The sequence below is a fragment of the Vibrio sp. 05-20-BW147 genome (genome assembly GCF_013369385.1).
Classification (GTDB): Bacteria; Pseudomonadota; Gammaproteobacteria; order Enterobacterales; family Vibrionaceae; genus Vibrio; species Vibrio floridensis.
In genome coordinates this window covers 57,672-114,727 of the sequence record NZ_SZTO01000001.1, presented here as the reverse complement: position 1 = coordinate 114,727, position 57,056 = coordinate 57,672, and the positions used below count along the sequence as shown (strand labels likewise).

Annotated in this window: 61 protein-coding genes (1 of these 61 only partly in view); 32 read left to right on the top strand and 29 right to left on the bottom strand. The window is 45.9% G+C overall.

Annotated elements, in window-relative coordinates; all coding sequences use genetic code 11:
* On the top strand, positions 1–768 hold the end of the coding sequence (locus FC652_RS00550) for a phospho-sugar mutase (RefSeq protein WP_176297073.1). It extends 939 nt beyond the left edge of the window; only the last 768 of its 1,707 coding nucleotides appear in the window; its start codon lies beyond the left edge, outside the window; it ends in the stop codon at positions 766–768.
* Between the two features lie 59 nt (positions 769–827).
* Here the strand turns inward: FC652_RS00550 and FC652_RS00545 are convergent, their stop codons facing one another.
* Together FC652_RS00545 and FC652_RS00540 are read right to left on the bottom strand one after the other, a co-directional pair.
* Positions 828–1,250 (bottom strand): GNAT family N-acetyltransferase, encoded by a 423-nt coding sequence (locus FC652_RS00545; protein ID WP_011152390.1) that lies wholly within the window; start codon positions 1,248–1,250, stop codon positions 828–830.
* Between the two features lie 168 nt (positions 1,251–1,418).
* Positions 1,419–2,051, bottom strand: coding sequence for a LysE family translocator (locus FC652_RS00540; protein WP_011081514.1), 633 nt, complete (start codon positions 2,049–2,051; stop codon positions 1,419–1,421).
* 230 nt (positions 2,052–2,281) lie between these two features.
* Between FC652_RS00540 and FC652_RS00535 the strand changes: the two genes are divergently transcribed.
* From FC652_RS00535 to FC652_RS00525, 3 genes are all read left to right on the top strand, one after another.
* Positions 2,282–3,112 (top strand): AraC family transcriptional regulator, encoded by an 831-nt coding sequence (locus tag FC652_RS00535; RefSeq protein ID WP_011081515.1) that lies wholly within the window; start codon positions 2,282–2,284, stop codon positions 3,110–3,112.
* Positions 3,113–3,181: 69 nt separating this feature from the next.
* Entirely contained in the window at positions 3,182–3,895 is a 714-nt protein-coding gene (locus tag FC652_RS00530; RefSeq protein ID WP_176297195.1) for an AzlC family ABC transporter permease, read from the top strand.
* Positions 3,892–4,206, top strand: coding sequence for an AzlD domain-containing protein (locus tag FC652_RS00525; protein WP_176297072.1), 315 nt, complete (start codon positions 3,892–3,894; stop codon positions 4,204–4,206). Before FC652_RS00530 ends, FC652_RS00525 begins: the two co-directional genes overlap by 4 nt.
* A 21-nt stretch (positions 4,207–4,227) precedes the next feature.
* Here FC652_RS00525 and FC652_RS00520 read toward each other — a convergent pair whose 3' ends face one another.
* Both FC652_RS00520 and FC652_RS00515 read right to left on the bottom strand, forming a co-directional pair.
* Complete coding sequence (locus FC652_RS00520; RefSeq protein WP_040110920.1) at positions 4,228–4,842, bottom strand: fumarylacetoacetate hydrolase family protein; 615 nt, start codon at positions 4,840–4,842, stop codon at positions 4,228–4,230.
* A 102-nt stretch (positions 4,843–4,944) separates the two neighbouring features.
* A complete protein-coding gene (locus tag FC652_RS00515; RefSeq protein ID WP_176297071.1) occupies positions 4,945–5,403 on the bottom strand; it encodes a MarR family winged helix-turn-helix transcriptional regulator in 459 nt (152 codons plus the stop codon).
* A 114-nt stretch (positions 5,404–5,517) separates the two neighbouring features.
* Here FC652_RS00515 and FC652_RS00510 point away from each other — a divergent pair, with 114 nt between their 5' ends.
* Entirely contained in the window at positions 5,518–5,940 is a 423-nt protein-coding gene (locus tag FC652_RS00510) for an organic hydroperoxide resistance protein (RefSeq protein WP_011081520.1), read from the top strand.
* Positions 5,941–6,046: 106 nt separating this feature from the next.
* On the opposite strand, the gene FC652_RS00505 is transcribed toward FC652_RS00510, so the two are convergent.
* Positions 6,047–7,066: a porin gene (locus tag FC652_RS00505; protein ID WP_176297070.1), complete on the bottom strand. Its 1,020-nt coding sequence runs from the start codon at positions 7,064–7,066 to the stop codon at positions 6,047–6,049.
* A gap of 466 nt (positions 7,067–7,532) precedes the next feature.
* Between FC652_RS00505 and FC652_RS00500 the strand changes: the two genes are divergently transcribed.
* The 5 genes from FC652_RS00500 to FC652_RS00480 all read left to right on the top strand — a co-directional run bounded on the left by FC652_RS00500 (position 7,533) and on the right by FC652_RS00480 (position 13,081).
* Positions 7,533–8,024 (top strand): protein disulfide oxidoreductase, encoded by a 492-nt coding sequence (locus FC652_RS00500; RefSeq protein ID WP_176297069.1) that lies wholly within the window; start codon positions 7,533–7,535, stop codon positions 8,022–8,024.
* Positions 8,025–8,176: 152 nt separating this feature from the next.
* Positions 8,177–9,154, top strand: coding sequence for a porin (locus tag FC652_RS00495; protein WP_176297068.1), 978 nt, complete (start codon positions 8,177–8,179; stop codon positions 9,152–9,154).
* Positions 9,155–9,436: 282 nt separating this feature from the next.
* Positions 9,437–11,212, top strand: a complete 1,776-nt coding sequence (locus FC652_RS00490; protein ID WP_176297067.1) for a bifunctional diguanylate cyclase/phosphodiesterase — start codon at positions 9,437–9,439, stop codon at positions 11,210–11,212.
* Between the two features lie 320 nt (positions 11,213–11,532).
* A complete protein-coding gene (locus tag FC652_RS00485) occupies positions 11,533–12,411 on the top strand; it encodes a DMT family transporter (protein WP_011081525.1) in 879 nt (292 codons plus the stop codon).
* 64 nt (positions 12,412–12,475) lie between these two features.
* Entirely contained in the window at positions 12,476–13,081 is a 606-nt protein-coding gene (locus FC652_RS00480) for a glutaredoxin domain-containing protein (protein WP_088428510.1), read from the top strand.
* Between the two features lie 92 nt (positions 13,082–13,173).
* On the opposite strand, the gene FC652_RS20505 is transcribed toward FC652_RS00480, so the two are convergent.
* From FC652_RS20505 to FC652_RS00470, 3 genes are all read right to left on the bottom strand, one after another.
* A complete protein-coding gene (locus FC652_RS20505) occupies positions 13,174–13,308 on the bottom strand; it encodes a hypothetical protein (RefSeq protein ID WP_011081527.1) in 135 nt (44 codons plus the stop codon).
* 193 nt (positions 13,309–13,501) lie between these two features.
* Positions 13,502–13,852 carry a hypothetical protein gene (locus tag FC652_RS00475; protein ID WP_176297066.1) on the bottom strand — a complete coding sequence of 117 codons (351 nt, stop codon included), beginning with the start codon at positions 13,850–13,852 and terminating at the stop codon, positions 13,502–13,504.
* Between the two features lie 58 nt (positions 13,853–13,910).
* Positions 13,911–15,104 (bottom strand): multidrug effflux MFS transporter, encoded by a 1,194-nt coding sequence (locus tag FC652_RS00470; protein WP_176297065.1) that lies wholly within the window; start codon positions 15,102–15,104, stop codon positions 13,911–13,913.
* A 103-nt stretch (positions 15,105–15,207) separates the two neighbouring features.
* Here FC652_RS00470 and FC652_RS00465 point away from each other — a divergent pair, with 103 nt between their 5' ends.
* Together FC652_RS00465 and FC652_RS00460 are read left to right on the top strand one after the other, a co-directional pair.
* A complete protein-coding gene (locus tag FC652_RS00465) occupies positions 15,208–16,095 on the top strand; it encodes a LysR family transcriptional regulator (protein ID WP_176297064.1) in 888 nt (295 codons plus the stop codon).
* A gap of 185 nt (positions 16,096–16,280) precedes the next feature.
* Positions 16,281–18,110, top strand: coding sequence for a bifunctional diguanylate cyclase/phosphodiesterase (locus FC652_RS00460; protein WP_176297063.1), 1,830 nt, complete (start codon positions 16,281–16,283; stop codon positions 18,108–18,110).
* A gap of 100 nt (positions 18,111–18,210) precedes the next feature.
* Here the strand turns inward: FC652_RS00460 and FC652_RS00455 are convergent, their stop codons facing one another.
* Positions 18,211–19,500 carry a peptidoglycan DD-metalloendopeptidase family protein gene (locus FC652_RS00455; RefSeq protein ID WP_176297062.1) on the bottom strand — a complete coding sequence of 430 codons (1,290 nt, stop codon included), beginning with the start codon at positions 19,498–19,500 and terminating at the stop codon, positions 18,211–18,213.
* A gap of 103 nt (positions 19,501–19,603) precedes the next feature.
* Positions 19,604–20,230, bottom strand: coding sequence for a hypothetical protein (locus tag FC652_RS00450; RefSeq protein ID WP_176297061.1), 627 nt, complete (start codon positions 20,228–20,230; stop codon positions 19,604–19,606).
* An 86-nt stretch (positions 20,231–20,316) separates the two neighbouring features.
* Between FC652_RS00450 and FC652_RS00445 the strand changes: the two genes are divergently transcribed.
* The 5 genes from FC652_RS00445 to FC652_RS00425 all read left to right on the top strand — a co-directional run bounded on the left by FC652_RS00445 (position 20,317) and on the right by FC652_RS00425 (position 27,368).
* Positions 20,317–20,715 carry a GFA family protein gene (locus FC652_RS00445; RefSeq protein ID WP_176297060.1) on the top strand — a complete coding sequence of 133 codons (399 nt, stop codon included), beginning with the start codon at positions 20,317–20,319 and terminating at the stop codon, positions 20,713–20,715.
* Positions 20,716–20,855: 140 nt separating this feature from the next.
* Entirely contained in the window at positions 20,856–21,524 is a 669-nt protein-coding gene (locus FC652_RS00440) for a YoaK family protein (RefSeq protein WP_176297059.1), read from the top strand.
* A 296-nt stretch (positions 21,525–21,820) separates the two neighbouring features.
* The gene (locus FC652_RS00435) at positions 21,821–23,197 is read left to right on the top strand and encodes a YjiH family protein (protein WP_176297058.1); all 1,377 of its coding nucleotides are present in this window, start codon (positions 21,821–21,823) and stop codon (positions 23,195–23,197) included.
* Positions 23,198–23,488: 291 nt separating this feature from the next.
* Positions 23,489–25,360, top strand: coding sequence for a methyl-accepting chemotaxis protein (locus tag FC652_RS00430; RefSeq protein ID WP_176297057.1), 1,872 nt, complete (start codon positions 23,489–23,491; stop codon positions 25,358–25,360).
* Between the two features lie 139 nt (positions 25,361–25,499).
* The gene (locus tag FC652_RS00425; protein ID WP_176297056.1) at positions 25,500–27,368 is read left to right on the top strand and encodes a methyl-accepting chemotaxis protein; all 1,869 of its coding nucleotides are present in this window, start codon (positions 25,500–25,502) and stop codon (positions 27,366–27,368) included.
* A 94-nt stretch (positions 27,369–27,462) separates the two neighbouring features.
* Here FC652_RS00425 and FC652_RS00420 read toward each other — a convergent pair whose 3' ends face one another.
* The 3 genes from FC652_RS00420 to ppiC all read right to left on the bottom strand — a co-directional run bounded on the left by FC652_RS00420 (position 27,463) and on the right by ppiC (position 30,220).
* Positions 27,463–28,842 (bottom strand): alpha-amylase family glycosyl hydrolase, encoded by a 1,380-nt coding sequence (locus FC652_RS00420; RefSeq protein WP_176297055.1) that lies wholly within the window; start codon positions 28,840–28,842, stop codon positions 27,463–27,465.
* Between the two features lie 438 nt (positions 28,843–29,280).
* On the bottom strand, positions 29,281–29,706 hold the full coding sequence (locus FC652_RS00415; protein WP_176297054.1) for a universal stress protein: 426 nt from the start codon (positions 29,704–29,706) through the stop codon (positions 29,281–29,283).
* A gap of 235 nt (positions 29,707–29,941) precedes the next feature.
* A complete protein-coding gene (gene ppiC / locus FC652_RS00410; RefSeq protein ID WP_176297053.1) occupies positions 29,942–30,220 on the bottom strand; it encodes a peptidylprolyl isomerase PpiC in 279 nt (92 codons plus the stop codon).
* Between the two features lie 166 nt (positions 30,221–30,386).
* Here ppiC and FC652_RS00405 point away from each other — a divergent pair, with 166 nt between their 5' ends.
* On the top strand, positions 30,387–31,310 hold the full coding sequence (locus FC652_RS00405) for a chemotaxis protein (protein WP_176297052.1): 924 nt from the start codon (positions 30,387–30,389) through the stop codon (positions 31,308–31,310).
* On the opposite strand, the gene FC652_RS00400 is transcribed toward FC652_RS00405, so the two are convergent.
* The 4 genes from FC652_RS00400 to hutW form a co-directional block, all read right to left on the bottom strand.
* Positions 31,307–31,858, bottom strand: coding sequence for an ATP:cob(I)alamin adenosyltransferase (locus FC652_RS00400; protein ID WP_176297051.1), 552 nt, complete (start codon positions 31,856–31,858; stop codon positions 31,307–31,309). The genes FC652_RS00405 and FC652_RS00400 overlap by 4 nt on opposite strands.
* Before the next feature lie 105 nt (positions 31,859–31,963).
* Positions 31,964–32,494, bottom strand: coding sequence for a heme utilization protein HutZ (hutZ, locus tag FC652_RS00395; RefSeq protein ID WP_072610918.1), 531 nt, complete (start codon positions 32,492–32,494; stop codon positions 31,964–31,966).
* A 38-nt stretch (positions 32,495–32,532) separates the two neighbouring features.
* The gene (gene hutX, locus FC652_RS00390; RefSeq protein WP_176297050.1) at positions 32,533–33,036 is read right to left on the bottom strand and encodes a heme utilization cystosolic carrier protein HutX; all 504 of its coding nucleotides are present in this window, start codon (positions 33,034–33,036) and stop codon (positions 32,533–32,535) included.
* A 39-nt stretch (positions 33,037–33,075) separates the two neighbouring features.
* Positions 33,076–34,449, bottom strand: a complete 1,374-nt coding sequence (hutW, locus tag FC652_RS00385) for a heme anaerobic degradation radical SAM methyltransferase ChuW/HutW (protein WP_176297049.1) — start codon at positions 34,447–34,449, stop codon at positions 33,076–33,078.
* A gap of 161 nt (positions 34,450–34,610) precedes the next feature.
* Here hutW and FC652_RS00380 point away from each other — a divergent pair, with 161 nt between their 5' ends.
* Genes FC652_RS00380 through FC652_RS00355 form a run of 6 tightly spaced genes read left to right on the top strand, consistent with a single transcriptional unit; the run spans position 34,611 to position 39,161 of the window.
* Positions 34,611–35,357 carry an energy transducer TonB gene (locus FC652_RS00380; protein WP_176297048.1) on the top strand — a complete coding sequence of 249 codons (747 nt, stop codon included), beginning with the start codon at positions 34,611–34,613 and terminating at the stop codon, positions 35,355–35,357.
* Positions 35,358–35,359: 2 nt separating this feature from the next.
* Positions 35,360–36,064, top strand: coding sequence for a MotA/TolQ/ExbB proton channel family protein (locus FC652_RS00375; RefSeq protein WP_176297047.1), 705 nt, complete (start codon positions 35,360–35,362; stop codon positions 36,062–36,064).
* A complete protein-coding gene (locus FC652_RS00370; protein ID WP_176297046.1) occupies positions 36,057–36,470 on the top strand; it encodes a biopolymer transporter ExbD in 414 nt (137 codons plus the stop codon). The genes FC652_RS00375 and FC652_RS00370 overlap by 8 nt, the downstream gene beginning before the upstream one ends.
* 43 nt (positions 36,471–36,513) lie before the next feature.
* Entirely contained in the window at positions 36,514–37,338 is an 825-nt protein-coding gene (locus FC652_RS00365; protein WP_237286480.1) for a hemin ABC transporter substrate-binding protein, read from the top strand.
* A gap of 9 nt (positions 37,339–37,347) precedes the next feature.
* Positions 37,348–38,379 (top strand): iron ABC transporter permease, encoded by a 1,032-nt coding sequence (locus tag FC652_RS00360; protein WP_176297044.1) that lies wholly within the window; start codon positions 37,348–37,350, stop codon positions 38,377–38,379.
* A complete protein-coding gene (locus FC652_RS00355) occupies positions 38,376–39,161 on the top strand; it encodes a heme ABC transporter ATP-binding protein (protein WP_176297043.1) in 786 nt (261 codons plus the stop codon). Before FC652_RS00360 ends, FC652_RS00355 begins: the two co-directional genes overlap by 4 nt.
* Positions 39,162–39,237: 76 nt before the next feature.
* On the opposite strand, the gene FC652_RS00350 is transcribed toward FC652_RS00355, so the two are convergent.
* Positions 39,238–39,699 carry a TetR/AcrR family transcriptional regulator gene (locus tag FC652_RS00350; protein ID WP_176297042.1) on the bottom strand — a complete coding sequence of 154 codons (462 nt, stop codon included), beginning with the start codon at positions 39,697–39,699 and terminating at the stop codon, positions 39,238–39,240.
* A gap of 526 nt (positions 39,700–40,225) precedes the next feature.
* Here FC652_RS00350 and FC652_RS00345 point away from each other — a divergent pair.
* Positions 40,226–40,525: a YfcZ/YiiS family protein gene (locus FC652_RS00345; protein ID WP_176297041.1), complete on the top strand. Its 300-nt coding sequence runs from the start codon at positions 40,226–40,228 to the stop codon at positions 40,523–40,525.
* A 33-nt stretch (positions 40,526–40,558) separates the two neighbouring features.
* Here the strand turns inward: FC652_RS00345 and FC652_RS00340 are convergent, their stop codons facing one another.
* Positions 40,559–40,804, bottom strand: a complete 246-nt coding sequence (locus FC652_RS00340) for a DUF1496 domain-containing protein (protein WP_176297194.1) — start codon at positions 40,802–40,804, stop codon at positions 40,559–40,561.
* A 171-nt stretch (positions 40,805–40,975) separates the two neighbouring features.
* On the opposite strand from FC652_RS00340, the gene FC652_RS00335 reads away from it, so the two are divergent.
* A complete protein-coding gene (locus FC652_RS00335; protein WP_176297040.1) occupies positions 40,976–41,575 on the top strand; it encodes a hypothetical protein in 600 nt (199 codons plus the stop codon).
* 86 nt (positions 41,576–41,661) lie between these two features.
* Here the strand turns inward: FC652_RS00335 and FC652_RS00330 are convergent, their stop codons facing one another.
* The 6 genes from FC652_RS00330 to narQ all read right to left on the bottom strand — a co-directional run bounded on the left by FC652_RS00330 (position 41,662) and on the right by narQ (position 47,729).
* Positions 41,662–43,164, bottom strand: coding sequence for an NAD(P)H-hydrate dehydratase (locus FC652_RS00330; RefSeq protein WP_176297039.1), 1,503 nt, complete (start codon positions 43,162–43,164; stop codon positions 41,662–41,664).
* 102 nt (positions 43,165–43,266) lie between these two features.
* Positions 43,267–43,707, bottom strand: a complete 441-nt coding sequence (locus FC652_RS00325; protein ID WP_011081647.1) for a PAS domain-containing protein — start codon at positions 43,705–43,707, stop codon at positions 43,267–43,269.
* Positions 43,707–44,711, bottom strand: coding sequence for a response regulator (locus FC652_RS00320; RefSeq protein ID WP_176297038.1), 1,005 nt, complete (start codon positions 44,709–44,711; stop codon positions 43,707–43,709). The genes FC652_RS00325 and FC652_RS00320 overlap by 1 nt, the downstream gene beginning before the upstream one ends.
* 282 nt (positions 44,712–44,993) lie before the next feature.
* Entirely contained in the window at positions 44,994–45,239 is a 246-nt protein-coding gene (locus FC652_RS00315) for a hypothetical protein (protein ID WP_011081649.1), read from the bottom strand.
* Positions 45,240–45,384: 145 nt separating this feature from the next.
* On the bottom strand, positions 45,385–46,017 hold the full coding sequence (locus FC652_RS00310; RefSeq protein WP_017421675.1) for a response regulator: 633 nt from the start codon (positions 46,015–46,017) through the stop codon (positions 45,385–45,387).
* The gene (gene narQ / locus FC652_RS00305) at positions 46,014–47,729 is read right to left on the bottom strand and encodes a nitrate/nitrite two-component system sensor histidine kinase NarQ (protein WP_176297037.1); all 1,716 of its coding nucleotides are present in this window, start codon (positions 47,727–47,729) and stop codon (positions 46,014–46,016) included. The genes FC652_RS00310 and narQ overlap by 4 nt, the downstream gene beginning before the upstream one ends.
* Before the next feature lie 250 nt (positions 47,730–47,979).
* Between narQ and napF the strand changes: the two genes are divergently transcribed.
* From napF to FC652_RS00275, 6 genes are all read left to right on the top strand, one after another.
* Entirely contained in the window at positions 47,980–48,462 is a 483-nt protein-coding gene (napF, locus tag FC652_RS00300; RefSeq protein WP_176297036.1) for a ferredoxin-type protein NapF, read from the top strand.
* A 20-nt stretch (positions 48,463–48,482) separates the two neighbouring features.
* Positions 48,483–48,788, top strand: a complete 306-nt coding sequence (locus FC652_RS00295; RefSeq protein ID WP_176297035.1) for a chaperone NapD — start codon at positions 48,483–48,485, stop codon at positions 48,786–48,788.
* Positions 48,785–51,274: a periplasmic nitrate reductase subunit alpha gene (napA, locus tag FC652_RS00290; RefSeq protein WP_176297034.1), complete on the top strand. Its 2,490-nt coding sequence runs from the start codon at positions 48,785–48,787 to the stop codon at positions 51,272–51,274. The genes FC652_RS00295 and napA overlap by 4 nt, the downstream gene beginning before the upstream one ends.
* A gap of 77 nt (positions 51,275–51,351) precedes the next feature.
* Complete coding sequence (locus tag FC652_RS00285) at positions 51,352–51,825, top strand: nitrate reductase cytochrome c-type subunit (RefSeq protein WP_176297033.1); 474 nt, start codon at positions 51,352–51,354, stop codon at positions 51,823–51,825.
* 30 nt (positions 51,826–51,855) lie between these two features.
* Positions 51,856–52,428 carry a cytochrome c3 family protein gene (locus FC652_RS00280; RefSeq protein ID WP_176297032.1) on the top strand — a complete coding sequence of 191 codons (573 nt, stop codon included), beginning with the start codon at positions 51,856–51,858 and terminating at the stop codon, positions 52,426–52,428.
* A gap of 15 nt (positions 52,429–52,443) precedes the next feature.
* Positions 52,444–52,578 carry a TIGR02808 family protein gene (locus FC652_RS00275; RefSeq protein ID WP_176297031.1) on the top strand — a complete coding sequence of 45 codons (135 nt, stop codon included), beginning with the start codon at positions 52,444–52,446 and terminating at the stop codon, positions 52,576–52,578.
* 125 nt (positions 52,579–52,703) lie between these two features.
* Here the strand turns inward: FC652_RS00275 and phaC are convergent, their stop codons facing one another.
* Genes phaC through FC652_RS00255 form a run of 4 tightly spaced genes read right to left on the bottom strand, consistent with a single transcriptional unit; the run spans position 52,704 to position 56,888 of the window.
* Positions 52,704–54,479, bottom strand: coding sequence for a class I poly(R)-hydroxyalkanoic acid synthase (gene phaC, locus FC652_RS00270; RefSeq protein WP_176297030.1), 1,776 nt, complete (start codon positions 54,477–54,479; stop codon positions 52,704–52,706).
* A gap of 60 nt (positions 54,480–54,539) precedes the next feature.
* On the bottom strand, positions 54,540–54,887 hold the full coding sequence (locus FC652_RS00265; RefSeq protein ID WP_176297029.1) for a phasin family protein: 348 nt from the start codon (positions 54,885–54,887) through the stop codon (positions 54,540–54,542).
* A gap of 39 nt (positions 54,888–54,926) precedes the next feature.
* Positions 54,927–56,135: an acetyl-CoA C-acetyltransferase gene (locus tag FC652_RS00260; protein WP_176297028.1), complete on the bottom strand. Its 1,209-nt coding sequence runs from the start codon at positions 56,133–56,135 to the stop codon at positions 54,927–54,929.
* A 12-nt stretch (positions 56,136–56,147) separates the two neighbouring features.
* Complete coding sequence (locus tag FC652_RS00255; protein ID WP_176297027.1) at positions 56,148–56,888, bottom strand: SDR family oxidoreductase; 741 nt, start codon at positions 56,886–56,888, stop codon at positions 56,148–56,150.
* Between the last annotated feature and the right edge of the window lie 168 nt (positions 56,889–57,056).

Sequence of the window (57,056 nt, the reverse complement as noted above, 5' to 3'; positions counted from 1 at the left end):
GATGGTAACTACCAAATGCTCACAGGGGATCAAGTGGGTGCGTTGTTCGCCGACTATCTCCTCAGCAGCGTGGATGCCAGCAAACAACTGGTTGGCAACACCATTGTCTCTTCTCGCTTGTTGGCTGACATCGCCAAACAGCACGGTGCCCATTACTACCAAACGCTCACAGGCTTTAAGTGGCTCACCAATGTAGCCATGGCTCAGCAAAACGATGACAAGCAGTTCTTGTTTGCGTATGAGGAAGCACTGGGCTACACCGTGGGCAATAAAGTTTGGGATAAAGACGGTTTGTCAGCGCTGGTCGCGTTTGCCCAGCTCACGGCACATCTTAAAGAAAATGGCCTTACCTTGTGGGATAAATTAGAGCAGCTTTATCGCCAACATGGCTTCTATTTTAACGCGCAGCGCAGTATTGCCTTATCGCCTGATTCGCCCCCCATCGGGGACCAGCTGAGAGCCAAACCGCCGAAAACCATTGCAGGGCAGAAGGTAACGGTGATTGAAGATCTCAAAGCGTCGTTGCGATACGTGACCAATGACGTGACAGAAGCGATTAACCTGCCGGCCAGCGATGTTCTGATCTATCACCTTGAAGATCGCTCACGCGTTATCGTTCGCCCTTCAGGCACTGAGCCGAAACTGAAGTGCTACTACGAGGTGATTAGCGATTTCCCTGCTGAGTTGGATTACCAAACCGCACAGTTTAAGGCCGAGAGCAAAATGAACGCGCTTATTGCTGCCCATCAACAAAGCTTGTCATCGTAATAAAAACAAAGAGCACACTCGACGTATGAGTGTGCTCTTTGACTAAACCAGTCTAATGATTAAATGACTTTTTGCAAGAAGTACTTATTGATGCCTTTTGCTGGGTAATCGCTATATTGTCCAACCTGCTCAAAACCCAATTTGAGATAAAAATCCAACGCTTGGAAACTGTAGGTATCAAGACAAATATCCGTCACCCCTTGTGGTTTTACCTCGTGTTCCAAACGCTGCATCAATTGACTGCCTAAGCCATGTTGACGGTAGTGTTCATCTAACCAAAGAAATTCCACAAAGACGCTGTTGGTAAACAAATCGCCCGTTAGGCCGCCCACCAAATTGCCCTCCTCATTACGAACAAAACAGCCGATCTTTTTTACTTCGCCATCAGGAAGATGTTGAGCATTGTAAGCACGAATCCCCTGACGAATGGTTTCAAATTCTTCATTTTGTAGGTCAAAGGTAAATTCTGTTTTCAAGTCCATTGCATTCCTCCCGTCTGATCGTTACCCGCCACTCTATGCTTAAGCATTACTGCTTTGTTTTTTGCATGTTTTGGTTTTTGCAAACTTTGGTTTTTACGAGCTCTAGTTATTGCGAGCCCTAGTTAAGAAAAAAGCCAGCGGCGCTGGCTTTTACGTCAAAACAATCTATCACGAGTTAAAATTCAATAACATCCAAAGAGATAAGAAAACAAATACCGCCCCCATCACTTTGTGCTGATAAAGTCGGAACGTGGCATTGTCCAAAAGCTTCTTACCAACCGTGCCAGCCAAAGCAACCAACACAAAATTGAACAATAAACCCAAAACATTGAGAAGCAGACCTAACGCCAACATCTGTTCACCAGAAGAGGCAGAGATGTTATTCGACACAAACTGAGGCAAAAACATCACAAAGAAAACCAACGCCTTGGGATTGAGCAAATTGCTCATTAATGCGCGTTGGTAGTAAGTCAATGCCATGGCATTGTCATGCTGAGATTGCGGCGCTTGCGCTGGAGAAGTTCGCAAACAGTCCCAACCCATTTTGAGCAAGTACGCGCCGCCCAGTAAATGGAGGGCTTTCAAAGCCAAAGGGCTCATGGCTATCAACGCTGAAACGCCCATCGCGGCCAGCAAGGTTAAGATGATCCCCGACGTGGCATTGCCCAAACTGGCAAATAGCCCAACTTTCTTACCGTAACTCATGCTAGAGCTGGCAATCAACAGCATGTCGGGGCCTGGCAACAATAACAATGCAATCACTGCCGTTAAATAAACAGGCAAAATAGTAATATCGATCATTTTTATTTTGGTCTTTTGGAACAAGGGCGCGGATTTTACCGAAACAGCCCCATAACAACCAGATATACCTCCATCATAAACATCATTTGCCGATTTAATAACCAACCATACCAAAACAACCAGCGTGTTCCGCTAAATTGTGCCTTGCGATAGGATTGAGAGCAATTTTGTACAAAAATGGGGGGAATGTTTGGCGTACACTCAACTCATCTCAACGGACAAGGCAAGCAATGAAAAAGAACAGTAAGGAAGTCGCACATTTCCAAATTGCCTCAGAACTGGGGGGATTGGAGTTACTTGATGCCAAATATGAGAAGCAAAATTTTTCTCGCCATAGTCATGAAGGCTATACCATCGGCGTGATTGAAAAAGGCGCGCAACGTTTTTTCCGCACCGGGGGGAACCATATTGCGCCGCAAGACAGCATCATTCTTGTAAACGCGGACGAAGTGCACAACGGGCATTCCGCCACTGAAGGCGGTTGGGAGTACAAAGCCATGTACCCAGTGCCAGAGCAGTTTCAAAGACTCAGTGAAGAATTGAATGCACCGAATATCGCCATCCCCTATTTTCCGCAGCCTGTGGTCTACGACCCTGAATTAGCCATGCAGCTTCGGCTGGTTTTTGACACCTTAGCCAATTCGGACAATCGCTTACTGCGAGAAACCTTGGTGTATGGCACCTTGATTAAACTCGCGGCGAAACACAGTACCCATCGGATTTCGCCTCAAAACAATCCGGCAGCGCAACGTCAATTAACCTTGGTTAAAGAGTTTCTTGATGACTTTCCGCAAGCTGACGTTTCCTTAGAGGAGCTGGCAAGGCTGGGCGGTATCAGCCCTTTTCATCTTGTTCGCGAGTTTCAAAAACGCTATGGATTCCCGCCACATGCCTATCAGATACAGCAAAGGCTAAGGCTCGCCAAACAACTACTGCGCCAAGGCCGACGTATTTTGGATGTGGCTCAAGAGTGTGGTTTTCATGATCAAAGCCATTTCCACCGCCATTTTAAAAAGGCGATGGGGGTGACGCCTGGGCAATATGTGAAAAATTTAGCATGAGGCAATTTTGTACAAGCCTGCACATCACCATCACTTTAGGCTGAAGAAAACATCACGATGAGTCATAAAATGGATACCACACTTTCTCACGCCGACAACTCGAAAACTCGGCGTTTTCTACGAGGCACCATGGCGATGATGCCACTGAGTATTGCCGTTCTTCCCTGGGGGCTGCTGGCGGGATCTTTCGCCATCGATTCCGGTCTCACGGCTTTGGAAGGGCAAGCCCTTTCGGCTATTTTGTTTGCAGGCTCTGCTCAGCTTGTCGCTATGGGGATGATCAAAGCAGGGGCTGGCGTTGCCACCATGTTGCTTACCACCTTCTTTATCACTTCGCGCCATTTTCTCTACAGCGTTTCCATGCGCAGTAAAATCGCTCCCCTTCCCTTGCGCTGGCGTTTGTCGTTGGGCTTTCTCTTAACCGATGAGTTGTTTGCTCTGGTCGGTCATCAACCAGACAAGCAGTTTGACCGATGGTATGCCCTTGGGGGCGGTTTGAGCTTTTATCTCTTTTGGAACGCCGCCACGTTTGGCGGTATCTTGGCGGGCCAGTTTCTCCCACAACTTAACGATCTCGGGCTGGAATTCGCGGTTGCCGCAACCTTTATCGCCATTGTGGTCCCCAGCATCAAGAGCGTTGCTGTCTTGGTCAGTGTGGTGACGGCACTCATTCTTTCGGTGGTGCTTCACTTCTTGAAGATTGAAGGGGCATTAATGATGGCCAGCATCGGAGCCATGAGTGCTGGCTATTTGGCAGAACAATTAGGAGCTCGCAAATTATGATCATGCTAACCATTTTAGCGCTGACCGTGTTGGTTTTCGCTAGTCGTTATCTGTTTTTGGAGCCGAGTTTGCCATTGAAGCTGAGCCACAAAACACAGCGATTCTTAAGCTACGCCAGCCCGGCGGTATTAACCGCCATTTGGGCACCTATCGTGTTTATCCCAGAGGGCGAGTTGCAGCTTTCACTGCAAAACCCCTATCTGCTGGCGGCGTTTGTCGCGGCGTTGATCGCTTGGCGCAGCAAAAACGTACTGCTCACTACCATTGTAAGTATGTTCCTGTTTTTGCTTTTAAAATTGTGGGTATTCTAGTTGGACGTTGCTCAATGGTTGTTAACAGGCCACCCACTCAACTTCCAATAAGGTGGTGTCACCACATTTAAGGCGACCTAAAAACACGTCGCCTTTATGCACTTCGCCCACCCCCTGAGGTGTGCCTGTCATCACGACATCGCCATCATCCAATGTCACGTAACCTTTGAGCTCTTCCAGTACCGTTTGCGGTGAGTACAGCATTTGATTGACATGCCCTTTTTGTACGCGGACACAATTAATAAACAGTTCGAGGTTGAGATCGTCGCTAGCGATGCCTTTCAATTCGATAAAGCGGCTGAGTACCGCAGCACCGTTAAAGGCTTTCGCTCGCTCCCATGGGAGGCCTTTTGCTTTGAGATAACTTTGTGTCTGTCGTTTGGTGAGATCTAAGCCGATGCCAACCCCCGCATACTGGCCGTTTTCAATCACAAAGCAGATCTCGGCTTCATAATGAAGCGGCTCTTGATGGAAAGAATGCAATGTGCTGGTGACTGCCGACGCCGGCTTGTGAAACAGCACCATTTGATCGGGAATTGTGTTTTGCAGCTCTTCAATATGCTCAACATAATTACGCCCAACGCAGAGCACTTTGCCCGGTTGCAAGGTTTTGTTTCTGAAGTGGATATGGCTCATTTCTCTTCCCTGAACAAACACAAAAACGCGATTCTAAACTAGCCACTGATAAAGTGCTCAGAATCCAATCACAGAATCATCCAAAATGAGAAGCTCGATCCATCAATTGAGCTTTTCGAGCACTTTTTCGCACAAACTTTTCAATGTCACCAACTCGTCAATGCTGAGATCGATACGACAAAGCATGTTTTGCGGCACCTGTTGAGCTTGCTGTTTCAGAGCTCTGCCTGCTTCCGTGAGAAACAGCTCTCTCACACGCTCGTCAGTTTGACCGCGGCGACGTTCAACAATGCCTTTTGCTTCTAAGCGCTTCAATAGCGGGGTTAAGGTGCCAGAATCAAGATGAAGCTTAGCGCCTAAATCTTTCACATTGATGCCGTTTTGCTGCCACAAGACCAACAACACCAGATATTGTGAGTAGGTCAGATCCAACGCTTCAAGTAATGGTCGATAGGCACGGATCACTGCATTAGCCGCACTGTATAACGGGTAACATATTTGATTTTCCAGCAAAAGTTGCGCTTCAGAATCCCCTTGGCAACGGATAGTTTGTTCAGACATCACTCACCTCACAAAATAAATTGTGCACAATATACTTGCAAACAACAAAAGGATCGATATAAGATTGCAAACAATTAGATTGCACACAATCTATATAACAAAGGAACATCGACCATGAAAACACTTTACCAAACTTCCGCAACGGCTTCTGCTGGACGAAACGGCCTTGTCAGCACTGACGACAAACTGCTGGAACTCAACCTAAGCTACCCAAAAGAAATGGGCGGAACAGGTGCGGCAACCAACCCAGAGCAGCTCTTTGCCGCAGGTTACGCCGCCTGTTTTTCTAACGCGATTTTGCATGTCGCTCGCGAAGGAAAGATAGCGATTAAACAAGCGCCTGTCACCGCGACGGTCGGCATTGGCCCGAATGAACAAGGTGGTTTTGCCCTAACGGTCTCACTGGCAGCAGAAATCGACCTGCCTGCGGATCAGGCGGTGAAATTAGTCGCCACAGCTCACCAAGTGTGTCCTTATTCTAATGCCGTTCGTGGCAATATTGACGTCCAGTTGTCAGTCAATGGCGTTGCGATTTAAGTAAGGCACGCATAGCGAATCACGCTTCAACATACAAAAAAGCCAGCAGTGACACTGCTGGCTTTCCACATGAGTGGACAATTGGACGGCTAAAACATGTTAGCGCTTATAGGTAGTAACGAGCACCTAGCATCCATTTGTCGTCTGCTTTTTCTTTGTAGTCACCAGAACCTTGTAGGTCAAACTGGTAGCCAGCAAAACCAACGAACTTCGGCGTGAAGTTGTACTCAGCTTGAACCGCTGACGTGCTGTATACACGCTTGCTTAGCTCTTCATCAATCACAGATTCGTAGTTAACGCTTAGGTTGATGCCGTTGTTTAGCGTGTAAGCCGCTAGCGCTTCGTAAGCTGAAGTATCTTTTAGCAAGTTACCATTGCCCGAGTTCATGTACTCATTCATTGCGTACACACCCGCTACGTACAGACCTTTGCCGTAAGCGCCATAAGTTGCACTGATAACATGAGATTCAGACGTTTTCGCACCAACACCAGCGGTGTAGTTTACGTCACCCGTGTTGTACGCGTAGTTTGCGGTAACGCTAGCAATGCTGTAGTTCAATGCGATTTGTGCACGGTTGCCGTAAGAGTTCTTGTCGTCTGTTTTACGACCTTGCCAGCCAAGACCTAAGCCAATCTTGCCCGCTTCGCCTAGTTCAAACGCCTTAGCGTAGCTGACCATCTCTTCTGCACGACCTGTACCTAGGTTACCGTGATCTTGGTAGATGAAATCGTTCGCGAATGCGATTGGCATATCCGCCACGCCTGCAACGCTGTAGTAAGGTGCCCATTGAGTACCAACAACACCGCGGCCAAGGTTTTCATGCGTCAGGCCAATGTAACCTAAGCGAGTAGAAAGTGCGTTTTCACCACCATCTAGGTAGTTGATAGACCACTCACCTTTTGCATCAGCCGTAAATCCATTGCCGAGATCTTGAGTCGCATTGAAGTTGATACGCGGAGAAACCGCTGTCACACCTAGGTCACCTTGCTTGGAGTCTTCCAACGCAACTGAAACGTGGCCGCCAATAGAGAAAGTCGTACCATCGTTGTTGTAAACTTCCACTGCAACTGCTTGAGTGCCGAATGTTGCGCTAGCAACAGCAAGAGCCAAAATGTTTTTGTTCATTTTTAAGTTCCATTAGTTATTACACATAACATGCATATTCCAACCAGGTAGAGAACCTTAGAATTCAGCTACTTCTGGTTAACATCTGGCGAGAACTTTATGCGATGGCACAACAAACCACCCAGTGAAATAATATAAATTGACCATAAAGATAATAAATCACTAATTTTCAATTAGTTAAATTTAAAAGCACAAAAACAAAATGAGTTATTTTGATGTTACAAATAGTTACATCCCACCAAAAGCAAACCGAGTAAACGATTGGCAAAATCAGAAAAACAACCGAAATGTTAATAATGATGTTACAAACAGAAATACTTTCTCCCTTCTTTAATGAAGAGAAATTGGAAAACGCTGGTCTTATACCCAAGTAACCTCGAGATGCAAGTTTCAGAGAGATTGAATCCATATCGTAAAGCGCACGCAATCCATGAGGCGCATGTAACAGCTCAATGAGAAACCCATTATGAAAATCGTCAAAATCCTAAAAGAGTGGCTACCCGTGCTGGCGGTGGTATTGATTGTCTCCATCGCTCTTGATTTCTACTATTCGAGAAATCTGCCAAAAGAAAACGCGCTCCCCCTCTCCGCTATGACAACACTTGGAGCACAAGTTGACTTACTGAGCGCCAGTGAAGACTCCCCTGTGGTTGTCTATTTTTGGGCAACCTGGTGTGGTCCTTGCAAACTCGTTAGCCCGACGATCAACCAGATCGCAGAGTTCTACCCCGTTATCAGTGTGGCGATGCAATCGGGAGACGAAGGAAGCGTTAATCAGTATTTGCAATCACAACTGTATGATTACGACACCATCAATGATCCAACTGGCAAAATTAGCCGTGATTGGGGGGTACAAGTGACCCCGACCGTTGTGATTGTGCGCAATGGAAAAATTGAGTTTATTACCTCAGGCGTCAGTTCTCCGATTGGCCTGTGGCTCAGATTATGGTTGAGCTAGCGATTCTATCGTCCTCATCATTCATTGAACTGCAATACAAGCACAACCAAAGCGTCATGAAATAGAAATCGTTTGTTCATTTTTAATCAGTACCTTAGCTGCATCAGGAATCGGGCATGTAAGCCCATTGAATATAAAAAGGTAATTGAAAAATGAAAAAGGAAGCTTTAGCAACCGCAATCCTATCCGCAGTGGTCACCGGGTCATCTTTCGCAGCAACCGTTTATGAAACAGACGGTACTGAATTAAAAATTGGTGGGCGTGTTGAGTTCCGTGGTGATTTCATTGGTACCGACAAAGGTGTTGAGATCGACGGCACCATGGCAGACAGCACTCGTGCCCGTCTTAACGTAAAAGGCACCACTGACCTTGGGAACGATCTACAAGCCTTTGGTTTTTACGAAGCTGAACAGAAAACAGGTGAAAGCAGCTTCAAAAACCGTTACATGTACGCCGGTGTGAAGACAAACGCAGGTGCGTTTTCTGTTGGTAAGCAAGATATGGCTTCTGTCATCGTTTCAGACCTGACGGATATTACCGAGTTTTCTGGCGTGCAGCAGTTCATTGATGCGTCATCAGACAAAACAGACAGCACGTTTGCCTATCGCGGCAGCTTCGATGCTCTACAAATTGAAGCCACTTATTCAGCAAGCGACGCTGACAATAGCGACCTGATGGGCATCAGTGGCCTTTACTCTCTTCCTATCGGTCTGGATCTGGGTTTGGCTTACTCCACAGGTGATAACGGTGCTGGCAACGGTAGCCAAAACCAGATCCTTGTCGGCGCAGGCTATACCTTAAACGATCTTTATCTAGGTGCGACTTTCTCGACGGGTGATCTCGATGACAAAGCGAAGCAAGAATTCACCGCCTACGAATTTGCGGTTCAGTACAAAATCAGCAAACCATTTAGCGTTGCCGCGATGTACACCTTCGCCGAAGAAGACGATAACGGCACTAAATCGGACGCAACTAAAGGTCTCGAGTTGGTGGGTTACTACAAGCTAAACAGCAACTTCCGCACTTACTTGTCTTACTACCTCAACAAGCTTGATGATGTAAAAGACGTAAACGGCAAAGTCACTTCTGGTGAAGACACACTTCGACTTGGTGTACGCTACGATTTCTAAATGCTTGTTTTCATCGAGCCTTTTCAAGCCGGTATCCCTACCGGCTTTTTTCTTCCCTAGACTTATCTTGTGTGAATCAACTCGAATTAATTTGTAATTGTGACGTTAATTATATTTATAGCGATAATAACAGTGCTAGTTTAGAGGTTAATTTCATTTTTTTTTATATACTTAATGAAAATCTATCAATCATCTTGTCTTAGAACCGACCAGATAGAGATAAAAGCGTTTTGACATAGAACAACAAAACGCCATGCTATATAATCCAAACCGAGGATATTTATGGTAGATGGCAGAAGTAAAATCGTGACAAACTCAAAAATAGTATTGTTATTAAAGGCCGCTTATATTGTGGCGGTATTGTTGATCACGCAAACCTTGGTGGAAGAACATAGCCTATTGCCTTGGTCTTACGTGTTGTTTGCGATTGCCATGATTGTGGCACTCTTTTCTACGTCCCACAAAACCAAAAATGTGTGTGCTTTGGTCGCCACAAGCTACCTTTTTGTCGGCAGCATCGTCGATCCGCTCGATATTGACGTGATTGAAGAGACGTTTATTCTCTTACCGTTATGTTATTTGGTCCTTTTCCCTGGGACTTCTTGGGCATTTGTCATCGCGTTACTACTCACGACTTCGTACTTCTTATCAGTCGCGCCAGAAGATGTCGATGAACTCGTTGAAGATGCCATCGAGCTTCTTGCGATCTCCGCTTTCGCCTCAGTCATGGTTTATTACCAACAGAAGTTTTATCGTCAATTAACCAAATTTCGCGAAGACAGCCGCACAGATTACCTCACTCAGTTACCAAATCGTCGAGCGTTTTACACCGATCTCGAACAAGTGGAAGCACTATCTCAGCAAGGAAAAAACAGTGCGCTAATTAAAATCGACATCGATGCCTTCAAGGAGATCAATGAAAGCTTTGGCCACGAGCAGGCCGACCTGTTATTAAAGCGTTTTTCAAGGAGGTTGAAGAAAGCCGTACTTGGTTATGGTCAAGCCTACCGCATGGAAGGGGATGAGTTCGCCGTTTTAGTTTTTGAAAACCAAGACCTAAAAGAAGAAATCAACGCATTAAATACGCTACTACGCTCGAAGCTAATGGCCGTTTTTGAACTCGAAAGAGGGTCTTACCAGCTTTCTTACGCTACGGGTGTGGCACTTTTTAACGAAGCCATGTCAAACCTCGATATTTGGCTTAGAAACGGAGACATTGCCGTTCAAAAAGCGAAGCTTAAAGGTCGAGGTAAAGTTCGCTGGTATGACGAAACTTTGTTAGACGAGACGATACGCCAACATCAGATTGAACGAGAACTCGACAAAGCCATTGAACTAAAGCAATTTTCATTGGTTTACCAACCTAAGGTTTCCCTTACTTCGGGAAAAATTACTGGCGCAGAGGCGCTCATTCGTTGGCAACATCCGGAACTCGGAACCATCAGTCCTCTTGAGTTCATTACTATTGCAGAGAAAACCAAACAGGTTATTCCGATTGGTCGCTGGGTAATACTCGAGGCGTGTAAACAAGCTAAAAAGTGGTTAGATCTTGGCTACGATATCCCTGTTTCGGTCAATGTCTCAACCGTTCAATTTGCCAATGATGATATTGAACAACAGGTCAATTCCGCATTATTCGAATCAAACCTTCCCGCCAGTTATCTGCAATTAGAGATCACCGAAACTGTCTTGATGAAAGAGCCGCAAAAGCTCATCGCAATTTGCCACAACTTGAGGCGATCTGGCGTGACGGTTGCGATTGATGATTTTGGGGTTGCCTACTCATCGCTCAACTACTTAAAGCAGTTACCTATTGATGTGTTAAAAATAGATAAAGCCTTTATCGATGACTGTGTTGAGAACCATCACGATCACATGCTAGTCAGAACCATCGTTCAGCTCGGCCACAACATGGACAAAAAAGTCATCGCAGAAGGCGTGGAAACCGAAGAGCAGCGCTTGTTGCTTGTCAGCGAACAATGCGACGAGTTCCAAGGTTATCTCTACTCCAAGCCCCTCGATGTGGAAGAATTTAACCGCCAGTTACTGCAAATTTAGCTCTCCCCTGCACCATGATTCCTTTGCACCATAACTGTCGCCTTTTGAATGGTTATGGTGCGGATCTGGGATACTCAACAACCCAAAACTAACAAAATCAACAACTTAAAAACTGGCACAGCTTCTGCAAAGATAGAGGAACAAATGCATGGCAGCGTTTGTGCTTCTCGTTCTTATCCTCCTCACCGAGGTACGTCCTTTAATCCGCATTTGCGCCCCTGAACTCAGGGGCTTCTTTTTACCCCGTACGCCGCAAAACATTTGGCTTCGCCATGCAGAAAACGTATGATTCTCGGACTTTTTTGTGAATTCGATTATCTATGCAATCTCAACACCACCCAATCCTTGGCGCGTCGTGGATGCTGACCGCCGGTTTAGCTTTCGCTATCGTCAACAGCCTAGCGCAAGTTGCCAGTATTCAATTTGCCATTCCGTCGACCACTGTTGCGCTGATTCAATATGGCATCGCTTTAATTGTGATTTTGCCGTACTTAAAAACGCTGGGCATTCGCCAATCGCTGCGCACCTCTCATTTTGGCTGGCATGCACTGCGAGTCTTTTTGTCGGTTATCGGTATTCAGCTTTGGCTTTGGGCACTCGCTTATCCGGTGCCGATCTGGCAAGGCATCGCGCTATTAATGACTTCCCCACTCTTTGCGACGATCGGCTCTGGGCTGCTTCTGAAAGAAAAAGTGGGTGTGGCACGCTGGGGCGCGACGCTGTTCGGTTTCATTGGTGCGATGATCATTCTTGAGCCTTGGGCGGATGATTTTCATCTTGCGACCTTACTGCCTGTCGGCGCGGCCTTCTTTTGGGCATGTTATTCACTGATGGTTAAAAAACTTTCGGTCAACGATCCGCCCTCCACCATGGTGGTTTATCTGCTGCTGTTGATTACGCCATTCAACATCATGCTGGCGATTCCTGATTTCACCATGCCGAGCAGCACGACCATTTGGCTGATCCTTTTTGCAGCGGGCTGCATGACTGCACTGGCGCAATGGGCCATCGTCAAAGCTTATGCCAGTGCCGATGCCTCCTTTGTTCAGCCTTTTGATCACGCTAAACTACCATTGAACGTACTTGCCGGTTGGCTTGTCTTTGGTTGGGTGCCACCGGGCAGACTCTGGCTTGGCGCCTTCATCATTATTGCTTCTGTGGCCTTTATTACTCATTGGGAAACCAAAAAAACAAAATAGCGTGAAAGGAAAACATCGCCAGTGCGTTCTACTACACTAATAGAGCGATTTTGAGGAATATTTAATGAGTGAAGCGATTAAAATCACCCTGTACCGTTGGGCGGGAAGTTGGGGACCATTTAAAGTCAACATCCCATGTGGTGAGTGTACGTTAACCAAAGATATCTTAACCGATACGTTTGCCAATGAACTCAACGGTATTCCTGTTGAATTGGAAGTCAAAGACTGGCTTTCTCATTGGTGGGAGCCGTTAAAGCTCGGCGCTTGGCATGCGCCTATTTTGGTGGTTGAAGGCAAAGTGATTAGCCAAGGAGAAGCTCTTAACCGTGGCGTACTGATTCAATCTGTGATCAAAGAGTGGACAAAGCGCGACACCCTCAAAGGGAATATTGTTTTTGGTAAAGCGACCTGCCCTTACTGTGTCAAAGCCAAGCAGCTGTTGGATTCGGCGGGCATTCACTACCAATATCACGATGTCGTCAAAGAAAGCGCCGCGCTGTATCGTATGATTCCAGAAGTCAAAGCCATCATTGGCGAAAAAACGCCCGTCACCGTACCACAAATTTGGCTAGATGGTTCGTACATTGGAGGTTGCGATAAGCTGGAAGTCTACCTTAAAGAGCATGGGCTTGATGTCGTTCCGAACAATGTGGTGGAGATGGCAAACTGATTACGTTGACCATAGATAAGCAGATAAGAAAAAACCTGGCGATGCCAGGTTTTTTTGAAACTTTACTACAAAATAACGCTTTAAGCTTGCTGTTATTTTGCCATTTTCTTTAGCATGCGGCTGATAAATGACGCTTTCTTCTTCGCTGTCTTGCCATACATAGCTTTGTGCATTGCGTCTTTTGCCATCATTTGACCGATGTAAGCACCGCCTAATTCATAACCCATCTTGATTCTCCAATGTTTTCTCTTCTGTTTACGTTTGTAATATTACTACAAAACCACCAGATAACAAGACGAAGATCACATTTATTTGGTAATTTTATTTCATGAAAAGATAAAAAACATTTATCACGAAAACAAAAAACGGCAGTAACATTGCCGTTTTTTTGAGCGTTCTAAAAGAGCGATTCCGCCAGCGTTAGCTACGCTTCGGTTGCTGATAGGTTTTACCTGCAGCTTGGTAGGTCTCTTTGGCCTTGATCTCGAACATGACATCAAAGAACCAAGCGGCAAACTTCACCAAGTGCTCACCTTCGTTCATTACATGCTCAACGTATTCCGTCTCTTCACCTGCTTCGTTTTCTTGTAAAGTCACGTGATAGATTCGCTTTTCGCCATCCACTTCTGCCAAAGCAAATTGCCCTGAAAGCGATGTTGCCGCTTCTGCAACTTCCTCATCGTCACACGCTTTTATAAGCTCAAGTGCTTTAGGTAAGTTCTCTTGCTGGCAAATCTGCTTAACCAACTGTTCAAATTCATTTTGTTGCATGGGTAACCCTCATTAACTGCTGCGCGGCATTGTAGTGACGGGGGGTGAGATAATCAAGTTAGACTTTCTGTACCTCCGGCGTCGTCATCACTTTACCTTTGAGCAGCAACACCGCAAAACACCCCATCGCAACTAGAATATAAAACAATCCTAATTGAGCCTGAGTTCGCACGCAGTGTTCAACCAAAAATCCACCGAGCAGAGCTGCCATTACCATCTGCACTGAGCCAGACAACGCAGAAACAGATCCTGCATTTTGCTTGTGAGGGGCAAGGAGCAAGCTGATCGACAGAGGGAATGACATCCCTTGAGCAAAACTCATCACGGTAAAGGCAGCGATCAAACTGGCGCTACTAAAAGGCGCCCAAATGAGCCCACAACCTGACAGAGCCACAAGAACAAAACTGGCGGCAAGCAGCCTCTTCACCTCGAAATAGCGCAACAAGACATTGACTGTCACACTACCAAGCAAAAGACCAGCAGATGGAATGATCATCATGCTGCCATAATCAGCAGCAGAAAATCCAAGCTCTCCTTGCATCATGAAAGGGAATACCGAGAGCGAAACAAGGCTAACAAGGTAGCTCATCCAGTTAAAACTGGCACTGCCGATCACTTGTGGATTAGTCGCCAAAGTGCGATAAGTCGCCAACACGGTTAAAGGGCGAAAACGTTTCTTGGCGTAAGGCAAGGTTTCTGGCAACACAAAATAGCCCAACGTAAATATCGCCAATAAATAGCACAACACAAAAACGAACACCGCTTGCCAACTGACATGAAAGGCGATCCAGCCGCCAAAAACCGGGGCAATGATCGGCATGATCGACGCGGTAATCGAAATATAAGAGAGCGCTTTGGTCAATTGTGCCCCTTCGTAGCTGTCTCGCAATACAGAACGTCCCAACACCGATGCACTGCCCGCTCCTAATCCTTGCAGCAATCGACCTAACTCTAACGCTTCAATACTGGATGAAAACGCGATACAGATGACAGTGCCGACTAAGTAGATCCCTTGGCCAAGGATGAAAACTGGACGTCGACCAATCGCATCAGACAAAGGGCCATAAAAGAGTTGTGATGCACCAAAGCCAACAAGAAAGAAAGTCACGACATTTTGTACGTCAGCTTGTGTCAATCCGAGGTCGTGACTAATAAGAGGAAGAGACGGTAAATAAATGGCCACGCCCACTTGCCCTGTCGCGATGATCATCATCGCTAAAAGCAATGGCATTTTTTGTAACGACTTCAGCATTCCCCTCTCCTCTCTTACAGCAAATTATTTACAGTTTATATTGGCCTTTGATTGATGATAATCTCCCCAATCGGAAAGAGATTAATTCCCTAAAGGAAAGAATATGGATTGGTTTCAAAGCGTAAACAGCTACATCAGAGTGGTGGAAGAAGGCAGTTTTAACGCGGCAGCGCGTAAAATGAACACCACCAGTTCCGCCATCAGCAAGCGGATACAGTGGTTAGAGGAGAAAATTGGTGTTCAGTTGCTTAAGCGCACCACACGCTCCATCAGCCAAACCGAAGCGGGCGCTCTGTTTTATCAGCGCGCAAAGTTGCAACTCGATGGCTGGCAATCGGTTTTAGATGAGACGCGATCCGTCAACCAAAGCCCAGCTGGATTACTGAAAATTGGCGCAACCCTTGCCGTCGGATCCAAGTTCTTAGTTCACTATCTGGATGATTTTCTGGAAAAATACCCAGATATTAAAGTTCAGCTCTTTACCACATTGCCAGGGCAACTGCCTGAGTTGAGCCTAGATCTTTTTATCAGCCGAGAGTTGGAACAGCTGAACTCACTGAGCTTTAAAGCAACCGCGTTGTTTGAGCATAAAGCGACGTTTTTTGCGGCCCCCAGCTATATTGAAAAATATGGCATGCCGGAGAATGCAGAGCAGTTGGTGAATCACAATATCTTGATCTGGGGAGAAAAGCCGAGTCGAGAACTGAAACTCAACAATGGTAAACGCATGACTTTGCGTGGCAACTTCTCGACAACCAATCCAGAAGCGCTTTTCCACGGCGCAAAACGAGGCATGGGCATTCTGCTCAGTAATAACGTGATGATCAAAGAAGAGCTGCGCACTGGCGCTTTGGTTCCTGTTCTGCCAAACGTGCATGCAGACGAAGCCACCGTTTACGCTTACTACCCCAAACTGGACTATCAGCACACAAGAACAAAACTGTTTTTGGATTACCTTAAAGAGCGGCTACAGCAAGAAAAGTCGGTATAGAGCAAAAAAGTGCTATCTGTTTTTGATTTCTAACCCGTTAATAATCTAAGGATTAGGATCATATCTCCGAATTTCTTTTGCAAAGCTTGGTCTGGTGAGCGATATTTAACGTGATGCATATCGAGATTGTTTGTACAACTCTATGTAATAAAAATGTCAATATAAAATCAGGTAGAGAACGTCAGATGAATGATTCAACGATCCAAGCTTGTATCGACTTAGATGAGCTTATTCATACTCTATCTCTCGACGGTAACGAGCTTCTTAATCAAGTAACGCTCAAGCTGCATTCCACTTTGAGCTCAAACTGCACCTGCATTGTAGAGATCGATCTCCACAGTAGTCATACACATACTTTGTCTTATGCAAAGAATGGGGGAATTGTAGGATCTCCTCGGCACAGTTTAGAAGATACACCTTTTGCAAACATTGCTCTAAAAATCATAGACCATTGCCGCTACGACCAAGAGAGCTACTATGCCTGTGAACAAGAAGCCGTACTACAAGACGCGGAAAACCATGCCCTCATTGGTATCCCTTTACGAGGCCACAATGGTGATATTCTCGGCATATTGGTCTCAACTTTCTCATTCAAGCCTTACGATGAGGCGCTCTTCATAAAGTACCATCGTATCTACGCAAACATGATTATTCATGGGCTAAGAGAAAAATGGCTGAGTGACCGTTCAGAACAACTCGTCAACCAACTTAGCTATGAAGTGTCCCATGACAATTTAACTGGACTGCTTAATCGCAGTTGTTTATCTGATACGCTTGAAACCTTGACACAACAATCGGATCGCTCCTTTAGCCTTGTGTGCATCGATATCGATAACTTTAAACTGATTAACGACATTCACGGTACCTATATTGGTGATCAAATAATTAAGTTCACAGCCAAAGCCATACAAAGCACCCTTCCTAGCCCTGCGCTTGCGTATCGTGTTGCCGGAGATGAGTTCGCCTTCATCACGTACACCGATGACCCAGAAGAGGTATGCCAACATATTCTCAACAAAATTGCTTTTGGCTATCAAGACAACGCCAACCATGTTCAGTTTGACATCAGTATTGGTATCGCTAAAGCCACGCAGAGGTTGATCACCAGTGACGAGTTATTTCTTAATGCCAGCCTTGCGATGAAAGAGTGTAAAAAACACCCTAATAATCGTATTCGTTGCTACGATACACACCTTAGTGCTCTCTATCATAGAAGAACCCAACTGATTGAAGCGATTCGAGAAGAACTCGCTAAACCCATTGGGGACAACAATGAGATTTACGTAGCCCTCCAGCCGATAGTCAACGTTCACCAAGATCGCTGGGATTATTTCGAAGTACTTGCGCGTTGGGAGAGTGAAGAATATGGCTCAATCTCACCCGCCGAGTTTATTGATGCCGCAGAACAATCCGGGCTTATTGTTCAACTTGGGGAGCGCATCATTGAACTGGCTTGCCTCAGCAAGTTGTATCTAGAGGAACAATTGAACTACCCAGTGAAGCTGAGTTTGAACTGCTCTGCCTATGAACTAAATGATGATCAAAGATACGTCGCTAACCTTAACCACATGATGGAAAAATATCAGCTGGACGCCCAAGATTTTGTCATCGAGCTGACTGAAACCGTTCTTCTGACACAGACGGGAAAAGAACACATGGTGCTAGATGCCTTGAGAGCACAAGGATTTAAAGTCGCGTTGGACGATTTTGGCACCGGTTATTCTAGCTTAAACTACATTCACAGCTACCCGATCGATACCATCAAGATAGACGCAAGTTTTGTCCACAATATGCTCAACAACGATACGGCCGAAAGAGTGGTTTGGCTGATTACCCAGTTAGCATTGCAATTAGGAGTCAATTTGGTGGCTGAGGGGGTAGAAGAGAAGCAAGCATTAGATAAACTCTCAGAAATGGGCTGTCAGCAGATCCAAGGCTATTACTTTTCTCGTCCTATGAAACCAAAAGACCTCGTTATCTCCATTCAACGACGATCACTAAGAAGTGCCATTTGAGCTGGGGCAATAATATGACGTCGGCTATGGCACATCCGAACAGTGCGAGGCTGCAAAAAGCCTGAAGTTGGACTTACAGGCTTTTTGCTTTTGGGGCCTACTAAATATTTTGTTGCTCTTGTTCTCTCAACAAAGTGTTGAGTTCATTTACCGTCGCAAGGAAACCAGCCATCTCTTTCTTAGGCACCGAGCTTGCCATCGGAATGTTCGCCTTCATCGCATCAACTGGGCGATTATTTTCAAGTAATTCATAGTGCAAATGTGGACCGGTAACACGGCCAGTTTTTCCACTTAGTCCAATGCGTTGACCACGCGACACTTTTTGTCCTTTGGTTACTAAAACTTTGCTTAAATGAAGATAGCGTGTCTTATACTTGCTGCCATGCTCAACCACCACATAGTTGCCGGCAAACGGATGGTTTTTACGTACCAAGATGACCGTTCCATCCCCCGTTGACATCACCGGAGTGCCAATTGGCGTCGCAAAGTCTGTTCCGTTATGGGGCATTACACGTCCGGTCACAGGGTGCAAACGATGTGGGTTGAAATTCGAGCTTAAACGCCAGTTCGTGGTCACCGGATAGCGTTGAAAAGCGCGTTGTAAGCTTTGACCTTTGGCATCGTAGAACTGTCCATCGGTATGAAGATACGCAGTAATCTCGCGGCCACGATTAAAGATCTTTATCGCTTCGATTTGGCGTTTACCACTTTCGACGCCATCAATAAACTGATTTCTACGCACGATTTCGAAGCTATCCCCTGCACGCAGATCTTTAGAAAAGTTGATTTTCTCTCTTAACAGAGAGACAACCTGATCAATTTCGATGCTATTTAGTCCAAGTCGATAAGCCGAACTTGAGAAGCTGCCTTCAATCGTGCCAATCAAAGGTTGCTGCCGCCATTCACCCGGCAAACTGACTTGTTCAAAAGCAAAGCTACCGTCATCATTGCGCGTGAACACCGCTTTGTCTGCAATGCCAAGAGCAAGTTCCATCTTATCTAATGTGCCCGTTTCTTCATCTTTCCAGAAACGTAGCGTATTGCCTGGTCGCAACGTATCAAGCACCAAAAAATCAAGATCCGTTTCCATGACCTTCATCATCTGTTGGTAACCGAAGCCCAACTGAGTAAAGATGGTGCTTAGGTTATCGCCAGATTGGATTTGGTATTCAAAACTTGGCGGATTCTGCCACTCTTCTAGAGAGGTTGAAAGATTAGAATTCGTTTGCGCGTAATAGTCTTTAAGATTCAACTCAACTGTACGAGTCAAGGTAGATTTGGGTAACGAGGCTGAAATGCCCACAATAGCAACCAATGGTAATGACAATAGCAGCCATTTCTTACCATTGGATAACTGAGAAAAACGACTGTTTATGACTTGGGAGGACACGGTTTACAATCTCCTGCGGAACAGGGTTACAAGCTTATGCATTTCCCAACAATAAATCATCAAATAATTGCTATTTTCAAGCCAAAAACCGCCTCAAAAATGATTATTTAGCTGATTTTAGTTTGTTTTCATCAACAGTAAAATGACGTTCAACTCTTTTAACCGGTTGTTCTACAAAGGATTGACCAGAATCATGAGTATTGAAAACAACCGCTATACCATCTTCATCAACTTTTTCTAATGATTTGATATGAATTCGATCGCCCAAATAGATGGCATCTACCATGACCAGTCGCTGTGGCAGAGCATCAAATTTAAACAGCCCGAGATAGTAAAAACGCCCGCTACCTTGATTACTCACCGACACAGGGGCCACGTACAAACTCGACGATCGCGCCTCAAGCGAATGCCAATGTGCCAACCACACTGTTGCGATGCCTCGCTCTGCTCCAGAATCATAGCCTCCAGTCGCTATTTGCTGTTGCACATCAAGTTCTGAGATCAAAGCGAACGCTTTAGTTTCGGGCACGATAATTGTGATCGGGTTAGTCGTTTTCTTTCCGGTTAACAATTCAACGATCGTATCGGTTTTTACTTGCTGCGATGGAAATTTTGCCATGATCTCGTGATCGTTGAGGCTAAAACGATAGAGGCCAGCGACAATCACAACCAAGAGCATCACTATGGGAATCAATAGAATAAGTGGGATGGGTAAAATTATCTTTCTCATCGATGCACGACTCATAATTGGGGTTGTGCAGACCTTAAATGCGTTTCTTATAATTATCAATAGAGGTGAACCCGAGGATAAGCACAATGGTAAAAAATAGCGTAAGAACGTGTGAATGTGAGTGTGGATTGGTGAAAATCCATTGCCAAGGAGAGCCAGTCAAAACCTCGATCTGCCACTCTTTTGAATGCCAGCGTCGTTTAGGCAGTTTTTTTGGTGTACACGCACGTTTCATGACTGAACAGATTCGAGTGGATGGGGATGTTGCCTCATTTAATCGACTCACCAATAATGGCCATGAAATCAGCTATCACTTTTGTCCCGCATGCAGTACAACCATGCTGTTGTTGTTCTCTTCGGCCCCTGCGGCGGTGGTTATTCCCATGGCAAGATTCAGAGAAGAAACGTTTTTTAACCAACTATCAGGCATCTATTTCGATCTACAGAAGAAACAACTGCAAAACAAAGCCCCCAACAAACCATAATTGCCGAACAATAGGCATGTTTCCGTAACACACAAATTGCCGCCTTTGTTGAGAAGGATCAAAGCTAAACAGATCTTACCACTTTAACTTGTGGTCGCTAGCGCTATAATCTCGACCTAAGCAATAAAGAGACAAGAATCGTGATATCTAGATTACCTCGTTGGGTTGAATTTGGTGCATTTGTACTTGCACTGCTTGCGGGTTGTGTGAATGCCATCGGCCTGATGGGATTTCAACACCAAGCCATTTCTCACTTATCTGGCACGGTCACTCTGTTGGGCAGCAGTTTCCTTACTGGCTCCTCCAGCACCATTCACCTCATGTTCATTGTCGCCAGTTTCTTAATTGGCTCGGCCTTCAGTGGTTTTTTCATCGAAAGCACGGCACTCAAGCTGGGCAGACGTTACGGCGTTGCACTATGCATTGAAGGTTTCTTATTGCTGATGTCGTTGGGATTTCTCATCAACGGCAACATCTATGGCCAATACCTCGCTTCCGCTGCATGCGGCTTACAAAATGCCATGATCACGACCTTCAGCGGGGCTGTCATTCGTACTACTCATATGACTGGCATCATTACTGATCTCGGGATCATGATAGGAGAAAGCTTACGAGGACAAAAGTTCGATAAGCGCAAAGCGAAACTATTTGTTTTCATCTTCTTTGGCTTTTTACTAGGAGGTTCGGTTGGCGCATTCGCATTTATTCGATTTGAACTTTATGCGTTGATTTTGCCTGCCACCTTTGCCGTTTTGATCGCGATTGCTTACTGGACTCTGCTCTACTTTTCTCCCTCTCGACAAGCATAATTCACCGTAAAGCCCACCGATAAAGCAACTTAGATCACACTAAACATGCCTAAGTTGCAGTTTAACACCCGGCAAAATCACAAAAATCCAACACATGAAACAATTACAAAACAAAAATCGACTATCATTATCTATTTCAAAGTTAACGTCTGAATAGTTAGGGCATTTCAATGAATAGTATTGCAATCGCAGTACTTTAAGAGTAATCTCACGCCCACTTTGACTAAAAACAGATGTTTAGTGAATAACTATTCTTCAAAATGAATAACATTGACTAGTAGTAACAAGAGACAAGCATGACCAATAACACTGAAACTGCTGCTGTCCCAGAGACGGCAAAGAAAGCCAACTTTTGGAAGTTTTTTATTCCTTCCGTTATTGGCTTACTTCTGTTTATGGCACCTATCACCTACAACGGTGAACTCACCATCCCAGTTGCTGTGATGGCTAAGTTGATTCCAGCTCTACTGGGTGATCATTTGATTGCCATGGTCACAACCATTATCGCTTTCATGGCAGTTGCTTCACTGGTAACTAAGCTTTTTAAACCAGCCAAGATCGTGAACAATGCCTTCCTCAACGGATTGTTCAACCCAAGCTCTCTTTGGCTTGCGGTGCGTGTGTTTGGTGGTATCGCGGTTGTTATGACGTTTTTCCAAGTGGGTCCTAAAGCCATTTGGGAAGAAAACACGGGTGGTCTTGTGCTGACAGGGCTTTTGCCAACACTTTTTGCAGTTTTCATTTTTGCGGGCATGTTGCTACCTCTGCTACTTAACTTTGGCTTGTTGGAACTGTTTGGTGCGCTGCTCAGTAAAGTGATGCGCCCAGTATTCAATTTACCAGGCCGCAGCGCCATCGACTGTATGGCATCATGGCTCGGCGATGGCAGTGTCGGGATTCTGCTCACCAGTAAGCAGTACGAAAACAAGTTCTATACTCAACGCGAAGCAGCCGTAGTGGGTACGACATTCTCTGCCGTTTCCATTACCTTTAGTTTGGTTGTGATTGCGCAAGTGAAATTGGAGCACCTTTTTCTTCCATTCTATGGCGCGATTTGTTTAGCCGGTGTTGTCGCAGCGATCATCATTCCTCGCTTACCACCACTAAGCCTAAAGAAAGATTGCTACATTGATGGTAGCGAGCCAAAAGCGGATCAAAACGCTGTACCAGTTGGCCATACCCCTTTTAGCTGGGGAATGGACTTAGCTCTGAAACGTGCAGACGAAGTAAAATCGATTAAGTCGGTATTTACTGAAGGTGTTCACAACGCAGTCGATATGGTATTCGGCGTACTGCCTGTGGTGATGGGTTTAGGAACGATTGCCCTTATCATCGCAGAATACACTTCCGTTTTTGCCATCCTTGGTCAGCCTTTTATTCCTTTCTTGGAGTTACTCGGTGTGCCAGAAGCCGTGGCGGCATCAGAAACCATCGTAGTGGGCTTTGCGGATATGTTTATCCCAGCGATTCTCGCAGCGTCTATCGACAATGAAATGACACGCTTTGTCATTGCAGCCATGTCAGTTACTCAGCTAATCTACATGTCTGAAGTTGGCGCACTGCTGCTTGGCAGTAAAATTCCAGTCAACATTGTAGAGCTGTTTATCATCTTCATCCTACGTACGCTGATTACACTGCCAATCATTGCAGGTGTTGCGCACCTCATTTTTTGACCCGATCTTGAAAAAAAAGCTCCGTTCGCGGAGCTTTTTTATGGGGAAAAACCATACCATTCGAAGCAAAGACGCCTAAATTTTTACTGCCGCGGTTAAGCGCATGAGGAACAACAACACATAAACACACATGTGCATATAAATTCTCTCGTCATCACAAAATTGATACTTTTCATCCCTCTAAACGCTCATGGCGAACAGAAAACATTAATTTATATTCATGTTATAAATACAAATGCCGATATAACTCCTAGTATTAACAAAAACAAGTATTTTAAACTGAGGGATTTTATGAAGTTTAGTCACAAGGTTGTAGCCGCCTCCTCCGCGCTTCTATTAGTGACCATTTCTTTGCTGTCGCTAAAGCAGATCTATACGGTTCGTAGCACGATTGAAGAACATGTTTCTACCAGCTTGACTGAGATGGTCAGCAGTGTTCGCAACACCGTCGTCTCCGAAATGGAAGCGCGCAAAAATTTAGCGCAAACCACCACTGAAGTTATCGAGATTAACCCCTTTGATCGAGACTACGTCAAAACCATTCTTGAGAAACCAAAACTCAAATCAAGTTTTCTCGCTGTCGGCTTTGGCTATGAAGAAAATGGCTTCGTCATTGAAAATGATGATGGGTGGGAAGCCGGTCCAGATTACGATCCTCGCAAACGTCCTTGGTACATGGATGCCAAAGCACAGGGCAGACTGGTTGTCACAGCACCATACGTGGATGTGTCTAGTAAAGCTGTCATCATTTCGGTAGGCACACCGGTTAAACAAAATGGCAAATTTGTCGCAGGTATGTTCTACGACATGCAATTGACTAACCTTGCTCAGTTGGTTAACCAAGTCAGTTTGTTCGATGCAGGTTACCTTTTCTTAATTTCTTCCGACGGCACCACCATTGCCCACCCAGATTCACAAAACAACGGCGAGACATTTTCAAAGTATCTTCCAGAAGTTCAGTTGAAAGAGGGCGAACAACATTTCGAAAGAGACGGTGTTCGTTATCAAGTCACGTTTACCAAAATACCGAGTGAAAACTGGTATATCGGTGCGATTATTGATGAAGATATCGCCTTTGCCGCTGTCAACAACCTACGTGACAGCTCCATTTTGTATTCTGTCGTCGCGCTACTCTTAAGTATTGTGGCACTCACCATGCTGATTCGCTTCTTAATGCGCCCACTCGATGCACTAAACGCTGCGATTCAAGATATCGCTTCTGGCCAAGGTGACTTAACTCATCGCCTCGATACCAATACGGATCAGGAGTTTTCCGAGCTAGCGTCCGGATTCAATACCTTTACTAGCAATTTGCAAAACCAGATCATTCAATCCAAAGAGATTGGCCGTGAAATTATGCATGGCACTGAATTGACCGCACGGGGTGCAAAAGGCTCTGCTGAAGCCATGGGAACGCAATTGCAAGAACTAGAGCAACTTGCAACAGCAATGAATGAGATGGCAGTGACGGCCACCGAAGTAGCCAATAACGCACAAGGAGCAGCGGGCGCTGCGCAAGAAGCCGACGACGCGACTCAACAAGGTTCCTTGGTCGTCAATGAATCGACTCGTTCAATCAACATGTTATCTGAAAGAATCGATATGGCGGTTGAAGAAGTGCAAGGACTAGAATCCGCAACAGCGAACATAGAAACCATCTTGAAGGTTATCAACGACATCGCAGATCAAACTAATCTATTGGCCTTGAATGCTGCGATTGAGGCGGCGCGTGCAGGTGAATCTGGTCGTGGCTTTGCGGTGGTTGCCGACGAGGTCCGCACACTGGCTCAGCGCACTCAGCAATCGACAACCGAGATCCGTAGCATGATTGAACAACTGCAATCCGGTGCGGCATCAGTAGCCAGTGCGATGAAAGAGAGTAAAGGCAGTGCGGTTGAAGCCGTTGAGCGTGCGCGTGAAGCCAATGATTCATTGCAACGTATCCGTGACGCGATTCAGCGTATAACAGACATGAACATGCAAATTGCCTCTGCGGCAGAAGAACAGAGTTTGGTCGCAGAAGAAATTAACAACAACACGGTCAACATTAAAGACTTGTCGACACAAGTTGCTGGTGAAGCTTCTAATGCCAACCAAGCAATGCAAGTACAAACCGGAAACGTGCGAAAACTGGACGAAATACTTAACAGATTCACTGTGTAGGTGGAATAGGCGAAGGTTATCCCTTCGCCTTTTTTCTTTTTATTCAAACTTAAAACCATCTCTTTGTTGGATTAAGTTCGTTTTATTAACTATAAAAATATAGATAGTTGGCAAATCAACCACATTCGGGGGAATTGGGATGAAATTTAGTCACAAAATTGTAGCCGCCTCATCTATGTTGCTGCTAGTCACCGTCTCTTTGCTTACCGCTAAGCAGTATTTTACGATGCAAGACGAATTAACCGAACAGGTCGAAGCGAGTGTCACAGAAATCGTTGATGGTGTGAGAAACACTGTCGCGGCTGAAATCAATGGTCGCAAAGCGATTGCTGCGTACGCAACCAGCATGATGGAAACCGATCTCTCACCCAAGCATATTTCCGATGTCATCACCCGCCCTATTGTTAAAAAAACGTTTTTATTAGCGGGTTTAGGATTTGAAAAGGATGGTTCCAATATCAACAACGACCCCAGCTGGAACCCCGGTCCAACGTGGGATCCTCGTGTTCGTCCTTGGTATAAAGATGCAAAAAATGCGGGCCAACTCATCATTACCGCTCCGTACGCAGACTCAGCGACAAATGAAATTCTGGTTTCTATCGCGACTCCAGTTCGAGACAATGGCACTTTCATCGGTGCGATCTTCTATGACGTCAGTCTCGCAGGTCTCGCTGATTTGGTTAACCAAGTGAAACTGTTTGATGCGGGTTACGTATTTATTGTCTCAAAGGATGGCACGACCATCGCCCACCCAAACACAAAATTGAACGGCACACCAATGTCTGACTACATGCCTAACATTCAGATTAAAAGCGAACCTCAGCAAGTCATACTCGATGGCGTTGCCTACACATTGGATTTTGCTTCTGTGCCCGGTGAAAACTGGTATGTTGGTGTCGTCCTTGATGAAAGCATCGCGTATCAGTCGATTAATGACCTACGCAACAGTTCTGTTGTGTACACCATCATCGCATTGATCTTTAGTATCGCCATTCTCCTAGTGTTGATTCGTACCCTCATGCGTCCTCTTGACGTTCTGAACGATGCTATTCAAGATGTTGCGTCCGGTGAGGGTGACCTAACCCAACGGCTGGAGACCAACACAGATACCGAGTTCTCTCTTCTTGCAACCGGTTTCAACACGTTTACTGGCACATTGCAGCAGTTGATTAAGCAATCGAAAGCGATTGGTGAAGAAATTCTACGAGGTTCGGAGACAACCTCTGTCGGTTTACAAGAGTCTGCCTCAGCGATGCAAGAGCAGCTCAGAGAGCTGGAACAGTTAGCGACGGCGATGCATGAAATGGCCACGACAGCATCGGATGTGGCTTCAAACGCGCAAGGCGCTGCCTCTGCAGCGAAAGTAGCGGACGACGCTACCGTTGATGGAACCGATATTGTTAGTGACACCACTCAAGCGATTGATGATCTATCCGCTCGAATTGATGAAGCCGTCGAAGAAGTACAGGTCCTTGAATCTGCGACTGCAAACATTGAGACGATATTAAAAGTCATCAACGACATTGCCGATCAAACCAACTTGCTGGCACTTAATGCCGCTATCGAGGCTGCGAGAGCCGGTGAATCTGGTCGAGGATTTGCTGTGGTGGCAGACGAAGTTCGTACGCTGGCTCAACGCACACAACAGTCCACGACAGAAATACGCACTATGATTGAAAAATTGCAAAGCAGTGCAACTTCGGTAGCTGGTGCGATGAATCAAAGCAAAAATACTGCAAGCAATGCCGTCGCGCGTGCGAAAGAGGCAAACAATGCGCTTGATCGGATCCGCAACGCAATTCAACAGATCAGTGACATGAATGTTCAAATTGCTTCGGCTGCGGAAGAGCAAAGCTTGGTGGCTGAAGAGATCAATAACAACACCGTGAAAATTAAAGACCTCTCTGTTCAAGTCGCGGATTTGGCAGAAAATGCCAACATCGCGATGCAAGTTCAGGTAGAGAACGTTCGAGAGCAGGACGCCATTCTTAATAAATTTATTGTGTAAGTTCGGTTTGAACTGCAATAGAAAAGGCGAAGTGGGACTTCGCCTTTTTTGTTTTCGCTCTTTTGTTTCGCTATCTACCAGCCTTGACGTCATCTCAACACATCATCAATGCCGTTTTTGCCGCAACGACAATGTCAATCTTGCCGTTCATTGGTAAGAAATGCTTGCCCGTCAACATATCTTGAAGAGGACGCGCTAGTGGTAAGGAGATCGTTTGTTTCCGCGCCGACTTGTTGATCACCACAAAACCACGCTCACCACGGCTGAACACCAACATATCATCATTCCCTTCCAGCACCTTCATTGGCTCGCCATGAAAGCGGTTGTGGAATGCAATCATCTGTACCATTCGCGGATCATGCCAAGCGTCTTTCCAACGTGGCTGCCCATTCTGGTTAAGTATGCCACTCGTATCGAGATCGGTGTAAATCAGAGGTGTTCCACCATCACGCCCCAATACATAGGCGTAAGCTAGCCACTCGTTCTCTTCCTCCAACACTAAGTTGGCAAACACATCATTGTTGGGAATGTCATGCGTGGTGACAAACGTAATTGCGCGCCGATTCGACAACGCCTGACCAAAACAGTAAGGGTCTATCAAGCTTTTAAAGCTGCCTTTCGCGGCAAAGGCTTTAAATAAGGTGCTAAAAAGAGGGAAATCGTACGCGCCGAGACGAGTCTCTTGTAAGTAAGGTTGCAGAAAGAGTTCATACTCCTCTTCCGTGGCTCCCCCATCGGTAATAATTTCACCGAAGATATGCATGCCCTGCGTAATGTCTTCTGTCCACACTTGCTTGATATGCTCTAGCGTCATGTGCTTTGCTGCATCAATGCGAAACCCTTTGACACCCATCGCCTTCAACGCCATTAAGTAATGACGCTGCTGGGTGATCACATGCTCATGAACACGTAAGGTCGGTAAACCGGGATCAGTCGGGCCACCGCTGATTCGACCATTCTGCACTTGCCACTTATCTTTCCAATCTTGAATGCCGAATGCTTCAACAAAATCTTCTTCGGTAAATAGAGGCTCAGAGAGATCACCAAACAATCGCTGGCTTTCATAATACTCAGGATCGCACATGTACTCTTCGAGCACGGTTTTGCTTGGGTAGTTTAAATCCGCTCTCTGTTTTGCTTCATTCGCCATATGATTAAACACCACATCCGCATAGACCCAAACACCACAACGCTGAAGCTCAGTCACCATGTTCTGAAAATCAGTGGTGTTGCCAAGTGCGTTATCAATCACGCGGTAATCTTGTGGCTGGTAACGCTGCCACCACTTGGGTGATTTGGCGCTGCGTAACGGCGGTGAAACAAGCACTGAGCCATAACCTAGCTCTTGAATTTTTTGTGCCTGTTTAGCGATATCGGCATATTTCCAATCAAATGCATGCAAAATTACGTTGGCTTTGCTGGTCGGCAAAGCGTGTTCTGCTTGATTCATTTTCTTCACGTCACCTTTAGTCATCGTTCTTTTCTGTACGAGTGAATTCAATGACTGAAATTATAAAAGGAGTCTGCTCGCCGCCCTCCCCCTTTGCAAACAAGTTGTAAGGGTGAATGGAAAGGCGTAGTGACTCCTTTTCATCAGCGTATGGTGGAAAAGTCATGAGCCATTTAATGGAGACAGGAATAACAACTTAGTTAACGTACTGTTTTAAATATTAAAAAACCAAACTCATCTCTATGTTTACCACCTCTTTCCATACGCCTTTATGCCAAAACTAACCAAACTTTCTCCCCTTGCTGCATTTTCTCTTTTCCTGTCCATCAACCAGAAATGCTGCACAAGTCACACTCGGTGAGAATACAAAAATCGATTTTCGACTGGATGATGCTTTGCTAGCCACTCACCACAACAAAAAAGCCGCCTGTTTAGCAGGCGGCTCTTAGGATCATGGCTTGGCTAATCGAAGATTGGCACCACCAAAATATCTACGGGAGATTTGTTCACCAACGTTCTTGAATACGAGATGATCTTGCTCCAGAAGTTATGGTGATGACCGCAGATAAGTAGGTCAACTTCGTGCTCTTTGATGGTGACTTCAAGTTTGTCGCCTAGATCGCCAGTCCCGACAAAAAAGTGCTTCAATGGGTGTTCCATATAATCGCTAAAGCTTCTTAAACACTCCATTGAATGTTCTGTGAGCGGCCTTTGCGTCGGATCGACATTCAAGTCGACGAGTTCACGATAAATCTCCCCATGAGTCCCATCAATGTGAATAAAGGAAATCTCTGAACCAAAGTAGCTCGCCATTTCAACGGCTCGGTCAATCAGCACGGTGCTGTCGTCTGAAATCTCCAAGGCAACCAAGATATGTTTGTATTTCATAGCCTCACCCTTTTGCGCAATGCGTTATCTTTAGCATAGCGATCTCTAACGAAAAAAGTGTCGATAAGATCCCGAAATAGCTCATTTTTTATCGAGGGATGAGAGGCAATTTCCAAAAGCTATAAACGCAGAAACGCAGCCATCTGGCTGCGTCTTAACTTGATTATTTGCGATACCCAACCACTTATTGTTACCGGCCGCGAATACAGCATTCAATCAATAGCAAGGTAGGGCATTAGGTTCTGTACAGCACTTTCAACACGTGCCAACCGAACTTGGTTTTAACTAAGTGTGGCGTCAAAACTTCACCAGTAAAGCAAACTTTATCGAACTGAGGTACCATCTGGCCACGTTTGAACTCACCAAGGTCACCCCCACGTTTACCCGAAGGGCAAAGTGAATGCTTCTTCGCAAGCACATGAAATTTCGCTCCTTTCTTCAACTGAGCGATAATATCTTCCGCTTGCTCTTTATGCTTCACCAAAATGTGAATCGCTGCTGCTGTGTTGGCCATCAAACACCCCCTAAAATAAAAAACGCGCAAGTGTAACCTAAAGGCAGGAATCGGTCATTAATTTGATCTAAACACACGACCATACGCTTTAACTTTGCTTTAGCCCTTGCTGGACTAGAATTATAAAGTAAGATTGAAGCGTAGAAATAGATAACAAGGTATCACCATGGCTAAAACCCCAAGTAAAGCAAATCAGTCGCAAGGAATGCTGGTGTTCAAACTGAGCCTAAAGCAGAACTTTGCCATTGGTACGCTCAAAGTTAGGGAAATCGTGCCATACCTACCCATGACACAATTGCCCTATTCTCATCGTCATGTCATCGGCACCGTTACGATTCGCAACCTGACGGTTCCTGTCATCGACATGTCAGCAGCGATTGGCTTTCGCCCCATCGACAAATCAGAGTACAAAAATAGCTATCTGATCGTAACAGACTGCTTGCGTACTGTGGTGGCATTTATGGTGCGTTCGATTGAGAAGATTATTGATTGTGACTGGCGCTCTATCGAAACACCTCCAGCAAGTGCAGGCCACAATATCTTCGTTACTGGTATCACTCGTTATAATAACGAAATTGTTCAGATGCTCGATGTGGAGTTGCTCCTCTCAAAGATCTACCCGCAATTCGAGAATGCTAATATTCCGATGCTGACGGATGTTGAGCGCGAAAGACTCAAGGCGTTAAATATCCTGCTAGTGGATGACTCTTCCATCGCACGTAAACAACTCAGTGATGCGCTCGACGGTATTAACATCGGCTATCAGATCTGCAAAAACGGCCTAGATGCCCTGCAGTTAATGCGATCTGAGGCAGGCCGAGGTAAACCAATTGATCTTTTAGTGAGCGATATTGAAATGCCAGGCTTAGACGGCTATGAGCTTGCCTTCGAAGTACAGAACGATCCGCAGTTGAATCGCTCTTACCGCATTTTACACACTTCTCTTTCGAGTGAGATTTGTGTTGATAGAGCTCACCAAGTCGGCGCACATGAAGCTCTGTCAAAGTTCAATGCTGGTGAGCTAATAGAAGCTATGCTTCGCGGCGCTAAATCGATTGAGCAGAATAAGAAGAAAACGGCCGCAGTTTAACGTTGCGACTTGTCGGGCGATGGCATTGAATAGCTTTTACTGACAAACTCGGTTTCTTGCACCTGATAATATTGATTGGTGTAAGAAGCCAAGGCATACATGACGTTTGCCAATAGGTTGCCATAGCGAAACAAAATCGCCTCCGGTGATTTTTTCGCCGAATGTTCAATCATCACCAATGCTCTCACCACTTTCTTTGCTTGGCATCGGCATAGATGTAACTGGGCAGACACCGCATGGCCGCCCGGTAGAACAAAGCCAGCAAAGCCACCACTTAACTCTTTGCGTAGTGTTTGATAGTCCTCTTTAAGTTCAGCAATCATCGCCTCATCAATGGCCAACTTTCCTCGCACGGAACCATTTAGGTGATAAATGTTCGGTTGAACTCGCGTCAGCACATCACGAACAAGATCCGGCAGTTCCATGGTCAGCAACAAGCCAACTCGACTACAAAGCTCATCGGCACTGATCTCAAAATCACAGACAGGACTGTCTTCATAAATAAATGGGTAGCAAAGTTCATCAAGCTGCTTGGTTACAGGTTTCATTATTCGTTTGTTCGCCATTGAAAAAGGGAGTCAGTATAACTGAGCTCCCTTGTTTTTGTTGGAGAATCTAAGTTGGAGAATCTGACGCGTTCAAACTTGCTTCAGTTATCCGTTGGAGATCTGACGATGCCCTTCTTGAAGGTGGACAAAATCAACCAGATCATCTCCCGAAACTTGATACGCCTGACCAAAGCCTTTTACAAACAGGCCACGCTCAGCTTTCAGGTTGAACAACACAAAGTCCTCTAGCTGGCTAAGCCCTGAGACAATCTCACCGAATCGAGCTTCCATTTGCGCAATCACTTGATGCCAAAGTTCACTATCACGCTCAACGACACAGGCAATTGCATCAAATGTAAGACGCTTGCGAGCAAACAGCTGTTTTGCCGATTCTTCATCTTCAATCATCATCAAAGACACTTGCGGGTTTTCAAGCAGGTTACGTGCATGACGCGCAATTTTCGAGATCAAAACAAAGTACCCTTCTTGATTCTGTACAAAAGGCGCATAACTCACGTTTGGACGACCATCCGAATCTACCGTCGCAAGTTGCAACGTTTGACGCTCGTGACGAAACTCTTTGATTTCCGGCTCTAAGCGACCTTGTAACCGTTCTTGCTTTACCTGCTGATCCATGACTCTCTCCTCTATTAATTATTTTTATAACTGCGAACTTATTGCGCGAACTCGGTTTTCATTGCGTGAAAGCGTCTCACTTGCTCAGGAAGCAACTCACGCTTTTCATCACGACCAAGATAAATCTTGAAAATATTTTCGCCACTCTCAGAGAAAAAACCAAAGTAGTGGCTTTCTTTGCCCATAAACGGTTTGCTCACGAGTGCGATCGCCGCGACATTGTCCAACTTTAAGTGACCATGTAACTCACCTTGTTTGCCCATCAGGTTGTAGTAGCCTCTTGCCTCTTTTCCTTTTGGAAATGGCGCTTTCACTTCAAAAATCGAACCAAAGGCGTGAACAATCGTCGTCACAGGACCGAAATCGACTAAGTTTTCTAAGATGGATTGCGCTAAACCACCATCGACCATGGTGGCCATATCGTTCGGTAGAGCACGTACAATCTCCAGCTCTGATGTTGCTAGACGCTCTGCCATCGCTGCAGGTAATAATGTCGGCTCTTGCTGAAGAAGTTCAGCGACTTGAGTGTGTAAAGAGTTCATTGATATTCCTATGTTTTTATTTTTGCGCTAGGCGTTGGGTTACAAAGCAATCGCGTGTGTTTGTTCAGCGTTTTGGTATTCTGAGCTTAGTATTTGAATACACGCTTGTGCCAAGGAAACGGACCAAAAACTGCCCGCCAACGTCAATGTGGCACTACGCTCATTCAGCTCAACCAACCCTCTCTCTTGCCAAAGTCGGAATAGAGGTTGAAGAAAATCAAAGACGTTGTCGCCCATGAACTCAGGCAACTTATCAGCCATCACAACGCCACGATCAAATCCAGATTTGAGCGCGGCGAAAATCGCTTCCAATGGATGTTGCTGAGTCATCATCATTAATGGCGTTTGCCCTTGCTCAACCATCGCCATATACGCCTCTAGGCTTCGATGTTGCATCATGCCAAATCCGCCGATGGAACCACCAGCACCACAACCAATAGGGAGTACTTCTGCATACGTTTTCGCCAAACTGTTATACAAGCTTCGTTCTCGATTGTCCGTTGCCCAGTGATTCACACTTAACTGTTTGAGGTGGTGTTTCTGCATAAAGTTCACCCCAAGCTCATACATACTCGCTTTCTGTGGCGTAGTTGCTGGCGGAGGTAATTTCCCTTTTTCCACGAGATTGAGCATCGGTGCAGTACCACCTATCACCAATTGATAGAGGTCTAAACCATGTGCGCCAGTGGAGAGAAAATCTTGCAAATCTTGCTCAAGTATTTCGCGCGTTTGGTGCGGCAGTCCGTAGAGTAGATCAACGATCACTGGTGCTTGATCGTAACTCGCCAGTTCGCTTAGCCTGGCAAGCACTTGTTCTCTATCATCTAGACGCTTTGCACTGCGGCGAACCACAGTATTAAAGCTCTGCACACCAAAAGAAAAGCGGTTAAAGCCTCCCTGAATCGCACTGTCATACATCTCGTCCTTGAAGCGATTAATGCGACCTTCCAATGTAATTTCACAATCCGCAGAAAGGGGAAATCGAGAACGTATCGCTTCACCTAGCTGTTTTACTTGTTTGGGAGAAAGATCAGTCGGCGTCCCTCCCCCAATATACACCGCATGAAAAACACCGCTTTGCGTCCAAGGAAGCGCTGCTTTCTGCTCTATTTCCTTCAACAAAGTATTGAAGTACCCATCAACCAGTTGGCGACTTGCTGCATTTTGGAAAAAGTTACAGAAGGTACAACGCACGCGACAAAATGGAATGTGGATGTAGAGGCAGCGTTTATTTCTCGACACTTCATCATTAGATGTAAGCATCCGAAACCGTTCACCCATTTGTGTCTGGGCGATTGGTCTACTCATTCCACCAGCATGTGCTGAATGTTTTTGAGCAAAAGCAAACCTCAGTGGATCTGGACTATCAACACCCAGAATAGATTGATCATACTTATTTAATTTAAGCGTCATACTCACTCGCTTATTGCCCGCAGAATAAGGCTTAGCAGGCAGATATCTAAAACTGTTTGGATCATAAAATTAGTTAAATGATAATGCAATTGATAATTGATATTATTTGCAATGTGAGTAATAATCTCGCCCAGATTTTAGATTTTCGGAAACACGACATCATGAATTTGCCCAGATACGTTTTTGCGGGTTCGCTCTCTCTGATGTTGCACGCTGCTCTTCTCTCTGCTGAAGAGCCTCAAATTCAATTGCAAACGAACACTGGTAGTGAATCTCCCACAGTGGCTGTCAATTTGGTTTCTCGCCCAACCCCAGTCAAACCTGTTGAGAAACAGTCACCCCCAAAAAAGACGCCTCAACAAGAAAAGCCGACAGAGCAAAAACCATTGCAAGAAAAAAAAGCCGAAGAGAAACCTTCACCGGTGAAAAAAGTGGTTCCGGTGGAAAAAAGAGCGGTGAAAACAGAGCCCAAACAACCTATCACAACACCGAAAAAGAAGACCGAGACAACGGAAAACATGACTTCAAAATCCGTTGAAAAAGAAGTTAAAAAAACACCGGATAAAGAACAAAAACAATTGGAAACGCCACCTCCAACACCAATTGCACAAGGCGCAACGAGCAAACCTGTATTGATTGAAAAACCAAGCTTCATGCAAAAACCTGTGCAGCCCAAATACCCGCGAGTTGCCCAAAAACGAGGGATTGAAGGCACCGCATTGTTTGAAATCTGGTTAGATGAGCAAGGCCACCTAGTTAAGCTACTGCTGATTAATTCTAGCGGTGCTCAAGTGCTTGATGACGCAGCACAAAAGGCAATTAAACAGTGGCGATTTTCGCCGCACAGCGAGAATGGCATAAAAATGCCGTCACGCGTTAAAGTTCCCGTTCGTTTTTCTTTGGAATAAACATGCAACAACTAATACAACTTCAAAACCAACTTGGCCTTATGGCTTGGCCCCTTATTTTTTGCTCAGCACTGACGGTCATGATCGTACTAGAACGTTTGATTCAAGTCGCACTTAGTATTGGCGTTGGTAAACGTGCCATTCGCCAACAGTTGAATCAAATTTCGCCAACGAACAGCCGAGAAATTGAACAGCTAGCCGAAACGTTGGCAAACAAAAAACCATTACTTTACCGTGGTGTCGCCATGTTGCTGGCTCACCATGATTTCGCGAAATCACTGCGCGAAGATGCCGCTGGCATGTGGCTACAAGAGAAACGTCACCAACTCCACTCAGGACTTCGCTTGCTCACCCTAATTGGTGTGATCAGCCCACTACTCGGATTGTTGGGTACGGTTTTAGGCCTAATCGAGATGTTTAAAGGCGTTGCTGCTTCAACCGGCAATATCACACCTAATGACTTGGCCGAGGGCTTAGGGTTAGCGATGAGAACCACCGCAGCGGGGCTATTGATTGCACTTCCAGCTATCGCCAGTGCGCAACTTCTAGGGCTATGGGCGGATCGCGTCATGTCTAAACTTGAGCATAGCCTTAACTACGTCAACTTATGGTTGGAAGGCGTTTCACTGCAGCATATCGCACCCGGTAAACACATTGCACAGCAGCAAACGTTGAACACTCAAAAACAGGTTGCGATTCATGATTAAAGCGCCACGTTCAAATGAACATTTTGGTCTAACGCCGGATCTCACACCTTTACTCGACATTATTTTTATCGTCATGGTGTTTCTGATGTTGACGGCAGCGGTCAAGCTTGAGTCCATTGAGGTCGATTTGCCGAGCAGCGATTCACAAGCCGTCGCCGCAGTGGATAAACAATCGATCACCATCAACATATTGCAAGATGAGCCACATTGGGCCATCAACGGTAAACGCTACATCGATTGGCAAAACTTTACCTTAGCGCTGACCGAAGAAACAAAACAGACGGATAAACCCGTGATTATTGGCGCAGAAAAAACCGCAGACATTCAACACCTAGTGACGCTATTGGCCTTCTTACAGGAAAAAGGCATAAAAGCAACGCAGTTACTGACAGAACAACCCCAGTAAAGAGATTTCAGGAATGAAGAAATTAACACCATTTTGCCTAAGCATGATTTTGCTCACAGCCACTATCGCTACACCACTTCAGGCCGCTCAGGAACGAGTTATCAGTGCTGGCAGCGCAGTTACTGAGCTGATTTTGGCACTAAAAGCCGAGCAATTGCTGGTCGCTATCGATGTCACGAGCCAACTCCCTGATGGGCATGTGTTACCCAAAATCGGCTACCACCGTCGTCTCTCTGCAGAAGGTCTACTCGCTTTGTCTCCAACCAAGCTGATTGGCTCAGACGAAATGGGCCCAGCCCCTGTACTGCAACAGCTAAAATCAACCGGTGTACAAATCGAGGTCGTTAACACAGACGCGAATGTTGAAGGGCTTAAAGCTCGCATCGATCAAATAGCCACCATTTTGAACAAAACCGATGAAGCAAAAGAGCTCAAAGCGATGGTGGATCGCCAAATCGTCAGTTTAGAGGGTAACCAACCGGCCCGACAAACCAAGAAGAAAGTCCTGTTCCTGCTCATCCATGAAGGGCGCGCCGCCAACGTGGCTGGCAATGAAACCACTCCAAACGCCATCATCGATTTAGCAGGCGCCATTAATCCCGCCGCCGATAAAATTACTTCCTATAAGCCTCTGTCTGCCGAAGCAATGGTAGAGATGCAACCTGATGTTATTTTGGTGAGTGGCCGTAGCTATGAGAAGTTGGGCGGACCAGAGGCGATCATTAAAATGATGCCGCTACTCGCTGCGACTCCAGCGGGTAAAAACAAACAGATCATCACTATCGATGGTTCTGCTCTGGTGGGTGGGCTTGGTCTAAAAAGCCTAGCGGAAGCCAAACGCCTTAACCAACTACTTTACACCCAATAATCACAAAAGATGCTACGTCATATTTCACTTACTACTTGCGTCGCTGCACTGATGTCGGCGCTTGCTCTGACCGCCATTGTCTCCGTGACGGTTGGCCCTATGAACATCAGTGCTACTGATACACTCGCGAGTTTGTTCCAGTTTGGGGAACTCGCACCACATATCGATGTGGTGATCCGAGAAATTCGCTTGCCCCGCACGTTACTGTGCATGTTTATTGGCGCTATCCTCGCGCTGTGTGGCGTAGTTATGCAGGGACTTTTTCGTAACCCTCTTGCAGAACCTGGAATCATTGGCGTTTCAGCAGGTGCTGCGCTCGGTGGCGCCATCGCTATTGTCGCGCTGTCTCAAGTCGCTCTGTTTAGCACGTCCGTGATGAACCTTGCCGTGCTACCTGTCGCCAGTTTTATTGGTGGCGCGTTGGCAACGGCTCTTGTTTACAAAATGGGGTCTAATCAGTTTGGCACTTCCGTCACCATCATGCTTCTTGCGGGTGTCGCCATTAGCGCCATTTCGGGGGCTGCAATTGGTTATTTGAACTTCCTCGCTGACGACCAAACGCTACGCGATCTTTCTCTATGGTCGATGGGCTCTCTTGCGGCCGCTAATTGGAGCTCGATCACTCTCGCAGCGGTGACGTTTGCCATCCTTTATAGTTACTTCTTTGGCAAAGCGATGCCACTCAATGCCTTGCTTCTTGGTGAATCCGAAGCTCGACACTTAGGGATAGAGGTTCAAACGTTAAAACGTGGATTGATCATTTTCTCCGCGGTGGGGGTTGGCATCACAGTGAGCATTTGTGGGGCCATCGGTTTTATAGGCCTTGTTATCCCTCACCTTGGACGCATGCTGGCAGGGCCAGACCATCGTAAGCTGATCCCACTTTCGGCTTTACTTGGCGCTCTGCTGTTAACCCTAGCCGACATGGTCGCGCGCATCGCTGTCGCGCCTGCAGAACTGCCTGTTGGCATCGTCACCGCCGCCATTGGTGCACCTTTCTTTATTTACCTGCTGTTTAAACAGAAAGGGAGAATACTGTGAACAATTCTGTGGTTCTTCGTGGAAAAAACCTGACGCTTCAATACGGACAACGTCGTGTTTTAGACCAAGTTAACATTGAGTTCCGTGCAGGAGAAGTTGTCGCATTACTTGGTCCAAATGGAGCTGGGAAAAGTACGTTACTGAAGCTGCTCAGTGGGGAAATACCATCGTCACACGCCATAGAGTACTTTGGCAAAGCAACCTCTCGCTGGAACCCAGCAAAGTTATCACGACACCTTGGTTTGCTGCCGCAAAGCAGCTCACTCACTTTTCCATTTTTAGCGAAAGAAGTGGTTGAACTAGGGGCAATACCGCTTTCGCTCTCCCATGATGAAGTGCAAGAAGTGGCGAAAAAATATATGCAGTTGACTGATGTCTGGCACCTATCCGAGAGCCTTTATCCAGCGTTATCCGGTGGGGAAAAGCAGCGGTTACATCTCGCAAGGGTGTTGACCCAACTTGACCAAGCAGGTGAGCAAAAGATACTGATGCTTGATGAGCCTACTTCTGCCCTCGATCTTGCTCACCAGCACAATACTTTGAGTATCGCCCGAACACTTGCAAAAGATCATAACGCAGCTGTCATTATTGTACTCCACGATCTCAACCTCGCCGCCCAGTACTCAGATCGGTTAGTTATCCTCAACGACGGTAAGATCGTTACTGACAACGCGCCAGAACAAGCATTAACACCTGACGTTATTGCCTCTGTATACGGCTATAAGGCGCTTATAGGCCGCCATCCGACCTTAGGCTTTCCTTTGGTTCATCCTGCCGCTTAAGCAGAGAGCCGGCAATCAACGCCATCATAAGACATAAAAAAAGCTCCGTTTGGAGCTTTTTTATATTTCTTTGTGCTTATTGGCTAATACGAACAAGCGACTTACCAAAGAGCCATTCCAGCTCTTTTTCGCTGCCTTCGCCAAATTGACTTTCTGCCATTTTGTAAAGGCGATCAATACCGTTTGCCGCGAACTCATGAGCTCGCTCTGCAATCACAATATGATGGAATAGTAGACGCAGGATGGCACGGAACTGCTCATCTTCCAGTGCGATAATCCAGCTGTTTGAAAATTCATCCAAACCTTTGTTGAACTCTAGGTGCTCAACAAACAGTTTGAAAATTCGGCCGTCTAGTGCAGCGGTAAAGTCCGTTTTCTTAGGGAAATGGTGACTTATACCTGTGCGTGAAACACCTGTTTGCTGACTTAGGGTCGTGTATGACATTTTGTCATAACCCAGTCTCAGCAACTGATCAACAACGGCATCCATGATTTTTTGAATAGTGATTTCGGTATCTTCTTTGCTACGCTTTGGCATATTTTAGCTCTTCTCTTTGTAAATCCATCTGACTCAAAGTCTGAGGTCAGAATGAAAATCGTTATCAACCAATAATCAAAAACAATACTCCCAAAATAAATAAACCTACTTTTTTATCACGGGATACTGTAAAACAAGTTTGCAGACGTATGTCTTTGATCGAACCAAACGCACAGAATATGAAACTTAAGTAATAGCAATTAATGCAGACAGTTTAATATTAAGCTCTGCGTTTTTACTCAATTGATAGCGATAGATTATGTAAAAATAATTTATCACGAGATACTCTTATAAAATCCTGCTACGTGCAACTCACTGGGAGAGATTCCTCAGTTGTTAAAATGTGAAATCCAGCAAATAATTGATTCCGATCACATCCTACATTAACAAGAACTAATCTTATCTCTTATCAAACCGCTCACATTACAACATAGCATACCGATATTTTTTTATCCAAGATGTTCCAATTATTTATGTAGAATAAAAGCGTCTTGAGTATAATCCCTTTTTTAAGTGAGGATTCGTTATGAGCATTGAACACGAAGAAACCCAAGTATGCGAAGCCTGTGGCTGCGCGGGTGAGATTGGCTTTATCATCAAAGAAGGCGACGACGTTGCTGATGTCACTATCTACGCCAGCTCGAAAGAATTGCTAGAAGCCGAGTTTGCTAAGTATGTTGAGCTTGCCAAAGCGGTCAACGAAAACGTGGAATACAACACCAGCGAACTAGCCGATAACGCCACTGAACTGAAAGCACGCTTTAAATTTGAAGTCAGCGCAGAAAAACTGATTTTTGAACTGAAGAGTCGCTCTCTATCTCGTTAGTGATGCGATCTCACCATGATTGGATGACGAGCCTTATTGTTTTGGCTCGTCTTTTCTTTGCAGCTTTTGCCAACGTAGCGCCCCATTAGTTTCAAAACTCTTCTCTGCTACACATTCAATAATTACCCCTTCAACGCTTAAAACGGCGCCCAATGAATACGCTTGGTCTTGGTAGTAACAGACGCGTAAACGGGATGCCTCTCCAGCAGCGACCACTGCCACTACCTTATCTCCCGTTGAACTCGTTTTCGCCACCACTAATGAGCTGTGTGTTGCCATTATTAGCAGCAAGCACCCATATCCCACTAGACTCTTCCAAGCGGAGGCTCTAAAGCTTTGTACAGCGATCAATTTTTTACTCATCTCTTTCTCTCCAATCAAGCTTTGTAAGCTACAATGCCAACATACCCCGATGTATTTCACTCTGCGACTGGAAGTAGCCATACCGCTATGAAACGATTTCTCGCCACTTTATTGACATCACTCTTTACTGCTCTCACTGTCGCCACTCCACTCGACTATTACCAAATTCTCAATCACCTTGATAATTATGGCAATCTTGATTTGCGCAATAAGCCATACACCTCTCTGCCAGAAAGCTTAACCGTTAAGGGGAACTTAAACATTGGCAGCACCAGCATAAAAGCACTGCCCAAAGAGCTCAAGATTGAGGGCAGCCTCGAAGCAAGCAACAGCGAGCTTGCCACAATCTACGCTGGAACTTCGATCACAGGCTACGCCAATTTACTGGGTTCAAAGATAAAGAACTGGCCTGGCGGCGTAAAGCTCGGTGGCTATTTGAATCTCACGGACACACCACTTGAAAAACTACCAAACGGACTTAGAGTCAAAGGTGATTTGAGCGTTATACGAACCCCCCTCACAGCACTTCCAGAGAACATCATCATCGAAGGAAATCTGTACATCGGCGGTTCTGCTATCACCGAGTTTCCCAACAAAATGACGGTCAAAGGGCATATTTTTCTTGGTGGTAATCGCATCACCAAATGGCCAACCGATTTAAACTTAGGCGGAGCAGTAGCCAGATAGTTATCTCATCACGCTAAACATCCCGCCCACATAAATAGCAAGTGACCAACACCCTTGCCCAATAAACCTATATTGGTATGTGTTATTCAATGTGGGTTTGTGTTGTTTAGCTGGCGTATCTTCAGCAGCAGATCGGAAGCAAGCAAGCCTATCTCCCCATCTTGTTCCGCGCAAATATCCGCCGCACAACTGTGTAAAAGCACGCCTAGCGATGCGGCTCTCAATAATGGCAGCTTCTGTGCTAATAACGCACCGATCACACCGGAAAGCACATCGCCCATTCCCCCAGAAGCCATGCCAGGGTTGCCAGCGTTACACACGAAAGTCTGTGTACCATCGCAAATCAGGGTTCCTGCCCCCTTAAGGACCACGACGCCTCCGTATTGGCTTTGCAATACCGAAATCGCGGCAAATCGATCGGCTTCGACTTCATTAACGCTACAGCCGAGCAACCTTGCGGCTTCTCCCGGATGCGGGGTAATAATGCGCCGATCATTGTGGTTTGGGTAGCGCGCAAGCCAGTTCAAACCATCGGCATCTAACACCATTGGGCCTTGGAAATTGGCAATGTCGTTCCAACGTTTTTTTGCCCATTCATCGGTTCCTAAACCCGGTCCCACCACGAGTAGATCAGCCCAGTCGAGTTTCTTTTCGAGTTCTTTCTTGTCTTCGTTATAGCCCAGCGTCATCACTTCAGGGCAATGGATTTGCAGCGGCAAGGCGGATTCTGGATGCGTCAGTGCGGCCACCAAACCTGCGCCACTGCGCGCGCAAGCGGTTGCCGCTAATGAGATTGCCCCAGACATGCCGCGGTTACCCCCGATCAACACAACACGTCCATGGTCACCTTTATGAGCGCAGCGGTCTCTGGTAAATCGCCATTGAGCAATCTCATCGCGCTCAATCGTCATCTTGAAACTCGGAACCAATTTGGCAAATTCAGCACCGACGCCAAGATCAGCAAAATGTATCGCTCCACAAAACGCTCTCGCTTTTCCCGTGACGAGTCCTTGTTTGGTGCCAATGAAGGTGATGGTGTGATCGGCATGAATGGCGTCAGGAAGCGCTTGGCCGGTATCAGCACAAAGTCCGGACGGAATATCCACGGACACAATCGGTTTACCCGCGAGGTTGACCGCATCCATCACCTTAGCCATCTCATCACGAACAGCGCCAGCTAGTCCTGTACCCAGTAGAGCGTCAACCACCAAATCGCAGTCCGAAAGTGCCACGTTGAGGCTGGCGGTGTCAGATATTTCTCCTCCAGCGTCTTGCCATGCTTGCTGCGCTTGTTTGGCATCTCCGCTTAAACTCTCTGCATCGCCGCTTTGAATGAGCATCACATGTAAACCTTGCTGACGAGCTAATCGCGCAACCACATAGCCATCACCGCCATTGTTTCCTTTGCCACACACCACACATAAGCGTGATACCGCTGGGTAATAGTTAAGAATCACAGCGAATGTGGCGCGCCCTGCTCTTTCCATCAGCTCATAGAGTGTCACGCCCGCATTGGCGGCAGCGCCCACTTCCCCTTCTCTTACTTGCTTTGCGGTATACAGTGCTTTGCGTAAATCCATGGCAGTCACCTTATTTTGCGCGTTACTGAAAGCTCTACGATGACTATAGACGAAAAAGCCAAGGAAAACCTTGGCTTAAAAGAGAGTTTGCACAAATTACGCGACAAAATGCTATTGATGTTGCTGCGCCATGATCGCTTCTGCGGTTGCATCTTGTATGGAGAGAAACAGTGATTTCACTTGTCCTGTGGGTGTGCGCATCGGGTTAAGGGTCACGTTTTGATACATGAACTCCGCTTGCTGTGTCACTGGGCGCACGTTGCGGCAGCGGAACAGATACGGACGCTGACGCCAGGTGATAAAGCTACGACAACCCAAGTTGTACACTGGCTTGGTTTTTAATTTAAACCACTCTTGGGGGATCTCTGGAAAGAGTTCAAAGATCGATTTGCCAATGGCGTCGTGCGCTTGTTTGCCACTGTGGTGCGTCATAAATCCATTCCACACTTGCACATTGTAATCGGTATCCAACACGATCAAACCCATGTCGACGTTTTGTACCATGTCCACCATCCAGTGGAACTGTTCAAATTCTGCAGGAAGATTAAGCATTAGAAGTCCTCCATCAGATAGGCAAGTTTGTTGTCTAACAACGGCAGTGACTCATCAACGAACATAAACAGCAAGTCACAACGAATCGACGTATTTTCAATGGTATAACTCACTTCAAACGTCATGGTTTTGGTAAACGAACCGGTAGTATTTTCAATCACAGAATCAATTGAGATATGCTGACCTAACAAGACAGGAGAGCTTTGGAAAAAACGGACTTCCGCTTGCTGCCCCAAGCCATTCAGGAAGGAGCCAACTAAGATATTGGAAACGTCCATAAGAAGCTCGAGCTCTTCCAATTCTTCGCTGTCTGCCGGTACTTTCATCAGTTTTTTCAGGTCGGCAACACTGGAATCGCTGAGCAAGACGAGTGCCTCTCCCGCAATCCCTTCGCCACTGAAACCTTGGCATACGCCGGAAACGTTGTCACTTTCCGCCAAATCGCGCAGTGCCATGTGCAGCTCGCTAAGCTCAAAGATATTCACGTTCGGTAGCGGCAGGTTGACAAACACATCAAAATGCCTTGCCAACGCATCTGCAGCGCGACCAATGGAAACGTTCGCCACTTCCATGTAGATGTCACGGCGGCGCAAAATTGGCAGTTCGATGGTTCTTGGCGTGACAACTTGCGGCACCGATGCTGGTTCAACTAATTCTCTCAGTGCCGCTTTCAGTTCATCTTGGCCAATCGGCTTTTGAATAAATGACTTAGCTCCCAGCGCGAAAACGCGTTCTTTCGCTTTGGGTTGAATATCGCCGGAGACAACGATAACGGGCGTATTGTCACCACGTTTTCGCATTTCTTCTAATGTTCCAAAGCCATCCAGCTCCGGCATGGTGAGATCAAGGAACATTAATTTAAATTGTTTTTGGCTCAGTTCTTCTAACGCGTTAAGACCATGCACTGCGAAGGTAATATCCGCATTCAAAGAAGCAGGTAGTGAGCGAGCCATTTGCTTTCGAGCAAGCGCTGAGTCATCACAGATGAGTACAGGAAAAGACATTCAACCACCCTTTTAACAGGTATTCCACTGCCACAAGTTTAACAGATAGATACTAAATGACGTACGGAAACTGACGTACTTATTATTGTTGTTCGCTGTAAGTATGAACGTTATTTAACGAGAATACGAAATAACTTCTAGAGTGGGAACGATTTTCTATGGCCTAGCCAACAAAAACATTTTAAATAAGAATTAGTTACATAGAAACGTTTAACTTTTGTTCGTTTGCTATCTAAAAGGAGAAAACGCCTAATGAATTAGGCGCTTTTGATTGGGAATGTATTAAAGAGTGTAGACAGGGAAAATGATCATTAAACCGAAACGCATTACCACCGCAAACAGACACAAACCAATGCCAAGGCGATACCATTTAAACTCACTGATCGACATCGGAATGCGTTTGTAGAACATCGTTGCAATTCCTCGCCAATCTTGGCTACGTTTTCCATACTGAATAACGCCTGTTAGCACGAAAAGTATGCCTAGCAACAGTATGGCTTTTTCAAGCATGTATAAACCCGCTTCCATGTGATCCCTCTCATCTACCGCTCTTGTTACTGCTTGGTATCATAGTAGCGGTATGAGGCAAAGAGATCTCTTGGACTTAAGTCTTAGTTAACCTGATTAGCAAGAAGAAGCCCAATAAACGTCAACATCGACCATGCATGTTGCGTTACTTTAGTTCACCATAGCGTTCAAGAAACAGCACTGTCGCCGCGGTGCGCGAAGGCACCTTGAGTTTTTTCAACAAGCTCTTCATGTGCACTTTGACCGTCGATTCAGAGATAAACAATCGGTCTGCGATCTGCTTGTTGCGAAAGCCACGCGCCACTTCTTGCAAGATCTGACGTTCACGATCGGTCAGCTCATCGAAGACATCTGTATTTTCTTCACGCTGAAGCAGATATTTCGCGACAACGCTGCTGTATGCTTTGTCGCCCAAGTGCGCTTTCTCAAGCAACTCCACCAGCTCATCGGGTTCGGTATCTTTCAAAAGGTAACCATCCGCACCTGCTTTTACGATGGCTTCGATGTCAGCGGGGCTATCTGATACGGTTAAGATAACGATACTGGCTTCACAGCCATCAGCTCGCAATGCTTTTAAGGTATCCAAACCAGACATGCCTTTCATGTTGAGATCCAACAAGATGAGGTCTAGTTCGTTTTCATGCGCTTTGGCAACGGCCTCTGTGCCATTGCTGGCTTCTGCGACTACTTCAAATTGCTCTTCGAAGCTCAATAGTTGGTTAATACCGCGACGCATCAAGGGATGATCGTCCACCAACATTACTCTACACACCGTCAAATTCGTGTTTCCTTAATACGTTGATATTTTAGCACTACCGCACAACCATTCTGTGGCGATGCGGTGACCGATAACGATCCGTTCAAACGCGCCGCTCGCTCTTGCATGATGGACATGCCGTAGTGATTCAATTTCTGGTTACACTGATCAAACCCTACCCCATCATCACTCACGGATACCGTGACCCACTCCCCTTCTTCACAACATTCGATCCGAATGTTGGCAGCTTTAGAGTGTTTAATGGCGTTGATGGTGGCTTCACGAATCAATTGCAACAAATGCACTTGTTGGTGAGCGTCCAGTTCTACCGACGAAAGATCATTGGTTAAATGAATCTCCGCTTCCGTTTGATCCCCTAGTTGCACCACCATTTCTTGTAGCGCTTGACCAAAGGTGCCTTCTTTAATCGTGAGTCGGAAAGTTGTCAGCAGTTCGCGTAATTGGGTATATGCCGAGGACAGCCCGGTATCTAATTCCGCAATCACTTGATTGGTGCGCGCTAACTGAGGCTCATCGTTCAACTTCGCGACACTGCGCTTGAGCAATGATACCTGAATCTTGAGGTAAGAAAGAGATTGTGCCAACGAATCATGTAACTCACGCGCAATCGTTGCTCGTTCTTCCATCAAAAGTAGTTGTTCCGCTTGTCTTTGCGCCTGATTGTAGTAGACCGCGCGCGATAGGATTTGTACGAAGTTGTCGATCAGCGCTTGATCTGGGCACGGCAAACCGCTGCACCAATGCAAATACCCTAGGTGTTGCCCGTCGAGCGTTAACGCTTTTTGATTACAACGCCCGACGCATTTAGGACCTTCAGTAAGCACCAAGTTACGCTCGCCGATCTCTTCAATCTCTAATTTGGCAGAAACAATGCCTTCGATACTCACAATGTGTCTCAAAATCGCTTGGAAATTCTCTTGGCTGATGCGTGATGCCGTCAGCTCTTGAGAGGAATGGTACAGCACCTGAAGAGACTGATTGGCGTGTTGCAGTTTGTGCGTCTTCTCATTCACCGCTTGTTCCAGCCCTCGGTAGAGTTTACCCAGGTCAGCCGCCATATTGTTGAAGGTTCTGGTGAGGATACCCATTTCATTATCGCTGGTGACATTAAGGGAAACATCAAACGAGCGCGATTGAATTTGCTCACTGGCGGTGACCATCGCCTTGAGTGGCGTAACCACTTCACGACGCACAAAGTGAACAACAAAAATGCTCACCAATAAAATCCCACCCAAGCCTAAACCACCGACCCAAGCGAGCTTGATAAGCTTCTGCTCGGAAAAATATTGCAGCTTAAAAACAAAAGCGTCAATTTGTGAAACAAAACCAGCGACCAAAACCAAGTAGCGTTCTCTATCTTTACTTTGCAGCACTTCTTTTAATTCGTGCCAACGCATGATCAAACGATAGTAGTCGTGGGTAATGTCATCAGGCACTGTCCAATTTTGCAGTGCTTTCATGGAAGGCGAGTATATCGAACGCTCAAACAAATAGATGTGAGAGGAATAATCCTGCGCATTGATTTGAATATCATGGGCTAAACGGTAACTTTGCATGCGCATCGAGCCCGCCACGTTGACCGCCTCGGCATCATTCAAGCTAGAAGCTAGGTTGATAATTGCAAAACTGGTCGTTGCAATAGATAGCAGCAAGATCAAGCCCATTGCCTTCGCAATCGTGCTTGTTACTGACTTTTTCACCGTTTTTAGCAATTTATAACCTCTTCACTAACAAAACGGCAGCGAAGCCTCTCCGTTTCACGTTTTTCTGTTAACAATATCAATATGTGATCACTCTCGCCGGAATTTATTGATCTAAAACAACATTGCCTCTCAATTACCCCCTAAGGGGTATTTATACAAATATGTCAAAAACTACAATTAATGTGCGCTTAAATGACAGTTTATTAATAAGAAATGTGAACTAACATTAAGTCATGTTTCTTAAACTCAGGATAGTACCGTGGTAGACCTTTCAAGAAGACGATTATTTTCCAGAAAAAAAGTCGACGACGGCTTAATTCGTCTTCCTTGGTTGGCTGATCGTACCCAGTTTACCGAACAATGCACACGATGTGGTAAATGCGTTGAGCAATGTGAAACTCAAATCATTGTTAAAGGCGACGGGGGCTTTCCTACCGTCGATTTCTCTATTGATGAATGTACGTTTTGTTACCGTTGCGCAGAAGTCTGTCCCGAGTCACTTTTTTTAGCGAAAGATGCGCAACCTTGGCAAGCGAGGGCAATAATCAATGAGTCCTGTTTGTCGTACCACAACGTGGAATGCCGCAGTTGTGGCGAGATGTGTGAACCCATGGCTATCCAATTCAAATTGGAAATCGGCAAGGTCGCACAACCTCAGATAAACCTTGATGAATGTAGTGGATGTGGCGCTTGTGTTTCGGTTTGCCCCTCTTCATCCATCAATGTGAGCATAAACGAATAAAAGAATAATGAGAGAGAATTATGGCACTAAATGAAGTGCATATTTCAAGTTTAGTGGTACACGTAGCCCCTGAGCATCTAGGCACGATAAAGACGCAGATCGAAGCCATCGAGAACGCAGAAATTTATGGTGATAGCCCAGAAGGCAAAATCGTCGTGGTTCTGGAAACCGAAAACCAAGGTTTCGTTACCGACACTATCGAACTTATCAGTAATTTACCGAACGTTCTGAGCACAGTTCTGGTTTACCACCAAATTGAAACCGATCTGGAAGACATGGACGAAGACACTGGAACACAACATTCCCAAATCGAGGGTGAAGTATGAAAATGACAAGACGTGCGTTTGTGAAAGCAAACGCAGCTGCATCAGCGGCGGCGGTAGCTGGCATTACCCTGCCTGCTTCAGCAGCAAACCTGATCGCAAGCTCAGACCAAACCAAAATCACATGGGACAAGGCTCCTTGTCGTTTCTGTGGTACAGGCTGTTCTGTACTTGTAGGTACTCAGAACGGTAAAGTCGTTGCAACACAGGGTGACCCTGAAGCACCTGTAAACAAAGGCTTGAACTGTGTCAAAGGTTACTTCCTATCGAAGATCATGTACGGTCAGGACCGTCTGACTCAACCACTTCTACGTATGAAAGATGGTAAGTACCATAAAGATGGTGACTTCACGCCAGTGTCTTGGGATATTGCTTTTGATACTATGGCTGAGAAGTGGAAAGCTTCTCTCGCTAAAAAGGGCCCAACCAGTATCGGTATGTTTGGTTCTGGCCAGTGGACGGTAATGGAAGGGTACGCTGCGGCGAAAATGATGAAAGCGGGTTTCCGCTCTAACAATATTGACCCGAACGCACGCCACTGTATGGCTTCTGCGGTAGTGGGTTTCATGCGCACATTCGGCATGGATGAGCCTATGGGTTGTTACGATGATTTTGAACATGCAGATTCTTTCGTGCTTTGGGGTTCAAACATGGCAGAAATGCACCCAGTTCTTTGGACTCGCATCACTGACCGCCGACTAAGCCACCCACACGTTAAAGTAAACGTACTTTCTACTTACTACCATCGTTCTTTTGAACTGGCAGACAGCGGTTACATTTTCAAACCTCAAACTGACCTTGTCATTGCAAACTATATCGCCAACTACATCATCCAGAACAATGCGGTAAATTGGGATTTCGTTAACAAGCACACTAACTTCAAGCAAGCAACAACAGATATCGGTTACGGTTTGCGTGATGATGATCCACTACAGAAACAAGCGAAAAACCCGAACTCTGGCGAGATGACATCAATCTCATTTGAAGAGTACAAAAAATCCGTTGCACCATACACGCTTGAAAAAGCATCAGAGATGTCTGGCGTTGCGCAAGACAAACTGATTGAGCTAGCAAAACAGTATGCTGATCCGAACACCAAAGTGATGTCACTTTGGACAATGGGTATGAACCAACATACTCGCGGTGTGTGGATGAACAGCCTTGTTTACAACATCCACCTACTAACAGGTAAAATCGCAACTCCGGGTAATAGTCCATTCTCGTTGACTGGTCAGCCATCAGCTTGCGGTACGGCTCGTGAAGTGGGTACCTTTGCACACCGTCTTCCTGCAGATATGGTCGTGGCAAATCCAAAACATCGTGCTTTTGCCGAGAAAATTTGGCAGCTTCCAGAAGGCACCATTCCACCTAAACCAGGTTTCCACGCGGTTCTTCAAGACCGCATGCTGCATGACGGTGTTTTGAACTGTTACTGGGTTCAGTGTAACAACAACATGCAAGCTGGCCCGAACATCAATGGTGAGCGTCTGCCGGGTTACCGCAACCCAGAAAACTTCATCGTGGTGTCTGACCCATACCCAACGGCGACAGCTCAAGCGGCTGATCTAATCCTTCCTACAGCAATGTGGATCGAAAAAGAAGGCGCTTACGGTAACGCAGAGCGTCGTACTCAAGCTTGGTATCAACAAGTAGAAACGGTTGGCGAAGCGAAATCTGACTTGTGGCAAGTGATGGAGTTTTCTAAACGCTTCAAGATGGAAGAAGTGTGGCCAGAAGAACTGCTTGCGAAAGCGCCTCAGTACCGTGGCAAAACGATGTACGACATGTTGTTCGCAAACGGCCAAGTGGACAAATTCCCTCTGGCAGAAGCTCGCCAACTTAACGACGATTCTCATCACTTTGGTTACTACGTGCAAAAAGGGTTGTTTGAAGAGTATGCAACCTTTGGTCGTGGTAAAGCACACGATTTGGCACCATACGACACCTATCACGCGGTTCGAGGCCTTCGTTGGCCTGTCGTTGATGGCAAAGAAACGCTTTGGCGTTACAAAGAAGGCACCGATCCCTATGCGAAGAAAGGCTCTGGCTGGGACTTTTATGGCAAGCCAGATGGAAAAGCGTGGATTATCTCAGCCCCTTACGAAGCGCCTCCAGAAGCACCAGATGCTGAATACGACATGTGGCTATGTACAGGCCGTGTTTTAGAGCATTGGCACACAGGTACTATGACACGCCGCGTTCCAGAGCTTTACAAAGCGGTACCCGATGCAGTGTGTTACATCCACCCAGAAGATGCAAAGGCACGTGATCTGCGCCGTGGTGATGAGGTTCTTATCTCAAACAAACGTGGCGAAGTACGTGTTCGTGTTGAAACTCGTGGTCGTAACCGTCCACCTCAAGGCTTGGTATTTGTCCCATTCTTTGATGCACGAATTCTGATCAACAAGCTGATCCTAGACGCAACAGACCCTTTGTCTAAACAAACAGACTTTAAGAAGTGTCCTGTCAAGATCACTAAGATTGCCTAACAGACCGACATGCATAAGCTGCTCTTCATCTAATAGAGCAGCTTAAAAGAATTAAGCCATCAGGCGGAGATTACATGATGAAAAAACGATTAATGGCACTGCTATCTATCAGCGCAATTTCATTGGCAACCTTGGTTGCTGGCGTTGCACAGGCTGAGCTGGATAACCCAGGTGGTATCGGTGGTTTAGAGTCACTACGTGGTGCAACCAACCTAGAAGACACTCGTCCTGCAGATGATTTTAAAAAGTTCCCTCGTGAGCAAGTACTAGAGAGCGATTACATCTATCAGCCACCTCTGATTCCACACAACATTCGTGGCTACGAGGTGTCACTCAACGCTAATAAATGTCTCGCTTGCCATAGTTGGAAAAACGCGAAAGAAATGGGTGCAACAAAAATAAGCGTAACTCACTTTGTAAACCGTGAAGACGCTGTTTTGGCTGACGTATCACCTCGTCGCTACTTCTGCCTACAGTGTCATGTTCCTCAAGCGAACGCAAAACCGCTTGTAGAAAACGATTTTGAACGCGTTGACTCACTGCGCAAGTAATAGCCAACAACAGAATCAAAGAGGCTATCTATGAAATTACTTAAAGCGTTTTGGAAGCGACTAAGCACTCCTAGTAAAGCAGCAGCGGGTATTTTGCTGTTCATGGGATTTGCTGGTGGTCTTCTATTCTGGGGCGCGTTCAACACGGGAATGGAAGCAACAAACTCCGAGGAGTTTTGTTCAGGCTGTCACGCTCCAATTGTTGCGGAAATCCAGGAAACGATTCACTACTCGAACCGCTCAGGTGTACGCGCAATTTGTTCCGATTGTCACGTACCTCATGAATGGACAGACAAAATTATTCGTAAAGTACAGGCGTCAAAAGAGCTTTATGCTCACTTTATCGGTACCATCGATACACCTGAAAAGTTCCAAGAGCGTCGTGCTCACCTTGCTGAGCGTGAATGGGCTCGCTTGAAAAAGAACGACTCATTGGAATGTCGTAACTGTCACGAGTTTGAATACATGGACTTTTCTGAGCAAGGTTCGCGTAGTGCCAAACAGCACTCAACGGCCTTAGCTACTGGTGAAAAAACCTGTGTAGACTGCCACAAAGGTATCGCCCACAAACTGCCTGACATGCACGGCGTTGAAGGCTGGTAATAGAGGAGAACAAGCATGAGTACACTGGAATCGGTTATTTGGCATGTTCTTGGCTATAGCGCTATGCCTGTCATTATTCTATCTGGGTTTGCTGGCGTTGCTGCCATCTCACTTTGGTTATTGTCTTTGAGTAAAGACAAAGACATCTAAGAATTCGTCAACTCTTTTGCCTATTTTGTTGATGACAAAACCCCAGATGGTTTCCCATCTGGGGTTTTCTTTTGCGGTGTTACCTTAACCAGGACTACGCTGCTGATCGCTGTGCACTGGATGTACTAGCTATCAGCAATGGGGAGCACTTGCTTCACATACTGACCTGGCGCAACATCCATCACTGGATTGACTTCAGAGCCTTGACGGTAAGGAAGCACTTTTTCAGCCGGATTAAACTGCGTTAACCACTGATCCCAATGTGTCCACCAAGAACCTTCTTTATGCTGTGCATTGGAAAGCCATTCATCCGCCGACTCATCAAGATTGTCGTTCACCCAGAAGCCATACTTGTTCTTGGCTGGTGGATTAACAATACCCGCAATATGGCCTGATTCACCTAGTACAAAGGTTTTATTGCCACCCATGTTGAGTGCGCCTCGGTAAGTACCTTGCCACAACGCGATATGGTCTTCTTTCGTTGACACAAAATAGCTCGGGATACGGATCTTATCGAGATCAATCCAAACGCCACCAATTTTCACGCCTTTGTCTTGAACAAGTTTGTTGTTCAAATACAGCTCACGCAGCATAAAATTGTGGGTTGCCGCCGCCACATTGGTACTGTCGCTATTCCAATACAACAAATCAAAGTCAACAGGGCTGCTGCCTTTTAAGTAGTTGTCGACGTAATAGTTCCAGTAGAGACTGTTTTCGCGTAGCAGACTGAACGTCACACTTAACGAACGACCATCCATGTAACCTTTGGCGTTATTTTGCAGCTCAATGGCACTGATAATGGTGTCATTAATGTAAGCACCCACTTCGCCTGGCTGTGAGAAGTCCAGAAGAGTCGTAAAGAACGTGGCAGACTTGATGCGTTTTTTCATGCGCTTCGCCGCGTAGTAGCCGACCGTACACGCGAGAACCGTACCACCGATGCAATATCCTGCCGCATTGATTTGTTCTTGGCCTGTAATGTCCTCAATAGCAGAAACCGCTTTTACTACCCCTTCCGTCACGTAGTCCCCAAATTCCACATGGGCTTGTGCTTTGCCGGGATTGCGCCAAGACATCATAAACACACTATGTCCTTGCTCAACGAGCCAGCGAACCATTGAATTCTTCGCTGTAAGATCAAGAATATAGTATTTGTTGATGAAAGGAGGCACGATCAACAAAGGCGTTGCATTGACTTGCTCTGTTAAAGGGCGATATTGGATAAGCTCAAATAGCTCGTTTTGAAAAACAACATCACCTTCCGTCGTAGCGATATCTTCACCCAGTCGGAAAGCGTTATTGCTTGTCATACGAATTTTTAAAATATCCGCACTGGACTCCACATCCTCTCTGAGTAGTTCCATACCGGCTAGCAGATTTTCTCCATTTTTTTCGATCGTCAACTTTAACAACTCGGGGTTGGTTGCGATGAAATTGGACGGAGATAGGGCATTGATTGCCTGACGAGAGAAAAAACTAATGCGTTCTTTGGTTTTTTCATCCAGACCTTCGATAGAGTCAATCGTATCTAGGTAGGTCTTGCTGAATAAAAGATAAGATTGTTTGATAAAGCTATACATAGCTTCGGACTGCCACGCTTCATTGCTAAAACGCTTGTCCCCTTTATCGGCTTCAATGATACTTTGAGTATTGCCAGAAAGCGCAACATTCTGCCAAATTTGCAGTTGTTGTTCCCACCACTGCGTTTGCAGTTTGAGTATGGCTTGTGGTTGGTTCGCCGCTTTTTCAAAAAATTTCGCGGTATCCTCAAAGTTCACTTCTTGCATTGCCTTGTTTAAAGGAGAATTGACGGCTGCCTTGCCAACTTCAAAATCCTGCCACCATTTTTGATTGGTCTCTTGGAGCTTAACAAGATAGTCCGAAAAGAAGTGCTGTAACATAATGGTACTCCCTGATTCGGAAAAAAACGCCGCCTAATGGCGGCGTAATAGTGGGACTGGTTACGCTGGGGTAACCGTCTTAAGGTTTTCCGAAGTTAGTTTCTCAACGTCGTCTTTAAACTCTTTCGCAATCGATTGAAGTTTATTGCTGTCGTCTAACATCTGCTGAGAAAGCTTAGTCAATACGTTAAGCTGTTGTCCGTTGAAAGAAGCCAGTGAAGTCACATCTTTCACTTCCGAAGCAGCTTTCATTTGTGCTAGGCCCATTTCGCTGTATGTGCGGATGGCGTTTAGCTGAAGCTCAGTCAACACTTCGACATTTTTGGTCACAAGTTGGTTGAACTTAAAGTATGGTTGAAGATTTTTTTCAGTTTGGTCAGAAAAAGTTTTGAAAAAGTCCGTGTACATGGTGTTTCTCCTAACAAAGTAAATGTTGTTAAATCTGAGTTAATTAACTGCTTTCACAATCACTGCCGTACCCATACCTCCACCGACACAGAGTGAAGCTACGCCATACTGAGCGTTTTGTTTTTCAAGTTCATGAATCAAAGTCACGAGAATTCGGTTCCCTGACGCACCAAGAGGATGACCTAAGGCAATCGCACCGCCATTCGGATTGGCTTTATCTTGAATAGAAGCAACAGAAACTTGATGTTTTTCTGCCAGCTTGTGAATCACACCAAGCGCTTGTGCCGCAAACGCTTCATTAAGTTCATAAACATCGATATCCGCTGTCGTCAGTTGTGCTTTTGCTAGCGCTTTGCTTACCGCCTCAACAGGACCTAATCCCATGATTTTTGGGTCAAGGCCAGACTGTGCGTAACTCACCACTTCAGCAATAGGTTGTAGTCCGTATTCTTTAACGGCCTGTTCTGAGGCAAGAACGATTGCACTCGCGCCATCATTGATCCCTGACGCATTGCCCGCTGTCACGGAGCCTTCTTTATCAAACGCTGGACGAAGTCCTTTCAACGCTTCAAGAGTGGCATTGGCTTTTGGATACTCATCAGTATCGAACGTGACGGTTTGACGGCGCTCGATCACTTCAACCGGTACGATTTCGGCTTTAAATTTACCTGCTTCAATCGCTGCTACCGCTTTTTGTTGGCTCGCCAACGCATATTCGTCTTGCTGTTCACGAGTGATGCCTACCTCTCTCGCAACATTTTCCGCCGTGACGCCCATGTGGTATTGATTGAACACATCGGTTAAACCATCTGCGATCAACAAATCTTGCAGCGCCATGTGGCCCATTTTGTTGCCATCACGCACGGAAGAAGGCACCGTGAATGGAATCTGCGACATCGCTTCTACGCCAGCAGCCACAACAACTTTTGCGTCACCACTACGAATATGCGATACACCGTCCATAACGGTTTTCATGCCGCTACCACACACCATATTGAGGGTGTAAGCCGGGACTTCTGCTGGGATACCGGCTAGGATTGCGGCTTGACGGCCAATGCCCATACCTTGCGCAGCACTCACCACATTACCCACGATCACTTCATCAATCAGTGAAGCATCCACTTTGGCTTGTTCAATTGCACCTTTGATGGCAACAGATGCCAATTCTCCTGCTGCTACCGTTTTCAACGAGCCACCAAAAGCGCCAATCGGGGTACGTTTGGCCGCAACAATAAACACTTTTTCCATCTCAACACCCTTTTAATGCATGTATAAGCCGCCGTTTACCGACAGCGTTTCACCAGTAATGTATGCGCCTGCATCGCTCACCAAGAAAGCAACCGCTTTGGCGATTTCTTCTGGTGTTGCCAGTCTTTGCATAGGAATTTGAGATTTGATGCCTTCGAGTACTTCATCGCGCATTTGCTCGACCATCGGCGTAGCGGTATAACCTGGAGCAACGACATTGACCGTCACACCACTGCGGGCACCTTCGTAAGCGAGGGCTTTGGAAAAGCCGATCATGCCAGCTTTAGCCGCAGAATAGTTAGCTTGGCCAAACTGACCTTTAAGGCCATTTACAGAAGATATATTGATCACCCGCCCCCCCCCTTTTTCGCACATGGCGGCAAAGAGCGGTTGAGTAACATTAAAAACACTATTGAGATTTGTATTGATAACATCGAACCAGGATTGAGGCGTCATTTTCTTAAAGACTCCATCGCGGGTGATGCCTGCATTGTTGACAACAACGTCAACCGTACCCTCTTCTTCTAGCAGCTGACTGAGTTTTTCTGCACATTCTTCTGTGTTAGTAACATCCAACTCAAACAGACGAACTTGCTCTTCAGTAAAGCCTTTTTCATTAAACCAGTCTAATGCACATTGATGATTACCCGTATAATAGGTGGCAATTAAACGATAACCATCTTCGACAAGTTGAGAAGAGATAGCAGAGCCTATCCCGCCTTTTGATCCTGTGATCAAAGCGACCTTTTTCATCTAAGAACTCCATTCTTAACAGCAAAAAATTAGCGCACATCCTTTGGCAAATAATCACCAACTGACAATTTAAATATTATTAATCGTGTTTTCACTGACACTTATCTATATATTTAAGCTAACTTAGAAATGTGACATTTCAAATAAAATTTGAAAAATTGCGCATAA

Coding starts and splice junctions, on each gene's coding strand:
- FC652_RS00430 (WP_176297057.1), top strand. CDS start 23,489: ATGAAGTTTAGTCACAAGGTTGTAGCCGCCTCCTCCGCGCTTCTATTA.
- FC652_RS00315 (WP_011081649.1), bottom strand. CDS start 45,239: ATGGAAGCGGGTTTATACATGCTTGAAAAAGCCATACTGTTGCTAGGC.
- FC652_RS00265 (WP_176297029.1), bottom strand. CDS start 54,887: ATGTACACGGACTTTTTCAAAACTTTTTCTGACCAAACTGAAAAAAAT.
- FC652_RS00280 (WP_176297032.1), top strand. CDS start 51,856: ATGAAATTACTTAAAGCGTTTTGGAAGCGACTAAGCACTCCTAGTAAA.
- FC652_RS00360 (WP_176297044.1), top strand. CDS start 37,348: ATGCTACGTCATATTTCACTTACTACTTGCGTCGCTGCACTGATGTCG.
- FC652_RS00345 (WP_176297041.1), top strand. CDS start 40,226: ATGAGCATTGAACACGAAGAAACCCAAGTATGCGAAGCCTGTGGCTGC.
- FC652_RS20505 (WP_011081527.1), bottom strand. CDS start 13,308: ATGGGTTATGAATTAGGCGGTGCTTACATCGGTCAAATGATGGCAAAA.
- FC652_RS00490 (WP_176297067.1), top strand. CDS start 9,437: ATGGTAGATGGCAGAAGTAAAATCGTGACAAACTCAAAAATAGTATTG.
- FC652_RS00520 (WP_040110920.1), bottom strand. CDS start 4,842: ATGAGCCATATCCACTTCAGAAACAAAACCTTGCAACCGGGCAAAGTG.
- napA (WP_176297034.1), top strand. CDS start 48,785: ATGAAAATGACAAGACGTGCGTTTGTGAAAGCAAACGCAGCTGCATCA.
- FC652_RS00425 (WP_176297056.1), top strand. CDS start 25,500: ATGAAATTTAGTCACAAAATTGTAGCCGCCTCATCTATGTTGCTGCTA.
- FC652_RS00500 (WP_176297069.1), top strand. CDS start 7,533: ATGAAAATCGTCAAAATCCTAAAAGAGTGGCTACCCGTGCTGGCGGTG.
- FC652_RS00365 (WP_237286480.1), top strand. CDS start 36,514: ATGATTTTGCTCACAGCCACTATCGCTACACCACTTCAGGCCGCTCAG.
- FC652_RS00325 (WP_011081647.1), bottom strand. CDS start 43,707: ATGCTTAATCTTCCTGCAGAATTTGAACAGTTCCACTGGATGGTGGAC.
- FC652_RS00405 (WP_176297052.1), top strand. CDS start 30,387: ATGGCTAAAACCCCAAGTAAAGCAAATCAGTCGCAAGGAATGCTGGTG.
- FC652_RS00415 (WP_176297054.1), bottom strand. CDS start 29,706: ATGAAATACAAACATATCTTGGTTGCCTTGGAGATTTCAGACGACAGC.
- phaC (WP_176297030.1), bottom strand. CDS start 54,479: ATGTTACAGCACTTCTTTTCGGACTATCTTGTTAAGCTCCAAGAGACC.
- FC652_RS00540 (WP_011081514.1), bottom strand. CDS start 2,051: ATGATCGATATTACTATTTTGCCTGTTTATTTAACGGCAGTGATTGCA.
- FC652_RS00350 (WP_176297042.1), bottom strand. CDS start 39,699: ATGCCAAAGCGTAGCAAAGAAGATACCGAAATCACTATTCAAAAAATC.
- FC652_RS00530 (WP_176297195.1), top strand. CDS start 3,182: ATGGATACCACACTTTCTCACGCCGACAACTCGAAAACTCGGCGTTTT.
- FC652_RS00535 (WP_011081515.1), top strand. CDS start 2,282: ATGAAAAAGAACAGTAAGGAAGTCGCACATTTCCAAATTGCCTCAGAA.
- FC652_RS00545 (WP_011152390.1), bottom strand. CDS start 1,250: ATGGACTTGAAAACAGAATTTACCTTTGACCTACAAAATGAAGAATTT.
- hutZ (WP_072610918.1), bottom strand. CDS start 32,494: ATGGATCAGCAGGTAAAGCAAGAACGGTTACAAGGTCGCTTAGAGCCG.
- FC652_RS00370 (WP_176297046.1), top strand. CDS start 36,057: ATGATTAAAGCGCCACGTTCAAATGAACATTTTGGTCTAACGCCGGAT.
- FC652_RS00285 (WP_176297033.1), top strand. CDS start 51,352: ATGAAAAAACGATTAATGGCACTGCTATCTATCAGCGCAATTTCATTG.
- FC652_RS00275 (WP_176297031.1), top strand. CDS start 52,444: ATGAGTACACTGGAATCGGTTATTTGGCATGTTCTTGGCTATAGCGCT.
- FC652_RS00260 (WP_176297028.1), bottom strand. CDS start 56,135: ATGGAAAAAGTGTTTATTGTTGCGGCCAAACGTACCCCGATTGGCGCT.
- FC652_RS00515 (WP_176297071.1), bottom strand. CDS start 5,403: ATGTCTGAACAAACTATCCGTTGCCAAGGGGATTCTGAAGCGCAACTT.
- FC652_RS00475 (WP_176297066.1), bottom strand. CDS start 13,852: ATGCAACAAAATGAATTTGAACAGTTGGTTAAGCAGATTTGCCAGCAA.
- FC652_RS00380 (WP_176297048.1), top strand. CDS start 34,611: ATGAATTTGCCCAGATACGTTTTTGCGGGTTCGCTCTCTCTGATGTTG.
- FC652_RS00435 (WP_176297058.1), top strand. CDS start 21,821: ATGACCAATAACACTGAAACTGCTGCTGTCCCAGAGACGGCAAAGAAA.
- FC652_RS00320 (WP_176297038.1), bottom strand. CDS start 44,711: ATGTCTTTTCCTGTACTCATCTGTGATGACTCAGCGCTTGCTCGAAAG.
- FC652_RS00510 (WP_011081520.1), top strand. CDS start 5,518: ATGAAAACACTTTACCAAACTTCCGCAACGGCTTCTGCTGGACGAAAC.
- FC652_RS00485 (WP_011081525.1), top strand. CDS start 11,533: ATGCAATCTCAACACCACCCAATCCTTGGCGCGTCGTGGATGCTGACC.
- FC652_RS00335 (WP_176297040.1), top strand. CDS start 40,976: ATGAAACGATTTCTCGCCACTTTATTGACATCACTCTTTACTGCTCTC.
- FC652_RS00375 (WP_176297047.1), top strand. CDS start 35,360: ATGCAACAACTAATACAACTTCAAAACCAACTTGGCCTTATGGCTTGG.
- FC652_RS00340 (WP_176297194.1), bottom strand. CDS start 40,804: ATGGCAACACACAGCTCATTAGTGGTGGCGAAAACGAGTTCAACGGGA.
- FC652_RS00480 (WP_088428510.1), top strand. CDS start 12,476: ATGAGTGAAGCGATTAAAATCACCCTGTACCGTTGGGCGGGAAGTTGG.
- FC652_RS00450 (WP_176297061.1), bottom strand. CDS start 20,230: ATGAGAAAGATAATTTTACCCATCCCACTTATTCTATTGATTCCCATA.
- FC652_RS00505 (WP_176297070.1), bottom strand. CDS start 7,066: ATGAACAAAAACATTTTGGCTCTTGCTGTTGCTAGCGCAACATTCGGC.
- FC652_RS00470 (WP_176297065.1), bottom strand. CDS start 15,104: ATGCTGAAGTCGTTACAAAAAATGCCATTGCTTTTAGCGATGATGATC.
- hutX (WP_176297050.1), bottom strand. CDS start 33,036: ATGAACTCTTTACACACTCAAGTCGCTGAACTTCTTCAGCAAGAGCCG.
- FC652_RS00445 (WP_176297060.1), top strand. CDS start 20,317: ATGGTAAAAAATAGCGTAAGAACGTGTGAATGTGAGTGTGGATTGGTG.
- FC652_RS00525 (WP_176297072.1), top strand. CDS start 3,892: ATGATCATGCTAACCATTTTAGCGCTGACCGTGTTGGTTTTCGCTAGT.
- FC652_RS00495 (WP_176297068.1), top strand. CDS start 8,177: ATGAAAAAGGAAGCTTTAGCAACCGCAATCCTATCCGCAGTGGTCACC.
- ppiC (WP_176297053.1), bottom strand. CDS start 30,220: ATGGCCAACACAGCAGCAGCGATTCACATTTTGGTGAAGCATAAAGAG.
- FC652_RS00400 (WP_176297051.1), bottom strand. CDS start 31,858: ATGAAACCTGTAACCAAGCAGCTTGATGAACTTTGCTACCCATTTATT.
- FC652_RS00460 (WP_176297063.1), top strand. CDS start 16,281: ATGAATGATTCAACGATCCAAGCTTGTATCGACTTAGATGAGCTTATT.
- FC652_RS00465 (WP_176297064.1), top strand. CDS start 15,208: ATGGATTGGTTTCAAAGCGTAAACAGCTACATCAGAGTGGTGGAAGAA.
- hutW (WP_176297049.1), bottom strand. CDS start 34,449: ATGACGCTTAAATTAAATAAGTATGATCAATCTATTCTGGGTGTTGAT.
- FC652_RS00420 (WP_176297055.1), bottom strand. CDS start 28,842: ATGACTAAAGGTGACGTGAAGAAAATGAATCAAGCAGAACACGCTTTG.
- FC652_RS00295 (WP_176297035.1), top strand. CDS start 48,483: ATGGCACTAAATGAAGTGCATATTTCAAGTTTAGTGGTACACGTAGCC.
- FC652_RS00255 (WP_176297027.1), bottom strand. CDS start 56,888: ATGAAAAAGGTCGCTTTGATCACAGGATCAAAAGGCGGGATAGGCTCT.